Source organism: Psychrobacter sp. UBA2514, from assembly GCF_002341255.1.
GTDB classification, from domain to species: domain Bacteria; phylum Pseudomonadota; class Gammaproteobacteria; order Pseudomonadales; family Moraxellaceae; genus Psychrobacter; species Psychrobacter pacificensis.
The window spans coordinates 55,081-112,751 of the sequence record NZ_DDNS01000002.1 but is presented as its reverse complement, the minus strand read 5'-3'; the positions used below and the strand labels follow the sequence as shown (position 1 = coordinate 112,751).

Annotated in this window: 42 protein-coding genes (1 of these 42 running past the window's edge); 28 read left to right on the top strand and 14 right to left on the bottom strand. The window is 43.6% G+C overall.

Translation table 11 applies throughout. The features are described 5' to 3' along the window. The 4 genes from B3V51_RS00470 to B3V51_RS00455 form a co-directional block, all read right to left on the bottom strand. Window positions 1-2,283: the 5' portion of an esterase/lipase family protein gene (locus B3V51_RS00470; RefSeq protein ID WP_212563718.1), read on the bottom strand. Its footprint begins 189 nt before the window's first position; the window shows 2,283 of its 2,472 coding nt (coding positions 1-2,283); its start codon is at window positions 2,281-2,283; its stop codon lies beyond the left edge, outside the window. A 530-nt stretch (window positions 2,284-2,813) separates the two neighbouring features. After that, window positions 2,814-4,010 carry a tetratricopeptide repeat protein gene (locus B3V51_RS00465; protein WP_212563717.1) on the bottom strand — a complete coding sequence of 399 codons (1,197 nt, stop codon included), beginning with the start codon at window positions 4,008-4,010 and terminating at the stop codon, window positions 2,814-2,816. A 198-nt stretch (window positions 4,011-4,208) separates the two neighbouring features. Next, window positions 4,209-4,847: a 2-polyprenyl-3-methyl-6-methoxy-1,4-benzoquinone monooxygenase gene (coq7, locus tag B3V51_RS00460; RefSeq protein ID WP_197496799.1), complete on the bottom strand. Its 639-nt coding sequence runs from the start codon at window positions 4,845-4,847 to the stop codon at window positions 4,209-4,211. A 199-nt stretch (window positions 4,848-5,046) separates the two neighbouring features. Beyond that, window positions 5,047-6,378, bottom strand: a complete 1,332-nt coding sequence (locus tag B3V51_RS00455; RefSeq protein ID WP_212563716.1) for an MFS transporter — start codon at window positions 6,376-6,378, stop codon at window positions 5,047-5,049. A 452-nt stretch (window positions 6,379-6,830) separates the two neighbouring features. Between B3V51_RS00455 and B3V51_RS00450 the strand changes: the two genes are divergently transcribed. Together B3V51_RS00450 and B3V51_RS00445 are read left to right on the top strand one after the other, a co-directional pair. Beyond that, window positions 6,831-10,262 carry an autotransporter assembly complex protein TamA gene (locus B3V51_RS00450; RefSeq protein ID WP_071003494.1) on the top strand — a complete coding sequence of 1,144 codons (3,432 nt, stop codon included), beginning with the start codon at window positions 6,831-6,833 and terminating at the stop codon, window positions 10,260-10,262. Window positions 10,263-10,362: 100 nt separating this feature from the next. After that, window positions 10,363-15,357, top strand: coding sequence for a translocation/assembly module TamB domain-containing protein (locus B3V51_RS00445; RefSeq protein WP_286707767.1), 4,995 nt, complete (start codon window positions 10,363-10,365; stop codon window positions 15,355-15,357). Between the two features lie 142 nt (window positions 15,358-15,499). Here B3V51_RS00445 and hemP read toward each other — a convergent pair whose 3' ends face one another. Continuing rightward, on the bottom strand, window positions 15,500-15,658 hold the full coding sequence (gene hemP / locus B3V51_RS00440) for a hemin uptake protein HemP (RefSeq protein WP_379542873.1): 159 nt from the start codon (window positions 15,656-15,658) through the stop codon (window positions 15,500-15,502). Between the two features lie 328 nt (window positions 15,659-15,986). On the opposite strand from hemP, the gene B3V51_RS00435 reads away from it, so the two are divergent. The 19 genes from B3V51_RS00435 (at window position 15,987) to B3V51_RS00345 (ending at window position 38,722) form a co-directional block, all read left to right on the top strand. Further along, complete coding sequence (locus B3V51_RS00435) at window positions 15,987-17,099, top strand: NUDIX domain-containing protein (protein ID WP_286707766.1); 1,113 nt, start codon at window positions 15,987-15,989, stop codon at window positions 17,097-17,099. Window positions 17,100-17,532: 433 nt separating this feature from the next. After that, the gene (locus B3V51_RS00430; protein WP_212563714.1) at window positions 17,533-18,726 is read left to right on the top strand and encodes a lipocalin family protein; all 1,194 of its coding nucleotides are present in this window, start codon (window positions 17,533-17,535) and stop codon (window positions 18,724-18,726) included. A 343-nt stretch (window positions 18,727-19,069) separates the two neighbouring features. Further along, complete coding sequence (locus tag B3V51_RS00425) at window positions 19,070-20,512, top strand: glyceraldehyde-3-phosphate dehydrogenase (RefSeq protein ID WP_212563713.1); 1,443 nt, start codon at window positions 19,070-19,072, stop codon at window positions 20,510-20,512. A 288-nt stretch (window positions 20,513-20,800) separates the two neighbouring features. After that, entirely contained in the window at window positions 20,801-22,003 is a 1,203-nt protein-coding gene (gene cgtA, locus B3V51_RS00420; RefSeq protein WP_058024205.1) for an Obg family GTPase CgtA, read from the top strand. 78 nt (window positions 22,004-22,081) lie between these two features. Then, a complete protein-coding gene (proB, locus tag B3V51_RS00415) occupies window positions 22,082-23,254 on the top strand; it encodes a glutamate 5-kinase (RefSeq protein WP_058024204.1) in 1,173 nt (390 codons plus the stop codon). 129 nt (window positions 23,255-23,383) lie between these two features. Continuing rightward, a complete protein-coding gene (gene hemE / locus B3V51_RS00410) occupies window positions 23,384-24,520 on the top strand; it encodes a uroporphyrinogen decarboxylase (RefSeq protein WP_212563712.1) in 1,137 nt (378 codons plus the stop codon). A 160-nt stretch (window positions 24,521-24,680) separates the two neighbouring features. Next, on the top strand, window positions 24,681-25,748 hold the full coding sequence (argC, locus tag B3V51_RS00405; protein WP_071003502.1) for an N-acetyl-gamma-glutamyl-phosphate reductase: 1,068 nt from the start codon (window positions 24,681-24,683) through the stop codon (window positions 25,746-25,748). Between the two features lie 220 nt (window positions 25,749-25,968). Further along, entirely contained in the window at window positions 25,969-26,718 is a 750-nt protein-coding gene (locus B3V51_RS00400; RefSeq protein ID WP_284719219.1) for a hypothetical protein, read from the top strand. Between the two features lie 157 nt (window positions 26,719-26,875). Then, window positions 26,876-27,271, top strand: coding sequence for an ATP-dependent Clp protease adaptor ClpS (locus B3V51_RS00395; protein WP_083328960.1), 396 nt, complete (start codon window positions 26,876-26,878; stop codon window positions 27,269-27,271). 627 nt (window positions 27,272-27,898) lie between these two features. Continuing rightward, a complete protein-coding gene (clpA, locus tag B3V51_RS00390) occupies window positions 27,899-30,445 on the top strand; it encodes an ATP-dependent Clp protease ATP-binding subunit ClpA (RefSeq protein ID WP_212563710.1) in 2,547 nt (848 codons plus the stop codon). A gap of 167 nt (window positions 30,446-30,612) precedes the next feature. Then, window positions 30,613-31,350 carry a uracil-DNA glycosylase gene (locus tag B3V51_RS00385; RefSeq protein WP_286707765.1) on the top strand — a complete coding sequence of 246 codons (738 nt, stop codon included), beginning with the start codon at window positions 30,613-30,615 and terminating at the stop codon, window positions 31,348-31,350. Between the two features lie 9 nt (window positions 31,351-31,359). Continuing rightward, window positions 31,360-31,923, top strand: coding sequence for a tRNA adenosine(34) deaminase TadA (gene tadA / locus B3V51_RS00380; RefSeq protein ID WP_414706356.1), 564 nt, complete (start codon window positions 31,360-31,362; stop codon window positions 31,921-31,923). 187 nt (window positions 31,924-32,110) lie between these two features. Next, entirely contained in the window at window positions 32,111-32,878 is a 768-nt protein-coding gene (cmk, locus tag B3V51_RS00375; protein WP_286707764.1) for a (d)CMP kinase, read from the top strand. A 300-nt stretch (window positions 32,879-33,178) separates the two neighbouring features. Continuing rightward, window positions 33,179-34,867 carry a 30S ribosomal protein S1 gene (gene rpsA, locus B3V51_RS00370; protein ID WP_286707763.1) on the top strand — a complete coding sequence of 563 codons (1,689 nt, stop codon included), beginning with the start codon at window positions 33,179-33,181 and terminating at the stop codon, window positions 34,865-34,867. Window positions 34,868-35,175: 308 nt separating this feature from the next. Then, a complete protein-coding gene (locus B3V51_RS00365) occupies window positions 35,176-35,481 on the top strand; it encodes an integration host factor subunit beta (RefSeq protein WP_058024195.1) in 306 nt (101 codons plus the stop codon). A gap of 57 nt (window positions 35,482-35,538) precedes the next feature. Then, on the top strand, window positions 35,539-35,946 hold the full coding sequence (locus tag B3V51_RS00360) for a lipopolysaccharide assembly protein LapA domain-containing protein (protein ID WP_071003508.1): 408 nt from the start codon (window positions 35,539-35,541) through the stop codon (window positions 35,944-35,946). Window positions 35,947-36,019: 73 nt separating this feature from the next. Continuing rightward, the gene (pyrF, locus tag B3V51_RS00355) at window positions 36,020-36,718 is read left to right on the top strand and encodes an orotidine-5'-phosphate decarboxylase (protein ID WP_186474809.1); all 699 of its coding nucleotides are present in this window, start codon (window positions 36,020-36,022) and stop codon (window positions 36,716-36,718) included. A gap of 215 nt (window positions 36,719-36,933) precedes the next feature. Beyond that, complete coding sequence (locus B3V51_RS00350; RefSeq protein ID WP_286707762.1) at window positions 36,934-37,731, top strand: metallophosphoesterase; 798 nt, start codon at window positions 36,934-36,936, stop codon at window positions 37,729-37,731. 154 nt (window positions 37,732-37,885) lie between these two features. Next, window positions 37,886-38,722 carry a histidine phosphatase family protein gene (locus B3V51_RS00345; RefSeq protein ID WP_286707761.1) on the top strand — a complete coding sequence of 279 codons (837 nt, stop codon included), beginning with the start codon at window positions 37,886-37,888 and terminating at the stop codon, window positions 38,720-38,722. Between the two features lie 142 nt (window positions 38,723-38,864). Here B3V51_RS00345 and rpsT read toward each other — a convergent pair whose 3' ends face one another. Further along, window positions 38,865-39,131, bottom strand: a complete 267-nt coding sequence (gene rpsT, locus B3V51_RS00340) for a 30S ribosomal protein S20 (RefSeq protein WP_071003512.1) — start codon at window positions 39,129-39,131, stop codon at window positions 38,865-38,867. Between the two features lie 464 nt (window positions 39,132-39,595). Between rpsT and B3V51_RS00335 the strand changes: the two genes are divergently transcribed. From B3V51_RS00335 to B3V51_RS00315, 5 genes are all read left to right on the top strand, one after another. Beyond that, a complete protein-coding gene (locus B3V51_RS00335) occupies window positions 39,596-40,297 on the top strand; it encodes an NAD-dependent epimerase/dehydratase family protein (RefSeq protein ID WP_286707760.1) in 702 nt (233 codons plus the stop codon). Window positions 40,298-40,393: 96 nt separating this feature from the next. Beyond that, a complete protein-coding gene (gene rraA, locus B3V51_RS00330) occupies window positions 40,394-40,909 on the top strand; it encodes a ribonuclease E activity regulator RraA (RefSeq protein WP_286707811.1) in 516 nt (171 codons plus the stop codon). Window positions 40,910-41,115: 206 nt separating this feature from the next. Then, window positions 41,116-44,826 carry a transcription-repair coupling factor gene (mfd, locus tag B3V51_RS00325; protein ID WP_286707759.1) on the top strand — a complete coding sequence of 1,237 codons (3,711 nt, stop codon included), beginning with the start codon at window positions 41,116-41,118 and terminating at the stop codon, window positions 44,824-44,826. A 168-nt stretch (window positions 44,827-44,994) separates the two neighbouring features. Further along, on the top strand, window positions 44,995-45,426 hold the full coding sequence (locus tag B3V51_RS00320) for an HIT domain-containing protein (protein ID WP_057759208.1): 432 nt from the start codon (window positions 44,995-44,997) through the stop codon (window positions 45,424-45,426). A gap of 334 nt (window positions 45,427-45,760) precedes the next feature. Further along, window positions 45,761-47,185 (top strand): adenylate/guanylate cyclase domain-containing protein, encoded by a 1,425-nt coding sequence (locus B3V51_RS00315; RefSeq protein ID WP_286707758.1) that lies wholly within the window; start codon window positions 45,761-45,763, stop codon window positions 47,183-47,185. Window positions 47,186-47,287: 102 nt separating this feature from the next. Here the strand turns inward: B3V51_RS00315 and fdx are convergent, their stop codons facing one another. From fdx to B3V51_RS00275, 8 genes are all read right to left on the bottom strand, one after another. Beyond that, a complete protein-coding gene (fdx, locus tag B3V51_RS00310) occupies window positions 47,288-47,626 on the bottom strand; it encodes an ISC system 2Fe-2S type ferredoxin (protein ID WP_058024187.1) in 339 nt (112 codons plus the stop codon). An 86-nt stretch (window positions 47,627-47,712) separates the two neighbouring features. After that, the gene (hscA, locus tag B3V51_RS00305; RefSeq protein WP_286707757.1) at window positions 47,713-49,593 is read right to left on the bottom strand and encodes a Fe-S protein assembly chaperone HscA; all 1,881 of its coding nucleotides are present in this window, start codon (window positions 49,591-49,593) and stop codon (window positions 47,713-47,715) included. A gap of 210 nt (window positions 49,594-49,803) precedes the next feature. After that, window positions 49,804-50,373 (bottom strand): Fe-S protein assembly co-chaperone HscB, encoded by a 570-nt coding sequence (hscB, locus tag B3V51_RS00300; protein WP_286707756.1) that lies wholly within the window; start codon window positions 50,371-50,373, stop codon window positions 49,804-49,806. A gap of 138 nt (window positions 50,374-50,511) precedes the next feature. Beyond that, a complete protein-coding gene (gene iscA / locus B3V51_RS00295; protein ID WP_071003519.1) occupies window positions 50,512-50,832 on the bottom strand; it encodes an iron-sulfur cluster assembly protein IscA in 321 nt (106 codons plus the stop codon). Window positions 50,833-51,055: 223 nt separating this feature from the next. Beyond that, a complete protein-coding gene (gene iscU / locus B3V51_RS00290; protein WP_058024183.1) occupies window positions 51,056-51,466 on the bottom strand; it encodes a Fe-S cluster assembly scaffold IscU in 411 nt (136 codons plus the stop codon). Window positions 51,467-51,634: 168 nt separating this feature from the next. Further along, on the bottom strand, window positions 51,635-52,861 hold the full coding sequence (locus B3V51_RS00285; protein ID WP_212563700.1) for an IscS subfamily cysteine desulfurase: 1,227 nt from the start codon (window positions 52,859-52,861) through the stop codon (window positions 51,635-51,637). Further along, window positions 52,858-53,367, bottom strand: coding sequence for an Rrf2 family transcriptional regulator (locus B3V51_RS00280; protein ID WP_212563699.1), 510 nt, complete (start codon window positions 53,365-53,367; stop codon window positions 52,858-52,860). The genes B3V51_RS00285 and B3V51_RS00280 overlap by 4 nt, the downstream gene beginning before the upstream one ends. 469 nt (window positions 53,368-53,836) lie before the next feature. Next, window positions 53,837-54,481, bottom strand: coding sequence for a hypothetical protein (locus B3V51_RS00275; RefSeq protein WP_071003522.1), 645 nt, complete (start codon window positions 54,479-54,481; stop codon window positions 53,837-53,839). Between the two features lie 476 nt (window positions 54,482-54,957). On the opposite strand from B3V51_RS00275, the gene B3V51_RS00270 reads away from it, so the two are divergent. Both B3V51_RS00270 and B3V51_RS00265 read left to right on the top strand, forming a co-directional pair. Then, window positions 54,958-55,278, top strand: a complete 321-nt coding sequence (locus B3V51_RS00270; RefSeq protein ID WP_161808411.1) for an HU family DNA-binding protein — start codon at window positions 54,958-54,960, stop codon at window positions 55,276-55,278. 344 nt (window positions 55,279-55,622) lie between these two features. Further along, window positions 55,623-57,497 (top strand): SurA N-terminal domain-containing protein, encoded by a 1,875-nt coding sequence (locus B3V51_RS00265; protein WP_212563698.1) that lies wholly within the window; start codon window positions 55,623-55,625, stop codon window positions 57,495-57,497. The last annotated feature ends 174 nt before the right edge of the window (window positions 57,498-57,671 follow it).

The window sequence follows — 57,671 nt, the reverse complement described above, 5'->3', positions numbered from 1 at the left end:
GGCAGCGACCAGTGGCTCAGGAGGCAGCTCTGATGTGTCATCTGACACGCTGACACTTGCGCGCTCGTCTTTAGCGTCTTCTTCTAGCGCTTGCGATAAATCAATTTTGGCACCGTCAGGCTGTGCTTGAGCCAGTCCTTTGGTGATATCAGCATCATTGTTGGCAATAATTGAATGATAAGTCACACGGCTATTAATCGTCAGATCTTTGGTTAATTCGATGAAAGAAGATTTGTCACTGAGCTGACTGGCACCGTTTTGCAAATACAAAGCGCCCAACGGGTTTTGTGCCAGATCGCCTTGCGTGGCAATCGTTGCCAAGTTGTCAGTCACTGTTTTTACCAAACCGACTGGCAGATAGACAATGCGGCGCAGCGCACGAGTGAACCAGCGATCGGCATAATCTGTGCCACGAAATGGCGCAGACAAAAATACGGCAGTGTCTACTTGGGGCAATGAGTGAAGCTCAAACCGTTTTCTTAATTCCTTTTCACCAAACGATTCTTTGAGGGCGTCGCGTATTTGCCGCTTTTCACTGTTTGAGAGAATGTCTTGGTCATCCAGTCGGTCTAAGTCTTCAACCAGATTTTCATCGGATAGCATCATACGCGCGATGAGCGCGCCCATACTGTGGCTGACAATCACGCTATTTTTGCTGGCGCGATTTTGTCCCGTTGGGTCTGTTTGCTCGTAAGTTGTGTTGATTAATTGCTGAATCTGATAGCGACTTTCTAAAATAGGCAAATTGGTTGGATAAAATATTTGCCAAACCTGGTAATTGTCGCGCAGTTTGGGATCATTGAGAATATCGTTGGTGAGATTGACCCACGTGGCTGGGCTAGAGGCCAAACCATGCAGCATAATGATGACACGCTTGTCAGGGTCATAAGGTTCGAGCATAAACAGTTTGGGTAGACGAGCATCTGGCTGGCGCGTGATGAGGTTCAGATAGCCCACACTATCCAACTGGTTTTCTGCCAGCCACATTCCATAACCTGCCGAGAAATTAGCGGCTAATGGATAGTTATTGTCCAAAATATTAACAGTTTCAGTGCGATACGGGTTGTATAAGTGGATGTCGAGCTGGCGACTGCTCAGCACGTCCAGTACGCTATCACCACTTGGTTTGATCAAACCAGTCAGCAGTAGATGACCAGTAGGATAAATGCGTGAGCTTGGCTCGCTATCCTTTGTATTGTCACTTTCATTGGCGAAGCGACCCGATAGTGATGATGATAATAATTGGCGAATCGTGGTGGTATAGCGATCATCCAGTGAGGCAACTAAGCTGATACCTAAACCGGGACGTTTGCTAACAGAGTTCAGCCCAGAGAGACGTAGCTCGTAAGTAGAAACTAAGTCAGCAAGCGCAGAGTCTTGCTTATGAGCATTTTGCAAATAGTTGTTTTCATTGGGCAAATAGATGCCGAGGTCATAATCATCTACTTGTACTTTCATGACCTTGACTTGGTCGATCGCTTTACCTTTTAGCGGGGCTCGGTTGGCAATCGCTGCTTGATCGCTACTATTGCGCTTGGTAGAAGGGATGGTTAAGTATTCTACTTTTTTGCCATTCATCAATTTATCTGAGTTTTCGGTCGATCGATAAAGCTGTGTGATGACATCATTGCTGGCAGCGTTATAGATATCTTGGGTCTGAATATCGTTGTCAGTTGGGATGCGGGTTTGCGTGTGAGCACTACTATAACTTTCATCAGCACCCTCAAAATCATGAGTCAGACTGTCATAAAACAAATAGGTATAGCTATATTTAACCGCATCAAACAGTCTGTCCTGATAATTGTTTAAGCAAAGGTCGGTCTCTTCTTGCTGCGTTTTGGCATCGTCGTCGCTCAAAGGCGCATTGGCGTAGTATGGGTCAAGTGGTGGGCGGGCAAGTGCATTGCGGCAGTTTTGTGAGTCAGCAAGCTGGCGCGCTTTTGCGTAGTGCAGTTCTGCAAAAATTGCCAGTGCAGGTCGATAGTGTTTATTTAAAATACTGTCCGTGAGCTGAGTCAAGCACAAATCAAACCGCTGCATACAAGCTTGCTCATCAAGACCTGCTGATAGCAAGGCAGATGCCGTATCGCTGCTTAGTTGATTATCAGTGACGATATTACCGCGCTGTGCTGAGATGGTCTTGGCCGATGCTTGTTTTTCCACCGAGACGACACTACAGGCTGGTAACAGCATTGCCGCTGTCAATAATGCGACTGAGGCGATAGGCCGCATTTTTTTATTGGCTTGCGTTACCGTGTTTTTGCTAGGGCTAGCAGAAGTCATAAGTCAGTCCGGTAAAAAAAGTAGTTATGAGAAAATCAGCAATGGAAGTACTTTTGGTTATAGTAGAGTTTAGCGTAACTTTTGATATTAGACTATTTTATTTGAAAGGTTATAACCAAGCGCTATATATCGAATGACTTCTTCAAGTGATGGTTATAGTGAATTCAGTATAAAAATGATACAGTGGGACTGGGATAAATTTTTCGCAGCCTCTGTCTGCGTAGGCACAGCACGCAAGGAAAATTTAGACCAGTTCCACCTTGATATATAATGTATCTGTTTTATTTAGGATTGACTATATTGTTTTGAGATACACTTAAATTTTTGGTTAAAAAGGGCATTTATTTAGACAAAGAAAAAAGAGGTAAAGTAGAAAAAGATGAGGCTCTGTGCAGGCAGGTTTCTATTAGGCACAAAAAAGCCAGACACAAAAAAGCGCCTTTGCTTTATATTCATAAAAACAAAGGCGCTAGGTATTCTAAGGCTACAAAATTATTTGTTTATCTTTAGCATAGACAAACAGTGCCAATTTAGGCACCTGGTTTGACATTGATATCTGGTGCAGGGATGTCCCAAATGTAGAATTTGCCATCTTCCACCAGTTTGATTTGTTGAGGAATCACGGTGTTGTTAGGGTATTTTTCTTCAAGACGACGTAGGCGCTCTAGGGCGCTGGCACGGCGATCACTGAGTAGATCTGCCTGTGCCAAGCTTTGTTCTGCTTCGGTGTAGCCAAGAGAGACCGCTCGATCTAGATATTTTTGACCTTCTTTAAACCCACCGCCCTCTGATAGCATCATGCCATACAAAAAGTTGGCTTCACCGCTATCTGGCTGGATTTTGAGCGCACGATCAACATACTGCCCGCCGCGTACTGTATAGTCTGATCCCAAGTCCAGATTACGGCCCATACCATTGAGTTTGGCTGCGCGAATTAATACATCATAAGACGCATCTGGTGATTTGGCATAAGGCTCGATCCAATCAGCCAATACTTTGATTTTTTCGCGCGTGTAATGGCGCTGAGTGCGGTTAGGGAAGTTCGGTGGATAGTGACGAGCATTCGGTGAGACGTCTGCGATAAAATCATCAAGCAAGCTTACGTCAAGTTTATCAGTACCTAGGCCTTTTTGTTGTGGGATCAAGACGGTTTTGATAAAGCTCACATCTGAAAGCTGTACTTGTGGCGTTGGAATATTTGAGAGCTGACCACTGCGCAGATCAATACCAGTCGCAGTCATCGGGCCTGGCTTATAGATGCGAGTGGTACCGCTGATCACAGGGGCGTTAGCTGGATTCATCATTTGCGATGCTGGTGGCTGAGCGGCGCTGACAGGTACACGATTTGGTTGAGTACTGTTTGATTGCATCATCTGCGCTGCCTGTGCCGTGCTCAAAGGCGTACGGTTAGGCTGAGTGTTGCTTGACGGCATCATTGGCTGAGTATTAACTGACTGAGCGCTATTAGCAGGCTGAGCGCTATTAGCAGGCGTAGCATCTGTTATGCTTTGAGCTGTGCTGGTCGTTGCACCTGGCCTTGCTAGACGAATCACGCGTTTACTGGAATCTATAGCGCTCGGTACAGCAGGTGCTGATGTAGCAGCAGTGTCAGCTTCTGCAGCATTCACAGGCGCAGAAAGCATCATTGCACAGGCGGCCGCGAGCGCGGTCAAGGTTGCAAGCTTTGGCGACTTGGAAGACGCGCTATTAGAGAGAGTTGCTTTCATAAAAATCATTACCTTATTTAGTCGTTATTTATTTATTAATCGGTTGATAGTCAGGATATATGTTTGCTGCAAAATCGTACAAATTTTTAATACCCTAGCAAATTAAGCTTTGCGCTATCTGTGGTAGGATTGTTACTCGCTTGGGCTGAGCAAATCGAGTATTGCTCGTCATCTCAGACATCAAATTGCTATTTGCCTTTATAAATGATAAGCGGTCGCCTTCATACGGTTGGCCATCCAGCGCATTGTCTGACGTACAGGTGGTGACAACGCAGCGCCGCCACTTGCCAGTGCTAGCTCGCGATGATGTTGCTCTTCGATATCCATTTGTGCCAGTATTTCTCTTGAGCGTTGATCATGTTCGGGTAGTTGATTGATATGATCTTGCAGGTGCTCGCTAACTTGTGCTTCTGTCTCCGCGACAAACCCCAAACTAAACTCATTTGAGATGGCGCCTGCGACTGCACCTAGGCCAAAAGACATCCCATACCAAAGCGGGGTAAACACACTCGCATGGCTACCCAGCTCATTTAAGCGCGTCTCGCACCAGACCAGATGATCGACTTCTTCTTCAGCAGAGTTTTGCATGGCTTGCTTGACGCCACTATCTTTGGCAGCAAATGCTTGTCCATGGTAGAGACCTTGCGCGCACACTTCACCGGTATGGTTGATACGCATCAGCCCTGCGACATGGCGCGCCTCTGTGATAGTCAGTTCAGGAATCTCGTCACTACTCACTGGCAATGGGCGCGTACTGGGGTTTGAGTTTGGCACGACAGCTCGTAATGCTTTGTCGACCCCAAGCAATAGCTGATCGATTTTGGATAAGGGACGCAGGGCCATGGTTCACTCCTGATGGCGTTAAATTCTATCAATAAAATAAGACTAGTGACTGCTCTAGGGTAATAATCCTGTGCACAGCTCTTATGTACATTACTATAACAAACAATCCAAATTATCGGCATCAATATTATTACCTTGATAACCTATCGATTGCTATCGATTGCTATCGTTATTTGAGCTCAATATGGCTCATTTATATAACCACTTCATCATTGGTTTGGATAACCGCCTGTTTGATATGCCTATTTAGCTTAAGGTACAAGAAGATACCAAAAACAATATTGAGCACACCTGTTACCAAAAATAGCTGCGGTAGACTTAGCCCTAATGCATTTAAGATGACAATCGCAAAAATCGCTGATGTGACCATAAATATCGCATTGAATATGTTGTTGGCACCCACGATACGCGCGCGATGGCTCTTCGGCGCATAGGCCTGCATTGAGGCATATAAAGGCACAATATATAAACCGCCACTGAATCCCAATAAGAACAAATCAGCAAAAACGCGCCAGCTCCCACTGACACCGAATAAATCACTGATGCCAAGCAATGTGTCATTATTCACATTTATGTTTAGGCTTGAAAGTGAAACGTACAAATCAATAGCAAAGATACTCAATCCAGCAATACCAAAAGGCAATAGGCGCAGGCTGACTTGGTTTTTGGTCAATGATTTGCATAGGAGCGAACCTATCGATACCCCTACTGAAAATAGCGTCAATAGAAAAATCACCACCGACTCATCACCGTGCAAAATGACTTTGCTGAACTCTGGCACTTGAGTCAAAAACGTCGCCCCATAGAACCAAAACCAGCTGTTGCCAAGAATGACAAAAAACAAGAATGGCAGAGAGTAGAGATAGCGTACCGTAGACAAGCTGATGGTAACGATATTCCAGTTAATCTTAAGATCAGGCTGCATGGCTGGCATGTTAGGGATATAGCGCGCTGCCAGATAACCCAGCACAGCAACGACCAATACGGTAGCGCTAATCCAATATAAGGAGTGTGACAGCTGAGTTAAGATGCCAGCGACAATCATACCAACAAGAATGGCTAGAGAAGTGCCCATTTGAAACAGACCGTTGGCACCGACCAGCTCATCTTCTTTCATCGCCTGTGGTAGATAAGCGTACTTAATTGGGCCAAAAAAGGTCGAATGCGTGCCCATCAAAAACAACGCGACAAATAAAAGGGTGTACCATTCAAAAACAAAACCAACCGCAGCGATTGCCATGATGACCAGCTCAAGCACTTTGATAAACTGCGTGAGCTTGGATTTTTCATACTTATCAGCGATTTGTCCTGCCAATGCCGAAAACAAAAAGTAGGGCAATATGAATAACATCGCGGCCAAATTATTTAAAATACTGACTTCCACACCCAATTGACTGGCAGCGGTATAAGTCAGAACCAGTATAAGTGCTTGTTTAAAGATATTGTCATTAAACGCACCCAAAAACTGAGTGAAAAACATGGCGCTAAAACGGCGGCGCTTAAATAGCTGAAACTGATTGGACATGAATGTTCCTACAGATGAGAAGCGGCTGATAAAGTAAGAAGAGGCGCTGAACGCAGCTTATAATGCGATAGCAATTATCAATATTATCAAAAACTTATCGAAATACAGCATAGGTTTTATCAATATTAAGCCGTATAATAGCAAGGCTTAGGTAAAAATACATGAAACCTGCGCTATGATTTCATAATTAACTAAGTTATGATTTGTAAATTTTATATGGTTGCATTAAAAGGTGCGAGCGACGGTAAAGGTGAAGGCTTGCTATCAATCAAGACTGTTTGTATGGTGTCACCCATCGAGTGCTGAATAATATGCACCAGAGACTTCCATCATGACAAGCAACGTAGTAAACCATTAATTTCAGCCCACTGCTATAAGTTTATTCACCGGTCAGACTTGGCGATAATCAATCGTTAATAATAGTATGCCGCGTGAAGGGATAGGACGTAAACATGACCCAGCCGCCTTCAACTCGAGCACGCAACATATTAATGAGGCAGCGTGACAGCGTGAGTATTCAGAACGATATCAGCATCCAAAGCACTCATGTCGGTACTCCCCGTATTCATTTTAAGCGCTCAGCGCTCTGTACCGCGCTAGCTACTAGTCTAGTTAGTGTCGCACCTGCGGCATTGGCTGAGACAATCAACACAAATATCACCAATGCATCGACCAGTAATCAAGTCGCTAAGACTCAATCAGCTAACAATCAAACAGCCAATAATACATCAGGCGCACTATCAGACGATGATACCCAGCTCGATGCTGCCCTAGATGCACTACGTCTAAAAAAAGCAGTGGAGCAAGGCATTATTGATCAGTCGGTCTTGGACGACTATAGCGAACAAACACTAGGTATCAAAAAATCAGGCGCTAACTCGTCATCTTCTCAGAATGACAGTGCCCGAAATAATAATCACAATAGTGGCCTGCAAGATTCAAATCGTTTCGACGAGGATATGTACGTAGAAGGCATGCAGGCAGATCTATCTAATGATGATTTGTTGCAGCAAGCAACAGCGATACAGCAGCAAGGCTATCAGATGATGACGCCTGAGCAGATTGATCGTGAGCTGGCGGCGCTCGATTTACAAAACACCCAAGATATCGACAGCATTAACAACGACAGTGCCTTTGATGCGCCAATTGCCACATTGAACGACACAGCGCCGCCCATCGGCTTAGATGTTGACTTAGATGCGACCAACTTGCCTATGCCTAGCAATCTTGACACACTGGGTAGAAGTGAGGCCGCAGCAGAACAGGCAGCCACAGCTGAAATTATGTCACGTCCCATTAACGTGAGTGACTCTGTCAGCAGTGGCAATGTCAATGCGGCAAATGGCATTAATGATGAGATAATAGCAGGTAATAGCGATATAACTGATGGCGGTAACATGCCCTCAGATGTGATTGATCCTGAAGACTACCTACCGGATTATCAGAATGATACTCAGGCCGTCAATCAAAGCATCGAGCAAGCTGACCAGTCAAAACCACTTGCACGTAATAAAAGCAACATTGTCAAGCGTCTCTATAATCGCTTTTTCAATGGTGGTGTGATGGCGTTACCAAGTGTGGAGACCACAGTTTATATACAACAAGCTGGCGCCGAAGATACGGCAAATGGTCAACCAAAACTCATCAAAGCTGACGACGATATTCAGCCAATGAAGAATATTAAAGCGGCCCTTGATGATACGACAGTACAGTCGGTCATTGATTTTACCGCAGCGCTACCACGTTTGCGTCAAACGGCATTGGATGCTGCCAAAGCAGTGGGTTACTATGATGTGACTCTCAGCCTGCGTCAGCCTACGCGTGATACGATCAATGTGGTGATCGAAGAGCTGGGCGAGCCTGTTATTGTAGACAGCCGTATCGTTGATATCCGCGGTGAGGGCGGTGAGCAAGCAGAGTTTGTCGCGCTTGAAAAAGAATTACCGCCGCAAGAAGGGGATATTTTTAACCACCGTGTCTACAAGAGTAGTAAAGCGGCGCTTGAGTCTTTGAGTAATACCTATGGGTATTTTGATCAGTATTGGTTAAACAAATCTGTCGATATTATCTTACCAGACAACAAAGCGGACATGTCTTTGGTCTACAACACAGGCGACCGCTACGAGTTTGATGATGTTGTTTTCTTTACCTATGACAAAGAAACCAACACGCTGACACAAGACCCTGACAAACTCCCAGTAGAATTGTCGTTATTGCAGCAGTTGTATGAGTTTGCGCCGGGTGACCCATTCTATCGTCCATCAGTGACAAAGTTTAGTAATGACTTATCAGCGACTCGCTATTTCAACGCTGTCAACGTTGAATCGATATTACCGCCAGATGACCGGAGTGAGGCCAGTACATTGGCATTTGATAATGCACCTACCAATAGCAATGCTATATTGGATGAGGATGTTGATAAGGATGGCATCTCAGATATGACTGGAGATAATGCTACTCTAGCAGCATCCAATAATCGTTTGGCTAGTACAGAAGATACGGGTAGTAGTACTGGCGTAGAGCGTGAAAGTGCGCTTAGCAATGGTAGTGGCGAGACGGTCAATGAAGCTGATATTGCTGCTATCGAGTTTGAGGTTGATGAAGAAACGCTTGATAAGCTACAAGCGGTTAAGCAAAAAGCAGAGCGTCTAAGCCGCCTGCCGGATGACCGCGTGCTGGATGAAAAAGACCAAGAAGCGGATAACTTATTAGGCAAAATCAGTGACTCTATCAGTAATGTGGCCCAAAAAATATTCCCTGATGATGCAGACTTCACCGTTGATGAGGATTTCGTACCGCCAACGCTCGCAGGACGTAAAACACCGCAAGACGTTGCCACAAGCAAAAAAGTACCGTTGTATGTCTTTGTATACGCTGATAAGCCGCGTGATGCTCAGGTTGGTTTGGGTTACGGTACTGACACAGGCGTGCGAGCAACCGCCAAGATCGATTATAATTTGCTTAACCGTCAGGGCTATCAAGCAGGCGCAGAAACCGAAGTGTCCAGAATCAGCAAAAACGTCGCTGTCTATGCGAGCCGCCCTTGGAATCATCCACTCAATGATAAATTAGATGGGCGTCTTACTTATGAAGAAGAAGTCATTGACCAAGGCAAAGGTAACTTTGATTTATCTACCACCACTTTAAAAGCGGCTTTGGCACGTAATATTCGCCGTGATAGTGGTTGGAATCGTAGCTACTCTATGCGTTATCGTTTAGATGAGCTAGAGACTGGCGTTGACGGCGCTGCGCGGGATGATTTACCTATCCGCTTTACCTCGTCAAACCCCAAGCAGCAAGCATTGCTGTTTGGCTATGGCATGAATAAAACCGACACGGATAGTGCGACTAATCCAACGCGCGGTATGCGTCAGTATTATTCGATTGAAGCAGGTGCTGACAAAGCGCTGAGTGATACTGATTTGGCCATCGTGCGTGCTGGTGTTAGCGGTATTTATAGCTTTGGCGATGACAAAAAACATCAAGTGCTTGGTAGTTTGAATGGTGGTTATATTTGGGCAGATGATTTCTATGATGTGCCTTATAAATTGCGCTTTTTCGCAGGTGGCGACCAAAGCATCCGTGGCTATGACTACGAGAGCTTATCGCCACTAAACGATAAAGGCTATCTGACAGGCGGGCAAGTACTAGCGGTTGGTAGTGCAGAGTATAACTATGAGTTCAAACCGGGCTTTCGCGGTGCATTCTTTACCGATGTTGGTAATGCGTACGACAAAGACTTTGATGCTGAAACCAAAGTTGGCGTCGGCGTCGGTGTGCGCTGGGCCTCTCCTGTTGGGATGGTGCGTGTCGATGTCGCCGCAGGGGTGACAGAAGACAATATTCCTGTGCGATTACATTTCTTTATTGGCTCGCCGTTGTAAAAGCTTACTTCCTACATATGAACACAGATCGCTTGAACCGTTTTATTCATTACTTATCGTACCGATTGCTGGTCATCACTTTTTAACGTAGTTGAGTGTCATGCAGACAAAAAATACCCCGCCTAACAATGCACCAGATGAAGACCCAGCACAGCGCGATGCTCGTGCCGTTAGGCGCTGGTATCCGCTATCATTTTTACTCAAGCTGCTGGTGCTGGTCATTATCGTACTAGCGATTATGTTTGCGATATTTTTTTATGCAGCAGGTACTGATGCGGGTACTAAATTCATTTTAGAAAAAATCAGTGCTGAGACGGGTATCGGTTTCAAATATGGGCGCGGTAATTTGCGTGATGGTATTTGGGTGACAGATATCGATATTGAAGCCACTGAAGACCTTGAGGTATTAGTAGACAAAGCTTATGTCAAGATAGGCTGGCGTGCGATATTTGCAAAAGAAGTACACCTGAGTGATGCCGATATACAGACCATCGAAATTCTCAATAAGAAACCACCGACTGGCGAGCCGTTTGATTATAAGACGCTAAAGCTACCAGTCAATCTACGTTTTGATCACGCAAAAGTCAATAAAATTATTTATAAGCAAGTGACCAAAGAGCCTATTGTTATCAACAATACTACGGCTCGCGATCTGACATGGGTTGGCAGCACTGTGACGGTCGGTCGCGGCAGCTTGCAATATGCTGATATTGTAAAAGTCAGTGCCTTACAAGGTGAGGCAGATTTACAAGGCGACTACCCACTGGATCTGAGCGCGATTGTAGAGGTGAGTGCACTTGAAAAAGCTTATATCGATCCATTGAATATCACGGCAACTGGTACGCTAAAACGTACGGTTGGGCAGGTGCGTAGCCGCTATAACGACAGCGACGTTAGCGGCGATTTTGTGGTTCAAGGCCTAGATGCAGGCGCACCGTTTCAGGCAAAACTGAAGTGGGATGATATTTTAGTCCCTTATGCAGATGACCAAAATATTCATCTAAAAAGTGGTATGGCGACTGCATCAGGGGTTATCTCTGAGATACAACTGCGCATCAACACAGAATTGACTGCCAAAGACATTCCATCCGGTCATTATCAAGGGCGCGGCGTCATTGCAGGCAGTCAATTGCGTATTGACCGCTTAGAAGCCGACGTTCCCTCTGGACGTTTGCTGCTTCAGGGCATCTTAGGCTGGAAAGAGAGCTTTAATGCGACAGTGCGTGCGGCTGGTAGTAACTTTGACATTCGACGTGCGATTCCTGATGAGTATGCTGATTTTAAAGCGTATGCTCCGCAAACGCTCAATGGTAGATTATCGTTACGCTATCAGCAGCAAAACAGTACAGGTAATACAGAGATTGATGTAGACCTACGTCAGCGTGACGGCGAATATGTCAACGCCAACCTAGTGCGCGGCAAGACGTCTGCTAAATCTCAACAGACAGCGCCTTGGTATATTGATGCAAGATGGCAAAACTTGACCCGCCGTGATGTGCCTAATATTGGTAACATCAATAGCCCGCGTGGTCAGGCCGATGTGATCGTCCGTGGCTCCAATGTCTCAGTAGATGCCAATGCAGTGATCAATGAGCTCAATGCGGCGCCCAAAGGCAACTATGATGTGCGCTTGCGTAAAGCAGGTGACGTCATTGATATCAACCGCCTCAATTATGATGGCATCGTAGGCGACCTATCAGGAACTGGGCAGATTCGGCTAGCAAATAAAAACCGCCCACTGACATGGCAGATTGATGCAGCGACCAAAGGTTTATTGCCTAAAGAGTACCGTAGTGACTTACCACTTGAGCGCCTGACGGGCCGCCTAAGTGCTCGTGGTCGCCTGTTAAATATCACCAAAAACGGCGTTAGCGGTCAACGTCACATCATCACGGTTAATAGTACAGACCTGCAAGCACAACTGGATGCCACGCAAAACGGTCGCGCAATCGGTATAACAGGTAGCGGTGATGCCAGTGTCGATATCGTGGGTGGTGAGTTGTCCGTATTTGATGCACGTTTTGATGGTCAGATCGATACAGCGGATGTACCAAAAGGTCGTCTATCAATCGACGCAGCGGGTACGCCAAAATTAATTAGTATCCGTAAATTGAATTATGATGGCGAAGCTGGTGCGGTGAATGCCAAAGGTGTCATTGACTTGCGTCGTAATATTGGCTGGACGGTCGATGGACGTTTCGATCAGTTTAATTTAGGGTATTTTTTGCCAAATAATTCAGCAATCATCACAGGTGATCTAAAAACCAGTGGCGAGTGGCAGGCTGCGCCTAAAAACAGCCCAAATACCGCAGGTAAATTACAGCGTTTTGCTGTGAATTTCGATGGGGTTTTGGATGCCGAGCAGTTACCAGCAGGTAAGCTGAATATTAACGCGAGCGGCGATAGTCAGCTGATCCGTATCAACCGTCTGCGGCATGTGGGCGCGGCAGGTAGTATTGATGCCAAAGGAGAGGTTGATGTGCGTCAAGGCATTGCATGGGACATTAGTGCCGTGATGGATCGCTTCAATATCGGATATTTCTTAAAGGATACACCAAGCCTTATCACGGGTAACATCGATACAGATGGACGTTGGGGCGATACGCAGCAAACAATCAATATCAGACAAGTCAATCTGAGCGGTATGCTGAAAGGCCAGCCACTTAGTGCTAAAGGCAGCTTGGCTGCAAAACTGCGCTTGCCAAAAGACTTAGCCAGCTATTTCAAACGTCTACAAACACAAGATGCCCAAGCACAGTATAAGCAAGTGAATGCATTGATCGATAGTTTAAACGCTGACAACTTGATACTACGCTGGGGTGACAACTATGTCACTGCTAATGGCAATGCCAAACAGCTACAGACCAAAATCAATATCATAAGCCTAGATCAACTGTCAGATAAGCTTGCTGGTAAAGTCACTGGTGGAGCGACTTTGTCTCAACCAGTAGGTCAGGCACTACCGACGATCTATATCGACTTGGTGGGTGAGCGAATTGCACTACCGGGCTTTATTTTGCGTCAAGGTCGTATACGTGGCAAGCTGGTTAATCTAGCCAATAGTCCAAGCCAGCTTATCGTCAGCGCTGAAGGTCTGGATGCTGCGGGACAAAGCTTCGATAGTGTAAAAGCCTCCTTTAATGGGACTGAGCAATCTCATATCGTTGATCTAAATGTAGCCAATCAGCAGCTTGATGTTGGCGCTAGGCTTAAAGGTGGGTTTGATCGCGACAAGCTTCGTTGGTCAGGAGTCATCGGTAAAGGCCGCGTTAAATCCAGATACGCTACCTTAAATCAATTACAGCCAGCACAGCTGATTGTGAATTTGCCCAATAATCAACAGGGCAATAATACAGATCTCAAAGTACAGTTGGCTGCACATTGTTGGCAAGCCACGGACCAAACGGGCAAGCTATGCTTACGCAAGAACTTAGTGGCTTCTCCAGCCAGTGGTGAAGTCGATGTGGCATTGCAGAATTTAGATACGTCATTATTTTCAGTATTTTTACCAAAGGATATTGATTGGCACGGCAAGATTAATGGTAAAGCCATTGTCGGTTGGCAACGTGGTCGTCCGCCAACTATTAACACGACACTATATTCAGACAATGGCAAAATTGGCTTGATTCAAGACGGGGATAGCACGCCTGTGACACTGCCTTATAAGCGTGTTTCACTAATCGCCTTGTCGGTGCCAGAAGGTATCAAGCTGCGTACCGACATCAATACGGGTCGCGGTGCTCGCGGTTATGCTGAAGTCGTTGTTGATCCTTACAAAACACCGAAACCCATCTCTGGTGCACTCGTGTTAAATGAGCTTGATTTGGCGATATTTAAGCCTTTCTTCCCAGGTATGAGAGTACTAAAAGGCAACGTTACAATGGCAGGAGGACTGGGCGGTACGCTAGATAAGCCGCAGTTCTATGGTGATGTGAAACTCTCTGATGGCCGTATCGCTATGCTGGATTTGCCAGTGAATCTGACCAATGTCAACACACAGGCCAAAATTCGCGGTACGCAGGCGACCATTGATGGTACGTTCAAAAGCGGTACAGGAACAGGCACACTGACCGGCACGGTCAATTGGCAGCAAAAGCTACAAGCCAAATTGAGTATTGTTGGTGAAGGGCTCGTGATTACGCAGCCGCCACTACTCGTGGCTGAGATCAATCCTGATATTGACATTATTGTACGTCCAGGCGATCGCTATGTGGATATTAAAGGCGCTATCAGCGTGCTAACCGCTACCATTCGTCCACCAGAAGCCAGCGAAGATATTGTGACTCAATCTGAAGATGTGGTTGTGTTGGATCGGCGTTTGATTGGTAACATCGATGAGGTATTGGCAATATCAAAACCTTGGTCTATCAATGCTGATATTGGCGTTGATTTGGGTGATGACATCAATTTCCGTGGTTTTGGTGCTGTTATTCCATTGGCTGGTGCGATTAACATCAACCAAAATGGCACGGGTATCATGCGTGCCAAAGGCGTTGTTCAAGTATCACGTCGTACCAATATCAATGCTTTTGGTCAAAGCCTAGAGCTAAATTATGGTCAAGTACGCTTTAATGGCGATGTCATGAAGCCCAACTTGAGTATTGAAGCGGCAAAAACCATTGATGGTAAAACAGTGGGTCTGCGTGTGAAAGGTACGACTGAAAGTCCAAATATCATCGTCTTTAATAATGCAGGATTGACCCAGCAGCAAGCGATGAATGCGCTGGTGACAGGGCGAATCGATAACAAGAGCGCCACTCAAATCAGTGAGCAAGGGTTCAAATCACAAGTGACCAATAACCTAGCCGCTGCTGGACTGAGCTTTGGTCTGAGTGGTACGCGCAGTCTGACCAATCAAATCGGACAGGCCTTTGGTTTACAGAGTTTGACCGTTGATGCATCGGGTAGCAGCGAAGATACCAATGTCAATGTCACCGGTTACGTGACCCCTGACTTGTATATCCGCTACGGCGTGGGTGTCTTTAATGCTCAAAATAGCTTATCTGTTCGCTATCAATTGACTCGTCGTATTTACGTAGAAGCCAGCTCGGCTGCTGAAAATGCGGTAGACGTGGTCTATAGTTGGCAATTCTAACGCTCTTACTTGACCGAGTGGGTATCTGATTAGCTTTATGGATTGTATGCATTGAGACGGATTCTTATAATTATTGCTTTACAAAAAAAACGCCTCGTAATGAAGGCGTTTTTTTTGTAAAAAATGTAGTCTACTCATACAGTTATTTGGTCAGAATCAACCGATTGTTGCGAGTGAGGCGTAAGCGATACTCTTCGCCTTGATGCTCGATACGTACTTCTTTGGTCAGGGCAAATAGATGCTGCGACTGTAGCGTTGGCAGACGGTTTTCACGGCAGTTTAGATAACGAGAGATAACCATACTCATGGTAAATTCCTTTTGATAAGAAGTGGCTTAATAAATTAGCTATGTTCTAATGAACCTTAACGATAATCATTATCATTTAGATTGAATGAATTTGCAAGGTAATTGATAAAATAAAATGCAGTTATTGTGTAAATTTATCTAAGGCTACTGTCACAAAGTGAGAATAGGGGGCTTTCTCCTTGTAGAAACACAGAATTTATAAGATGTATAAAAACGATAGGGACCATAAAGACAGTCGCCACGTTGTTATAGCTGCCAAGTTATATACGCAGAATCAGGCGATTAAAAAGTCATAATGAAGAGAGAAGTGAAAGGTAGAGTTATGCCAAATGAGATGAGTGGCCAATCAAAAACGAAAAACATCACCCCCGTCAATGTTGCAGTTGCCGTTATTTATTATAAAACCAAGTATTTGCTTGGGTTCCGAGATGCAGCTCAGCATCAAGGCAATCGCTATGAATTTGTAGGCGGCAAAATAGAGGCTGATGAGTCAGCAGAGCAGGCATTGATTCGGGAGGTTGCTGAAGAAACAGGGATCGATATTCATCAAAATATGATGGTGAAGCTTGGGCGTTTGCATCACGACTATGGTGACAAGCAGGTGAGCTTGCAGGTTTATCAGGTTGAACTGACCGCACAGCAGTATGAACAGCACAAGCATTGTGAGTATGGATTAGAAGGCCAAGCAATGACGTGGGTTGAAAAATCTAAGCTACTAGCAGGAGAGTATCATCTGCCCGCTGCCAATAAAACTATTTTGGAGTGGCTAAAGCTTCCTACAAAAATAGCGATTACGTATCCACTTGCGCATTTTTCTGCCCAGCCAAATTCAGCAGCAGCATGGGTGCACTATCATCGAGAACAGTTGGCAACAGAGTCTTGGGTTTATATCCGACTAAAAGCATCTGAGTTAGAATATATTGCCCAGCAGCTAATGGATGTGCGTCCAGATATTCTAGCGATTTTGCCGTACGACAACGACTGTCAGCGCTCCAAGACGACAAGTACCGATGCAATGGTAGAGGCAAAAACGACTGGTTCGATTGTCGCTAGACACCTGACGCATTCGGTATTAATGGCATGGTTCAATGGTACTCAAGATATTACAGAGTCTGAGCAATTGGCCCACATCTCGAGTGAGCATCCACTAATAGTCAGCTGTCATGATATTGCCAGCATTCGTGCCGCTAATAAACTTGCGAGTATGCGCATACAGCAGCAGTTGTCGCCAGTGATTGGCGCTTTTTTGTCTCCTGTACTTACAACTCAGACGCATCCTGAGACGGTGCCACTTGGCTGGGAGGCGTGGTCGGCTTTGGCACAGTTAGCTGACATGCCAGTCATTGGTCTGGGAGGTTTGGCTCCTAGTATGATAGATCAAGCATTGGCGCACGGCGGTGTCAGTGTCGCAGGCATTCGTCAGTTCCACGAATGAAAAACTAGAAAATGAGTGCTCATTAAGCAGCAATATCATTCACTTGACTATGTTTGCTTATTAAGATAGGTAAGTATAAATAACTGATTTTTAAGTTATTTATCCAGTCAGTAACTATGTGATTATGATGTGTGTGTACTAACGCATAAACCCATCGTTATTTACAAACCGTTGCGTTTCCCTACATTGCACTACTGTTTTAATAGTCCAGCTGCCCTTAATATATATTCCATATCTACAACGCATTGATTCTGGTTTTTATCAGTAAACTAAATATTAACGCATCTATCAAAACTTATAATAAAAAAGAGCGTTTGTAGCAGTAGAGTTTGGGTCGATAATTAATTCTGAAACTCAGGCTCATTATAAAATCAATTCGGATAAATGATGCAGATAAGGTATTTTAACAGTCACTATTAATAACGGTATCCCTATGAAAACCAATAAGTTACCTGATTCAGCATGGACTGACTCACAGGCAGCTGGTTCTCAATCTCAGCAGACTATACAGTCAAACAGCTATAACAATGGTCGTCATGCGCAACAAACAATAAATGCCAGTAATGATGCAAACTATAGCCATAAAAAACTGAGCAATGAAAACCTGAACGGCGAATATTCGCACCATCTGGCAGACGACATGTCTTCACAAGACAGCTATTTTGGATACAAAAGCGCCGACAAAAGCCTTACTAAGGTCAAAGAGTCCGCTATGAGTAACAGTAAAAACAGTCAACATCTGAAAAATAATGATAAAGAACAATTCAACATTGCTAATGGATACAAGCGATCAGCAACGTTGAATAAAGACGAGCCGCTAATCTCTGAGCTTGTAGATGACCAAGCAAGTAATTTGCAAGACAGCACCAAGCAAATCCTTGATACTTCATCAACCACTATCAACTCGTCATACAAAGACATACCGGAGCGTATATTTATGAATGGACTTATCAAGCATACAGGCATTGCGTTAGCGATCATCATACCGCTAGCGGCATTTTCAGCCTATGCTGCAACGCCGCCCATTAATATGGCTACTACCAGTAATATGCAAGATAATGTGATGAGCGAGAAGATTACGACCGATATGCTATCAGTTAAGCCAAACGATATTATCTATAAGCCTGCAAGCACACCAACGACAGTGGATAGTGTCGATCTCAATGAATACGCTGGGACATGGTATGAGATTGGACGTCTACCGATGTATTTCCAGCGTAAATGTGCAGGCGATGTCACGGCAAACTATACGCAAAAGACCGATGGGTCAGGCATGGTCGTCACTAACAAATGCGTGAGCGAGGATGGTTTAGGTATTACGGCAGAAGGTTTGGCTAAGCCAGTCGATGAAAGTGGTAGCAAACTAAAAGTGACGTTTTTACCGAATTGGATTCGCTGGATCCCAGTCGGTCGTGCTGATTATTGGGTACTAGCACGTGATGCAGATTATAAAACTGCGCTAGTAGGGACACCTAATAAAAAATACTTATGGCTTCTAGCACGGTCGCCGAATATCAGTCAGGAAACGTATACTAAATATCGTCAGGTTGCTCAGCAGCAAGGATATGATTTGAAAGAGTTTACATTGACGTCGCAGAGCAATCAAACAGTGAATCTAGCACCATAATAGATATAATGAAAATTATTGCTTCAATTAATTAAGCGCTATGGCAATTATCATGTAAACGACGTCCTAATAAGGCAGCATATATGGCTGCCTTTATTTTTATACTTGTTTATATATGAGTTTGTATATAACGACAAAACCTATTATGCACACTAGCTAATCGGTTATTACTGGCAAAATGAGGCATTTTAGGCTAAAATCTAGGCGATTTGAATACTCTGACGTCAAGAACTGATATTGATAGTGGTTGATTATCCTATTACAGTCACCACCTAGAGCATACACGACCTATCTTATTTATATCTCTTCATATTTTATCGATCATACATTACTGACCATAAGGATGTTTCTCGTGAGCAACGCTGATACCTTACGCCAATTACATCAAGACCACTTAAAAAACTACAACAATCAAGAGCAACAAGCCATTGAGCTTATGGGGCTATTGAGCAAGCTCTATAATGAGCAAGACGTACAAGTGACTTTGTTTGGCGAAACGCTAGACGCTACTTCAGTTGGTCAAATACTTGGACTACATCAAAAAGCAGCATTGCGCGACAACGATGCCAACGCTATCGATATCGCTGATACTCTAGCGATGGTAAAAGTTATCTCAGAAAACACTGATATCCAAGCTACTCGTATTGATGTTGGTCAATTGATTGCTAATGATACCGATGTACAAGCCGCTCTACAGTCTATCAACAACGCTGGTGCCGTGAATGGCGCAACAGACGTCGTACTATATGGCTTTGGTCGTATCGGTCGTATCTTGACCCGTCTGTTATTGTCACAAGCGTCAAGCGCAAAAGGTTTGCAGCTAAAGGCAATCGTCGTACGTCCAGCCGCTGCTGGTGACTTGGCTAAGCGTATCTCATTGCTTGAGCGCGACTCAATTCATGGTAGATTCTTAGGTGGCATCAGTATCGATGAAGACAATAACGGCATGATCGTTAATGGTCGTTTCGTACAAGTCATCTATGCCAAAGACCCAAGCGAAATCGATTATACTGCTTATGGTATTAACAATGCGCTAGTTATCGATAACACCGGTATTTGGAAAGACGAAGCGGGCCTTGGTAAGCACCTACAGTCTACTGGCGTGAAAAAAGTACTCCTAACAGCACCTGCTGGTGGCGATATCAAAAACGTCGTTTATGGTGTGAATAACGACACCGTTGGTGATGACACAATCGTGAGTGCTGCGAGCTGTACGACCAATGCGATTACACCGACGTTAAATGTACTAAACGATGAGTACGGTATCGTAAATGGTCATGTAGAGACTATTCACTCATTTACCAATGATCAGAACTTGGTTGATAACTATCACAAAGCAGACCGTCGTGGTCGTAGTGCGGTGATGAACATGGTTATCACCAGTACTGGTGCTGCAAAAGCAGTGGGCAAAGCATTACCAGAATTGAACGGTAAGCTGACGGGTAATGCTATCCGTGTACCGACACCAAATGTCAGCCTAGCAATCTTGAACTTGAATCTAAAGACCGCACCAGCAAGCGCTGATGCGTTGAATGAGTTCTTGCGTAAGATTGCTAACAGCAGCACGTGGCAGTCGCAAATTGCTTATACCGATTCTACAGAAGCCGTATCTACTGACTTTGTTGGTACGACCCATGTTGGTATCGTTGATGCCCAAGCGACTATTTTGACTGACAACCAAGCTATTGTTTATGTTTGGTATGATAATGAAGTCGGTTATAGTACTCAGGTATTGCGTTTGGCGACGCAGATGGCAGGAATCAGCTACGCTCAGATTCCAGCATAGATTACTAAATACAGTAGCGCAATAACGTTATACTAAGCCTCTCAAAGCATGGTCACTTTAAAGATTATGCTGCAATAGACTCTACTTTGCATAGCTTGGTATCACTTTAACTGTCATACTTAAACACCCGATAGTCCGATTGATTATCGGGTGTTATTGTCATAATGGGCATGACGTAACATAGCTTCTATAGATTGCTCATTTTGTCAGAACGATATAGCAAAACCTCAAAATACAACCGCTGGTTGTCACCAGTCATAGACTGGATTGTGAATTAAGGAACGTAAGATGCGATTTATTGATGAAGCCGTCGTAACGGTAAAAGCAGGTGACGGTGGTAACGGAATCGCCAGTTTTCGCCGAGAAAAATATGTCCCACGTGGTGGACCGGATGGTGGCGATGGTGGCAAGGGCGGAGATATTTATGTCATTGCAGAGGACAACACCAACACTCTAGTTGACTATCGCTATACGCGTCGTCATGATGCCATGCGCGCTGAAAACGGTCATAGCAGAAACTGCTCAGGCAAAGGATCAGATGATTTGTATTTACCAGTACCAGTTGGTACAACGGTCGTGGATACCGAAACTGATGAAGTACTCGGTGATTTGATTGAAATTGGCCAGACGCTATTGGTCGCTAAAGGTGGTGACGGTGGTCTGGGTAATACCCATTTCAAAAGCTCAACCAACCAAGCACCGCGTAAAGCCACGTCTGGTTTTGAGGGTGAGTTAAAAGTTCTTAAGTTTGAGCTAAAAGTTGTGGCTGATGTTGGCTTGATTGGTTTGCCTAACGCGGGTAAGTCGACCTTTATCCGTCAAGTCTCTGCTGCTAGACCAAAAGTGGCTGATTATCCGTTTACCACGCTAGTACCAAACTTGGGTGTGGTCGATATTGGTCGTCATCGTTCGTTCGTGATGGCAGATATCCCTGGTCTTATTGAAGGCGCATCAGAAGGCGCAGGACTTGGTATTCGCTTCTTAAAACATGTTGCGCGTACGCGTCGTCTGTTACACTTAGTCGATGTCAAGCCTGTTGATGGTAGCGACCCGGTCGAGAACGCCCGCGTTATCCTAAATGAGCTTGAGCGTTTTTCACCTGAATTGGCCAACTTACCACAAATTTTGGTATTGAACAAAATCGATCAGGTCAATGATGAAGACTTGAACGCGCTTTGTACACATATCGTGGCAGAGCTTGGTTGGACAGGTATGGTTTTCCGTACAGCAACCCTGACTGGTGAAGGTGTTGATGCAGTAAAATATCATTTAATGAATGATATTGAACTTGAGCGCGAGCGTGAAATAGAAGATCCTATATTCGCTGAAGCACAAAAAGAACGTTTTGAGCGTTTAGAAGCCGAAGTGCGTCTAAACACTGAAGCACAGCGTGAAGCATATCGTGCAGCTCGTAAAGCCGCGCGTGAAGGCTTAGATTTGTCCGATTTGGATGACGACGACGATGGTGTTGAGGTAATGTACGTTCCTTAAGCTAGTATGCTTAAGCGGTTATACTTGAATTGTGAATTTAATCCCTACAATCAATTGATATGAAAAAAAGGAGTTTATATGGCAGATGACATAGCAAACACGACCGAAGAAGCAAGATTTGTTAAACAATCTCGCAACTTTGATATTCAGCGCGTTATTGTCAAGATTGGCTCATCATTATTGACAAATAATGGTCGAGGGTTGGATCGTACTGCCATATATGAGTGGGCAAAGCAGATTGCTAAGCTGCACAAAAAAGGTGTTGAAGTGCTGCTGGTATCGTCAGGTGCCGTTGCTGAAGGTGTGGTACGTATGGACCTTGAGGAACGCCCTAAAAAACTGGCAGCATTACAAGCCTGCGCTTCTATTGGCCAAATGGGACTGATTGAAACATGGTGGTCAGCACTTATTCAGCATGGAATTCAAAGCTCACAGCTCTTATTGACTCATGATGACTTGTCCAATCGTAGCCGTTATCTCAATACCACAGGCGCGCTCACGCAACTATTAGAATGGCGTGTGCTACCGGTCATTAACGAAAATGATACCATTACCATTGATGAGATTAAATTTGGCGATAATGACACGTTGGGTGCGATGGCAGCCGCGATGGTTAATGCAGATTTGTACATCATCTTAACCGATCAAGAAGGCGTGTTCACTGATAACCCACGTGACAATCCTGATGCCAAGATGATTCGTCAAGAACGTGCCATGGCCGATTATTTATTTGATATTGCAGGTGACGGTGGTAAGCTTGGACGCGGTGGTATGTTAACCAAAATTCGTGCTGGTCGTCTTGCAGCAATGGGTGGTTGTCCAACCGTTATTGTGAGCGGTGCTATCGATGATGTGATCACTCGTGTTGTCTCAGGTGAGGCAGTCGGTACATTATTGACCACCAACGAAGAAGATAAAATCATCGCTCGGAAACAATGGCTTGCCGCGCATTTGCGTATGTCAGGTAGCTTGGTCGTTGATGCAGGTGCCGCAAAAGCATTGACTGAGCATAACAGAAGCTTACTGCCAGTAGGCGTTGTAGAAGTTCGTGGCGGCTTTGATGAAGGTGATGTGGTAGAAATTGTTCATCAAGACACTGGCGAGCGTATAGCCGTTGGGCAAGTAAACTTCTCATCGCATGAGGCGCACCGTGTTGCCCGTGAGCGTACAGAGAAGTTTGACAAAATCTTTGGTAGTAACGAAGACCGTGTGGTGATGGTGCATCGTGACAATCTTGCGATAACTGTATAACGTATTCATGATATAGCACGGCTGTTTTTTATAGCTTATAAATATTTATTGTTATTTTATTCAACCTATTTTATCCAGCACAGTATCTATTTATAAATATGGATACTATGTTGTTTTGGAGATTTGTACATGAGTGCTTCAGACAAGAGTGACTCGATTCAGCAGCAATTTGCACCACTAAAAAATGACAGGCTGCTACGTGCATTACGCTTTGAGCCCATCGATACCACGCCAGTTTGGATGATGCGCCAAGCTGGTCGTTACTTACCAGAGTACAAAGCCACTCGTGCTGAAGCCGGCGACTTTATGAGCCTGTGCAAAGATACAGATCGTGCTACTGAAGTGACGCTCCAACCGTTACGTCGTTATGACTTAGATGCCGCGATCTTATTTAGTGACATCTTGACCATTCCTGATGCCATGGGATTGGGTTTGTATTTTGAGACTGGCGAAGGTCCTAAGTTTAAGCATCCAATTCGCAAGCAGGCTGATCTTGATAGATTGCCAGTACTTGAGCCTAATGATTCTCTTGACTATGTAATGCGCGCCGTGACCAGCATTCGCAAAGCGCTAAATGGTCAAGTGCCTTTATTTGGGTTTTCTGGTAGTCCATGGACGCTTGCGACGTATATGATAGAAGGTGGTAGTTCAAAGGATTATCGTTATACCAAAGGCTTTTTGTATAGCGATCCTGATTTTTTACATCAGCTATTAGATAAGCTTGCGACTTCGGTCATTGACTATCTCGATGCACAAATTGTGGCCGGAGCTCAGATCGTACAAATATTTGACAGTTGGGGCGGGGCGCTTGGTCATCGTCAATTTATCGAGTTTTCGCACAATTACAACAAGCGTATCGTGGCTGAACTAAAGCAACGCCATCCACAAGTACCAGTGGTATTATTTACCAAAGGTGGCGGATTATGGCTTGATATTCAGGCTGATAGCGAAGCTGACGCTTTAGGTTTAGATTGGACGATGCCGCTTGACCGCGCGCGTCAAGTACTGACTGAGAGTCAGCGCGAGTTAACCAAAAAGCATAAGAAGCTACAAAGCAGCAAAGCCATTCAAGGCAATTTAGATCCGGCAACGTTATACGGATCACCCGCCACTATCCGCTCTGAAGTGAGTGCGATGCTTGATCGCGCCTATGCTAATGGCGAAAAAACTGGCTACATTGCAAACTTAGGTCATGGTATTACCCAGTGGGTGAATCCTGACAATGCCAAAGTCTTTGTTGATGCGGTACATGACTACAAGATCTAAAAGCCACGGTATTTAAAGCTATGCTATGGTATTCAAAGCCATAATATTCAGAGACGGTAGGATTGACAGACTGGTTTTATGTCTATATGGCTTTGTAAGCTAGATAAAAATATAGAATTTATTAGATATAATGAGTGCTTACTAAGAATAAGGATAATTTATGATTTCAGCAGCGATTGTCGGTGGTACAGGTTACACAGGTATTGAGCTTATTCGCTTACTATCTGCTCACCCTGAAGTGTCTATTGATTTGCTAACCTCGCGTAGCGAAGCTGGCACTCGCGCTGATGAAATCTTCCCAAGCTTACGCGGTATCTCAGATATTGTTTTCAGTGACTTAGGTGACAATACGCTTGGGGCATTGCAAAAATGTGATGTTGTATTTTTTGCGACGCCGCATGGTGTTGCGATGAAGCAAGCAGAAGCGCTGACCCAAGCTGGCGTAAAAGTCATCGATTTGGCAGCTGATTTTCGCCTGCAATCATTGACGGAGTTTGAGCACTGGTACAAACAATCTCATGCTTGCCCTGAGCTGTTGAAGACAGCAGTTTACGGGTTGCCTGAAATCAATCGTGATAAGCTTGCCAGCGCTTTATTAGTTGGCAACCCTGGCTGCTATCCGACTACTGCGATTTTGGGTTTAAAACCTGTTATCGAAGCACAAAATGAGCAAGCAGAAAGACTAGTCGAGTCTCGCATTGTCATCGATGCCAAATCTGGTGTATCAGGTGCTGGTCGTCAAGCGTCACTGGCACTTAATTATGCGGAAACAACGGATAATTTTAAAGCTTATAGCGTTGAAGGTCATCGCCACTTGCCGGAGATTGAGCAGGGTGTGGCGCAGTTACTAGACAGTCAGTTTACACATCGCATTCGCTTTTTACCGCACTTAGTGCCTATGATACGCGGTATGCTGAGCTCAATTCATATGGAGCTGACCGATGCAGGTGCGGCTATCGATTGGCAGCAAGTGTTTGAGGACAGCTATGCATCAGAAGGTTTTGTTGATGTCATGCCAAAAGGTGTTTATCCAGACACGCGCAGTGTGCGTGCTAGTAATCGTCTACGTATCGCAGTACATCAAGACAACGAGCGTGCTGAGCTGACGGTCATTGTGGTGCAAGACAATTTGGTAAAAGGTGCCGCAGGGCAAGCTGTCCAGAATATGAATGTGATGTTCGGCTTTGATGAGTCGATGGGACTCAATTTTGCACCTATCGTACCTTAATGCTGGCTTTTTTGTCGCTAAGTCATTCATATTTATGGTACTAGGTATTGATTATAAATTCCGCTATAATAACTTGCCTTTACTCTTAAGAGATACCATCTAAATGCGTGTTAAACTTGAACGACGCTTTTTTTTAAAGTCATCACGTCTATCGTGTCAAGATTCTGTTCTATATGGCTTGGCGTGCAAAACGCATTCCGATAAAAATAGTAATGGCTTTATGAGTGATATCGGTAGCACTCAACGAGGCGCGTCTACATTAGTATTGGCTTTATTTGTAGTAGTGATATTAGTGACTGCCGTGGCTGGATTGCTATTCGGACATAAGCTGGGCTATCAGCGTGGTTTTCATTCGATGGAAACGCAAGCTCAGCAAGCGATTATCGATGGTAAAGAAGCGACAAAAGCGCTAGAAGATTTGCGTCTTAGTAATAAAATCGCGACCAATCAAGCCGCGACAGCCAAGCAAGAGCTGGCCATAAGTCTCGCAAATCTAAAAGAGCTGCGTGAAAATCAACAAGCTCTGACGGTAGAAAACAGGCAGGTCTCACAGCTTAATGAGATATATGCTGATGTGATTGCTGAGAAAGGTGGCATGCCGCTACAAATATTGGGCGCTAAGATTGAACCGCTGCCCGAAAATGCTTTTGAGTATGGTTTTGATATTGGTATGCTCAGTAGCGACGGTCAAGCCAAACGACTCCAGCCAACCTTGACGTTACTCAATAATGATGACCTTGTAGAAGTTCCCTTAGATCCTGCAAGCTATGCGATCGAAGGTATTGTTCGTATACGCGGTCGTTTTATAATGCCCTCAGGTTTTAAACCTTTACAAGCAAAACTAAGCTTGCAAGCAGGTGGCCAAACAGTAGAGCAATTGTACGATTGGAAGCTCGGTGATAAGGTTGATAACATGCTACCATCACTTTTAGACTTGCCAGAAGTTGATGAAAGCCCGATTGTTCCCTAGATACAAGTCTTAATAAATACCAAACAGCGATGATATAGTTGAAAACAAAGCACCATGTCTATATATAGTCATAGTGCTTGATATTTCATCGCCTGCCTAGCTAATCTCTCTTATTCCAAACTTACCTTATAATTATACTTTGATTATGATGAAAAAAATGATATTACAAGCTACGCCAACGGTTGCTGATTGGCATTTTCCAAATATGCCTGCTCATCGCGCACAGGACGGTGATACAGAAGGTGAAACGTCACCGCAAGCAGATGTGCTGGTTGCTGAGCCAGAAATTGCTAAACCGCCTATGTATGCGGTGGTTATGTATAATGACAATTACACGCCAATGGAGTTTGTCGTCTATATTTTGCAGTCAGAGTTCCGCCATAGTATGGACTCTGCGGTCGAAATTATGCTAACGATTCACAATAGTAGCAAAGGTATTGCTGGTATTTATCCCAAAGACATCGCTGAGACCAAGGCCAAAAAAGTAAATAGTTTGGCACATCGTGAGGGCTATCCACTATTAACCCAAATTGAGCCACATCAAGGCGAGTAAAAGGATAGCAAGACACTATATCTTATTCTCACATCAGCTCTCATTGCCATACCTAATCGTTTTTTGTTCTCATCCAGTTGTTATAGCAGCTCACTCTCAAAGTGAGCTAAGCCATCTATTTTTACAGCCTCGCTTTAGATACCCGTATTTGATTAAGCATGTCAGTGATTATATCGCTCTTATAGTCTTGATTTTATTGTAATATATCCTTATATACTAACTAGGCTTCTCAATAATTTTTATAACCTTTCGATCACTCGTTATTAATATCCTCGTTCATCTACTTATTTTTTATCCACATTAGCTCTTTAAGCTTCTCGTCGCTCTCACATTCTTCGTTATGTACTCGTAGTATGCTTTGATACACTTTAGTCTGCGTTAATAGATTGACTCTGTCGAAGTATCGTGTTGATATAAAGAAAAGCGACTATGAATTATCACAATCACTGCTAACTGATAGATAGATTACAGCATTCGTCACACAGTCTATGGTCCAAATGATATATCCATGATTTTTTAATTATACGAATCTTACTCTTGAACAATCGATCTATCGCCCTGATTTACTTACTAACTCATTCATAAAACTATCAATTATAAAGATAGATATAACCGTAGGAAGTTGTTATGTTAAGTCGTCATCTTGAAGTTTCTCTACGTTTAGCAATGACGCTTGCGCGCCAAAAATCGCATGAGTATCTTACTGTTGAACATTTATTATTGGCGCTATTAGAAAATACTCACGCTGCCAATACCCTAACTGCCTGTAATGCCAATATATCGGCACTGCGTACTGAGCTTGAAGCTTATATCAATAAGCACACGCCAACTGTTGATGCAGATACAGATCAGTCACCGCAGCCAACGCAAAGCTTTGATCGTATTTTGCAACGCGCTATTTTTCATGTGCAGTCTATAGGCGGTGGTCGATTGGTAGAAGGCTCTGATATTTTGGTTTCTATGTTCTCAGAGCATGATACTTATGCCGTTTATCTGCTCAAAAAACAAGGTATTAGCCGTCTTGAGCTGACCCAATATTTATCACATGGTCAAGACAAAGAAGAGCCATCTGAGCAACGTGCTTCTATGACTGGTGAGCGCCGCAGTGCGTCTGAAAAAACCAGCAAAGATCCACTGGTTGAGTTTGCAACCAATTTAAATCAGCGTGCTGCTGAAGGCGAAACAGACCCACTCATTGGCCGCGCTTCTGAAATTGAACGTGCCGCTCAAGTTTTATGTCGCCGCCGCAAAAATAATCCATTATTGGTCGGTGAACCAGGCGTTGGTAAAACCTCTATCGCCGAAGGTTTGGCGTGGTTGATTATCAATGATAAGGCACCCAAGCCACTTAATGGTTGCGTGATTTATAGCCTTGATATCGGCTCGCTTATTGCTGGGACGAAATATCGTGGTGATTTTGAAAAGCGTATGAAATCGCTTCTTGATGCGCTGAAGAAAAAGCCCAATGCTATTTTATTTATTGATGAGATTCATATGATCATTGGTGCAGGCTCGTCAATGAGCAGCAATATGGACGTATCTAACCTTATCAAACCTGCCTTGGCTAATGGTGAGCTGCGCTGCATTGGTTCAACGACCTTTACTGAGTACCGTCAAGTGTTTGAAAAAGACCATGCACTATCACGTCGCTTCCAAAAAATCGATGTGAAAGAACCAAGTGTAGATGATGCCGTCGATATCTTGCGTGGCCTCAAGCCTCGCTACGAAGAGTTTCATAATGTGGAATACACGGATGAGGCATTAGTGACTGCTGTACAGTTATCAGCCAAGCACATTCATGAGCGTTTTTTACCCGATAAAGCCATTGATGTGATCGATGAGGCAGGTGCGTACAAACGTCTGGGTGTGGTACCTGATGTAGAGGATATTGAAGCTGAAGAGAGCTTTATTGCAGATTTAGAGCAAGACTTTGATGTACAGATTGATGCTGATGTCGAAGGTATCGATAGCGATGCAGACAGTGATAATGAGATGCAAGACGAAGCAGAGACGGCAAAGGCAAACGACCGTGCTCAGTCTGCCGATGGCCTAAAATCTGCTAAAGCGCAAAAGCCACCGATGAAAATCGATGTCGCTGATATCGAAGCCATTATCGCTAAACTGGCACGCATTCCGCCCAAGTCGGTATCGAGTGATGACAAGAGCATTCTTGAGCACTTGGATCGTGATCTTAAGCACTTAGTGTTTGGTCAAGATGAAGCGATTACCACGCTTGCTGATGCAATTAAGCTGTCTCGTGCAGGACTAAAAGCACCAGATAAACCGATTGGCTCGTTTATGTTTGCAGGGCCGACAGGGGTGGGTAAAACGGAGGTCTCTCGTCAGCTGGCCAATCTGTTGGGTGTAGAGCTGGTACGCTTTGATATGTCAGAGTACATGGAAGCGCATACGGCATCACGTCTGATCGGTGCGCCTCCAGGCTACGTTGGTTACGATCAAGGTGGATTGTTGACTGAAAAGATCAATCAACATCCGCATTGCGTACTGCTACTTGATGAGATTGAAAAAGCGCATCCTGATGTCTTCAACTTGCTATTGCAGGTGATGGATCATGGTACATTGACTGATAACAATGGCCGTGTTGCTATCTTTAAGCAAGTCATCATTATTATGACAACCAACGTTGGTGCTGATAGTATCAGTCGCTCTTCTATGGGCTTTACTCAGCAAGATCATAGCCGCGACAACACTGAGGCGCTCAAGCGCGTCTTTACGCCAGAGTTCCGAAATCGTCTAGACGCGATTATTCAGTTCAATCCACTAGATACTTCAGTGGTTGTGTCAGTTGTTGACAAGTTCTTGGTTGAGCTACAAGTACAGCTTGATGATAAGCAAGTCACATTAGAGATTGATGATGATGTGCGTGATTATCTGGCTGATAAAGGATACGATCGCCTTATGGGTGCACGTCCAATGCAGCGCCTGATTCAGGACGAGATCAAAAAGCCACTGGCAAATATGATTTTATTCGGTGACTTGGTGAATGGCGGCGTCGTTCATTTGACTTTAGCCCCTAAAGCCGACAATACGCAAGACGATGATACAGTGAAGTTAGATAAATCTTCGCAAAAAGGTTCACCGGATAGTCGGATTGTTTTGACTGTGGTCGAGACTCATGAGCCACGTTCAGACTCTGAGTCAGTGGCTAGCTAAAACATTTAGTTTGAATATAAGAGTAACGGCTATCGTAACATTACGGTAGCCGTTTTTTTGTTGCTATAATTCATCAACAAAGCTCATACGGTTTTTTGTTACTATTAGTCTTTAAAATAAGCCAATCACTAAGCATTCATTTCATAATAAATATAAAAGGATATACCATGGAGCTGTTTGACGAGCAGACAACCAAAACACCAGAGCAAAAACAAGCCATTTTAGACAATGTCCGTCTGCCAGAGGACTGGAAGGCGGCATTAGCAGATGAGTTAACATCCGAAAATATGGACAACCTGCGTGCATTTTTAAAAGAAGCCTATCAGTCAGGGGATAGCATTTATCCGCCCGCGCCGTTGATGTTTAATGCGCTTAATCTCACGCCTTTATCGCAAGTTAAAGTGGTGATTTTAGGTCAGGACCCTTATCATGGGCCAGGGCAGGCCATGGGATTGTCATTCTCTGTTCCTAAAGCGATTCCTAAGCCGCCATCATTAAACAACTTGCTTAAGGAGATGGCAGATGATATCGGTATCGCACCCTCAAAACATGGTGACCTAACTTACTGGGCGCAGCAAGGTGTTTTGCTACTAAACAGCTCACTAACTGTGCGAGAAGGCGAGCCAAACAGTCATCAAAATAAAGGCTGGGAGCAGTTTACCGATGCAGTCATTGACGCGGTCAACGAGCAGACAGAACATACCGTATTTATTTTGTGGGGCAGTAAAGCACAAAAGAAAGGTAAGTATATCGATACCGACAAACATCTTATTTTAACGGCAGTGCATCCTTCGCCGCTAGCTGCCAACCGCGGTGGATTTTTTGGGACAAAGCCATTTTCTAAAACCAATGATTATCTGATGCAGTATGGCCGAACGCCCATTGACTGGCAGCTACCGCAATAAATGCTAAATATGATGAAGACAACTTTAGCGCCTTATTTTTCAGCGGCGAGCGACTCAGCAAGTATACCTTTTGCTCAGCTTATGTTTTGGTCGCTATCAGATGTTCAATGGATGCAAAAGGCTCTTAGACTAGCGAGCCAAGGCGCTGATGTCGGTGAGGTGCCAGTAGGCGCTATATTGGTACACGATCAGCAGATTATCGGGCAAGGTTTCAATCAACCGATTGGCGGTCATGATGCGACGGCACATGCTGAGATAGTCGCATTAAGAGAGGCGTGTCAGCGTCTACAGAATTATCGACTGCCACTACAGACAACTTTGTACGTAACACTAGAGCCTTGTACGATGTGTATTGGTGCGCTTATTCATGCACGTGTTGATAGGCTAGTATATGCGGCGAGTGAGCCACGTGCTGGCATGGTAGGCAGCCAGATGGACTTATCAATGCAGCCTTTTTATAATCATAATATCCAAGTTCATAGAGGATTGTGCAGTGAGCATAGTAGTCAATTGCTAAAGACGTTTTTTCGTGAGCGTAGGCGATTAGCGAAACAGAATAAAAACAGCGTTTAATCCAAAATGATTAATAAATAAGATATCAGTTTGGGCGCTAGTGGTAGCGATGATTTTTTGCTATAATATCGCCCTATTTGGTAGCGAATTTTTTAGCTTGCTATCAAGCATTTGATATACCAGTAAATATTGCTTCATTGCTACTGCATGACAGCTATAGGGTAACAACTATTATTGAGTAAGTATTATGACCGTCTCCGTATCTGATAACGATCTACTCAATAAAAACGATAGTGTAAACCATTCAGCACGCTATCCGGTTATCTGTATCGATGGGCCTAGTGGCGCTGGTAAAGGTACGGTCACATGGCGTTTAGCTCAAGTGTTGGGCTATCAGCTATTAGACTCTGGGGCGCTGTATAGAATCGTAGGACTTAAAGCATTTGAGGCGGGATTGATCACAGCAGATGCCAGCCATCCAATCGATGAGTCGGCAGTGCTAGCGCTCACGAAAAGTTTGGAGATAGCGTTTTTACCAAATAATGATTCTGGACGTGTAGACATCATTGTGAATGGACAAGCGGTAGGTGATCAGGTACGTAACGAGACCGTAGGCGGCTATGCTTCACAAATCGCGGTGTTTCCAACAGTCCGTCAAGCGCTGCTTACGTTGCAACAAGATATGGCGACACGCTCAGGGCTTGTCGCTGATGGTCGTGACATGGGAACCGTTGTATTCCCAGATGCCGATGTGAAAGTATATTTGACGGCGAGCGCGGAAGCGCGTGCTGAGCGCCGCGTGACCCAGCTAGTTAATGCTGGGCAAGCAGCAGATTTTGACTCGATTTTGGCGACGATTAAAGAACGTGATGATCGTGATGAGAACCGTAGCACCGCACCATCGAAACCTGCAGCAGATGCTTTGTTACTTGATAGCTCAATGCTCGATGCTGATGCGGTTTACGAGCAAGTAAAAAGACATTGTCAAGATAAAGGGCTGTTTTTTAATAGTTAATAAAAACAACATATTAAGTACTAAAAAATTTCCTATAGTCCCTGTTTTTAATGTAGAATTGTACAGTTGGAAGTTAGTGTTTTTTAACGATTAATTATTTATTAGGCTAGGTTGATAAAATTTTGTTTGATAGAATAAAGTAAGACAGTTGTTGTTAGTAAGTTTAAATATGCGCTTATTAACAACAAACGTTTTTATATATGATTGCATAAGATATAAAACCAGTATTCTCGTTTTACGCAATCATAAATTTGATCCGTACTGTGCTGGACAGGATACGGCTATACAAAGGTAGACATAATGGAATCATTTGCTGAACTATTTGAAGCGAGCATCGAAGAAACTGGCCTAGACATCGAGCGTGGCTCGGTGATTAACGGTACTGTTGTGGCCATCGATAGCGATTGGATCACAGTAGATACTGGTCTAAAATCTGAAGGTATCGTCGCTCGTGAAGAGTTTTTAAGCGAAGAAGGCGAACTTGAAGTTGAAGTTGGCGATAGTGTTGATGTCGTAGTTGAAGCGGTTGATAACGGTATGGGTCAAACCTTGCTGTCACGTGAAAAAGCTAAGCGTGTTGAAACTTGGAACTTCCTTGAAAAAATCGCTGACAATGATGAGATCGTAAAAGGTATCATCTCAAGCAAAGTTAAAGGCGGTTTCACTGTAGATATCGGTTCAGTACGCGCGTTCTTACCAGGTTCATTGGTAGATGTACGTCCTATCCGTGATACAACGCATCTTGAAGGCAAAGAGCTAGAATTCAAAGTCATCAAACTTGATCAAAAGCGTAATAACGTTGTTGTTAGTCGCCGTGCAGTTATGGAAGCTGAAAACTCAGCTGAGCGCGAAGAGCTATTGAACAAACTTGAAGAAGGCATTGAGATCGAAGGTATCGTTAAGAACCTTACTGATTACGGCGCGTTCGTTGATCTAGGTGGTATCGATGGTCTATTGCACATCACTGACATGGCATGGCGCCGTATCAAGCATCCATCTGAAGTTGTTGAAGTTGGTCAAGACCTAAAAGTTAAAGTATTGAAGTTTGACCGTGAACGCAATCGCGTAAGCCTAGGTCTAAAACAACTTGGTACTGATCCTTGGGACAACGTTGGCGGTACTTACCCAGTGGGTAGTGTTGTTAAAGCTCGCGTAACCAACTTGACTGATTACGGTTGTTTCGCTGAGATTTCTGAAGGTATCGAAGGTCTAGTACACGTATCAGAAATGGATCACACCAACAAAAACATCCACCCATCTAAAGTAGTTCAAGTGGGCGATGAAGTTGAAGTAATGATCCTTGATATCGATGAAGAACGTCGTCGTATTAGCCTAGGTATCAAACAGACTCTAGCTAACCCATGGGATGAGTTTGATAAGAAACATGAGCGCGGTGATAAAATCACTGGTACGATCAAATCAATCACTGATTTTGGTATCTTTATTGGTCTAGACGGTGGTATCGATGGTCTGGTTCATTTATCTGATATCTCTTGGAACGAAACTGGCGAAGATGCTATCCGTAATTACAACAAAGGCGACACCGTTGAAGCAATGGTATTGTCTGTAGATGCAGAAGCTAACCGTATCAGCCTAGGCATTAAGCAGTTGAGCTCTGATCCATTTAACGAATACCTAGTCGCTAATGACCGCGGTGCTATCGTTAATGGTAAAGTGAAAGAAGTAGACGCTAAAGGCGCTACTATTGAGCTTGCTGACGAAGTTGAAGCTTATCTACGCGCTTCTGAAATTCAACGTGACCGCGTTGAAGATGCAACTAAGCATCTTTCTGTCGGTGATGACGTTGAAGCAAAAATCATCAGTGTTGATCGTAAAACACGCAACATCAACTTGTCTATCAAAGCGAAAGACGAAGCTGAAGAGCGTCAAGCGATTAAAGATCTTGGTAGCACGAACACAACTGCCGCTGCAGGGTCTGATGCACAGCCAAAAACGATTGGTGATTTGATCAAAGAGCAAATGCAGTAAGTTGTAAGTTATTGATATAAAAGTAATATAAAAAAAGCGACTTCGGTCGCTTTTTTTATGGTTAAGTTTTGATATTTGTATTAATAGGTAAGGTTTTTGGCTAAATAAGGAAACTCTTATTCCTATTTTCCTCAATATCCGCTATCATTTGCAACATTGAGTAACGAGATGTGAGCGACAGTGTATTTAGAGTTGCGATATGACTCGTGCAAATAGACTATTCTGATATGAGCTATTAGTGTTTCTGTTGATAATACTGTTTTGTCTTATTATCAGTTTATCCATCAATCAACAAGGCAAGCGTAATAATGCAGCAAGCGATTAACAAATCCGAATTTATCAGTAATTTGAGTGCGAATTGTGACAACATGGCAGATACCATCGTTGATGATGCCGTTCGCGAAATATTAAATTTGATGACCCATACTTTAGCCAATGATGGCCGAGTCGAGGTTCGTGGGTTTGGCAGTTTTTGTCTACATCATCGCCGCGCTCGTGTCGGACGCAATCCTAAAACGGGGGAGAGCGTACCAGTTCCTGCTAAAGCGATTCCACACTTTAAGCCAGGTAAAGCATTACGTGAAGCAGTCAATGATAAAGTAGCACACAGCTAATATTCATTAATGATTGACTGACCAAAAACTATCATTCCAACCTGAGGTAACTGTCTCATGCGCTTTTTATTATTCGTATTGCTGTTTTTGAGCTTTGCTTACTCGCTTGGTCTGGTATTGGCAAATAATACCGAGGTCGGGGTCAATTTACTGTTTTCGCAAGCGCCTACAATGAATTTGGGACTACTGCTCATTCTATGTTTAATACTCGGCATCATTATTGGTATTCTATTATCATTGCTTATATTCCGCGTACTACAGAATAAGTGGGAAATCTCACGTTTACAAAAGGCAAATGCAAATCTACAAGAGCAATTGAATCAAGCCAATGTGGTGATTGACCGTCAGGCCAATGCGCCAACCGTAGATGAGGCTGTCTATGGTGCCAGATCGATTGATATGCAAGACAATACAGACACACATCTAAATGAAGGTGGTACGTTGTCTAAGCGCAAGCGAGATTAAATTGCTCGGCCATAGAAATGGTTGTTGATTTTGAAAATACAGTGCTCTAATAATTCTGATATGCGGCAAAACCATGAATAATATGATTAACTCTCCCGTCATTGTTGCTTTAGACAATATGACTCTGCAAGCATCGTTGGCATTAGCTGATCAATTGGATCCAGCGTTATGCCGGCTCAAAGTAGGTAAAGAGCTATTTACACGCTGTGGTCCCGATATTATAAAGGCACTGCATCAGCGTAACTTTGAGGTATTCTTAGACCTGAAGTTTCACGATATTCCTAACACTACTGCTCAAGCGGTACTAGCTGCTGCCGAGCTTGGTGTATGGATGGTCAATGTTCATGCTAGTGCAGGTCTAGAGGCTATGTCTTTGGCAAAACAGCGTTTAATAGATAATAACCTTGATACATTACTCATCGCGGTGACTGTATTGACCTCTATGGACAGTGACGCATTGATGCAAACGGGTATCACTGATAGCTTAGACGTACAGGTGAGCCGATTGGCACAATTGACCAAGCAAGCTGGGTTAGATGGGGTAGTATGCTCTGCTCAAGAAGCGAAAACGCTTAAAGCGTTATGCGGTCAAGATTTTAAATTAGTCACACCAGGTATTCGACTAGCAGACGACAATGCTGATGATCAAAAGCGTATCTGTACGCCAAGTCAAGCATTGTTAGATGGTTCTGATTATTTGGTGATTGGACGCTCAATCACTCAAGCCAAAAACCCTGCCGAGAAGCTAAATAGAATATTACAAAGCATTTAAGTTTTAATAGCAATACAATAAAAAAGACAGCCTAAATCGCTGTCTTTTTTTTACTTTTTTCAGACAGAAAAAAGCTGTTACACTACCTGAGAGGTTTTATAAGTAGGCTGATCTGCAACCAATTATGCAGTCTATTAAAAGGAGTGCTGGCCTATTAAAATACGCTAACGTTACCGATTGGCTGATAATGATACTATTGGACGATATTGAATTATATGAAATTACAAATACTAAGTGACTTACATATTGATAGTTATGCACGCCAGTCACGCCCTATTGGGCATATTCCTAAAACTGACGCAGATATCGTGTTAGTAGCGGGAGACACCGCCAACAGCGATAGAGGGATGCCATGGTTACAAGAGCAGGCAGCACGCTTACAAGTTCCTCTGATCACGATCTCAGGTAATCACGAATATTTTGACGAAGATGTGCTAAGTTTTGACCAAAAGTTGGCGACTTGGGACAATTATGATGCTGCCTCTAACAAAGGGGTTTGTGTCTTACAGTGCCAGCATATTGATATTGGTGATATACGAATCTTAGGTTGCACACTGTGGACGGATTATCAGTATCATGCCAATGAAGATACTATGGCTGCTGCTAGGCATTTTATGCGTGATTATAAGCAGATATATGCAGGTAAAGAGATGTTCTCACCTGAAGTTTCCATGCAAATTCACTCAGAGCATCGTCAGTGGTTGCAGCAAGCACTAATCACTGCCAAAGCACTGGGCAAAAAAACGGTCGTCATGAGTCATCATAGTGTCAGTGCATTATCGGTGTCTGAAAAATATGCTAATTTACCAAGCAATGCTGCCTTTGTTAGTGATTTGTCTGGGTGGATGCATGAGGACTGGGCACCGTCTTTGTGGGTGCATGGTCATACCCATGAAGCATTCGATTATCGAATAGGTAATACGCGAGTGATTGTCAATCCTAGGGCTTATCCTAATGAGATTAGCAGTACGGCGTTGGCATTTGCGTGGGATAAAGTTATTGATATCGGTTAGTTGAGGATCTATGTAGATAAGCCATGTTAATTATCTTCGCTTAGTTCTCTTAAAAACAAGCTCACTCCTTGTATGACAAGATATTTACAAGATATAGTGCAACTAGACTTGTCAGTTGTTCATTCCTATCAAAAAATCTGCTACGCTTGCTACTATGAGTAAATATCTTAATAGCACCTTATCAAAAGTCTCTGCTGACAAGCTTGCGAGTCACACACCAAGTGCGCCTGCGCCTTCACATCTGCCAGATAGTATGATTTCTTCGGTCAGACTATTACCTGAAAATGAGCGGCTGATTTTATTTACCAGACACTCTTTGCGTGAGCGTTCTGACGGCAATGGTTTTGCCAGCTATCAGTTGCCGCTGACGCCTAAAGGCCGCGTACTAGCTAAGTCTTGGGGTCGTTGGTTAGCAGGTCACCTCCCATACTCACTCGATGTTGATAGCATCTCAAGCCCCATTAAACGCTGTATTGATACGGCGCAGCTCATGCAGGAAGGAGCAGGTCTAAAGCGTGATATTACGCATCAGTCACTGCTGGTTGAGCCTGGTAGCCTCGTTACTGAACCTGAAATAGCGAACCCAATATTTAAAGAGATTGGTGTACTCAATTTTATCAATCGCTTTTTGCAAGGCAATCTTGAAGGCACCAAAAATGCTTATCAAGGTGGCCTAGATCTCTTATCCCTTTTTTATCAAAACCAGCCGCAGCATGGGCATCTAATGCTGGCTGTCAGTCATGATACTTTGTTGTCTGCATTCTTAGCCGTGATGTTCGATGTGGAAGAGATCGATTGGAATGATTGGCCAAAAATGATGGAAGGGGTGTTTTTGTGGTTTGATGATAAACCTTTTGATCAGGCAAATGCGCATTTTATCTGGCGTGGTCAAGTATATACACGTCCGATTAGTTCATTGTTGAATGGGTATCGTGCAGCAGGGTATCACCCAAGTAAACTGCTATTACCACCAGGGGTGCAATGGACATAAGATTTCATCAAAAAATGGTAATGACGATCCACTAGATATATATCGAGTAGGCATAAAAAAACCTTGCCCCAGTATGAGAACCAGTGGCAAGGTTTTAGTCATTATGCTATAGAAGCATAATGCGGTCTAGACAATACAAATCTTAAGCTTGTAGGCCTTTGATTGTTTTGTTTAGGCGGCTCTTACGACGAGCAGCTTTATTCTTATGAATAATACCTTTGTCAGCCATACGATCAATAACTGGTACCGCTCTGTTGTAAGCTTCGGTAGCCGCGTCATAATCTTTAGCTTCGATAGCCGCATCAACACGTTTTAAGTAAGTACGAACCATAGAGCGTTGTGACGCAGAGTTCTGACGACGTTTGGTGTTTTGACGGGCGCGTTTACGAGCTTGTGCAGTATTAGCCACGCGTATCTCCTTGATAAAGACAGATAAAAATATGAATGTTGATTGCAATAATGGGTTTAACAATCATCGGTGACGAGCAGCCGTCTCGTCAAACATGATGTCGATGTCTAATATTAAAGTATCTAATATTAATGGATCATCGCAAGCGCCAGAACTGTTTGGAATAATTAAACAGCGTTGACGTGTAAAGCCGGTTATCTTAGCAAATTATTGCGCTAAGGACAATATATTTGATGATTAATGCGTAAAGAAGTACTGTAAACTCATGAATTTTGGTTTATTAAGGTATCTAAATCAATAGCAGACATCAATAGGCGCAACTGATTGATAAAATCTCTTACAATATATCATACATAATAGCGTCAGTTATTCATGAACTTAGGTATGATATCCTAATGGTAGGCTTTGATATAGGTTACTTTTCATCAATATAGAACCTCTAACGTTATATAAGTGGATAGGGTATGCAGCGAAAAGCAATTGTGATTGGCGCAACAGGATTGGTAGGGCAGCATTTGGTAAAACAGCTGAGTGAGCTCTATGATACATTGATTGTGATCGCTCGGCGCCCGCCACGCTATATTAATGCCAGCATGCGTTTTTATCAGGTTAATGACTTTGATAATCTCTCTGAAGTGTTTGCGAACGTTGGTGCGGATCGAACGACAGATGCCTTTAGTTGTCTTGGCACCACCAAAAAACAAGCGGGCAGTGATGAGGCTTTTCGAAAGATAGACCATGATTACAATGTTAACTTTGCTAAGCTATGTCATGATAGAGGGGTAGAAAACTTTTTTCTACTTTCATCCATGAATGCCGATATTGACAGCCGCTTTTTGTACAATCGAGTCAAGGCAGAGACGGAGCAATCTATTACGGCACTAGGCTTTGGTCAACTGGTGATATTTCGACCGTCGTTATTACTAGGCAAGCATAAAGGGCGTCCAATCGAGAGCATTGGTCAAAAAGCTTTTAAGCTTATCTCGCCTTTAGTCTCAGAGTCACTCTCATTACATCCTATCTCGGCTAAGCGCGTCGCTAGTGCAATGGCGATGAGTGCTCATGACATTTATCATCGTCGTAAATACCGTACAGAACCCCAGATTGAACATACAGAGATCATTGAAAATAAGAAGATGCTTGCAATGACTCGTGTGAAAAAATAAAGTATTATTTTTGAGTCAAGACTACAGCCAAGTATGACCATGTATTACAAAATCAAGCAGCTTAATCACTCATAATAAGGAGTAAAAACGATGGAGATGAATAAAGAGAACTTTGTCACATGTGATTTACTGGACGCCAATCCTGAGTCGCAAGTATGTCTACCAAATATTGAAGGTAAGGCATTTCGTCGTTTTGGTGCAAAAGATAAATTCTGCGGTGAAATCGTGACGGTGAAGTGCTTTGAAGACAATAGCCGCGTCAAATCACTATTGAATAGTGATGGCAAAGACAAAGCTGGCGATGGTAAGGTGTTGGTCGTCGATGGTGGCGGCTCTATGCGCTGTGCCTTGCTCGGCGATATGATTGCACAGTCGGCCATCGACAATGGCTGGGCGGGTGTTATCGTATATGGCTGTGTCCGAGATGTTGATGACCTGGCAGGGATGGATCTTGGTGTGATGGCACTTGGTTGCATCCCGCGCAAATCAACTCGCCGTGATGAAGGTCAAACGGATATCGAAATCCGCTTTGGTGATTTGGCATTGAACTCGGGAATGTTTGTTTATGCTGACAACAATGGCATTATCGCTAGTGATAAACCGTTAATTTGAACTTGGTTTAACCAGTGTGAATGAGAACATCAGCTTATCAGTTGGGGTTTTTTATGTAATGATAGTTAAAGCTTAATAATCGTTATCAATCCTCGATCATGAATGAGTGAGCTTTTACGTGACAAACCGTTACGGCATAAGTTTTGGTAATTGCTCAAATATTCGTATAATAGCTTTCTGACTCCTTAACTGTGATCCTATTCTTTATGCCTATCACTGCTTTGACTGACGCGTTTGATCCCATTAACCAGCAGTTGTTCCCTATACAAAATGCCGAGCGGCGTTGGCTAGCGCCTGTCCACGGTGCGGTCAGTAGCTTATGGCTGGCAAGCTTGGTTCAAACGCCTCACTGGAATGTTGCCGAGCGATTGAAGGTGGTGGTTGCCCGTGACCAAAATCAGCTCAATCAGATAGAAACTGAGCTGGCATTTTGCGGCGTCGATGCTTACGTATTCCCTGACTGGGAGACACTGACATATGATGAGCTGTCTCCGCACCAAGACATCGTTAGTGAACGCATCAACCTATTGACGGATATGCCGAGATCAGGCGTGCTACTCATCTCAATACAGACATTGATGCAACGCGTCGCACCGCCCAGTTGGTTGATCGGACAGCATTTTGATTTGAGCGTTGGTGATCGATTCGATATCAATACGCAACGTGGGCTTTTGGCAAAGGCGGGTTATAGAGCGGTTGATAATGTCTTTGAGCCCGGTGAGTTCGCTGTACGTGGCAGCATTATCGATATCTTTGCTATGGGTCAGCCTTTTCCGCTGCGTTTAGACTTATTTGACGATGAAATTGAGACAATTCGTTTTTTTCATCCGCAAACCCAGCGCACGTTGACCGCTGATGACCTCAAAGCGATGTTAACAGGCAATGATACCAGCATGGGCAAAGAGTCACTGTCGCTGCTGCACAAGTTGCCAGATATCTCTAAACCTATCGAACAGTTCCAAATATTACCAGCAAAGGAGTTTCCGCTGGATGAAGGGCGAGAGACATTTCGCACGAATTTTGCGGCGATGTTCCCTAATGCCAGTAGCCGCAAGTCTGAGTTGCATAAAGATGTAATGGCAGGTATCGCGAGTAGCGGACTGGAGTATTATCAGCCACTATTTTTTGACTTAAAAGATTGGCAAGAAGAAAGTACATTGTTTTCTTATTTGCCAAGCGATGCGTTGTTTATCACGGATGAGCTGATCCACGAAAAGCAGGCGGACTATTGGTCACAAATTCAGCGCCGCTATGAAGAACGTCGCCATGATATTGACAAGCCTATCGTCGAACCTGCGCTCTTATACTTATTATCCAACGCACTTAACGAGCAGCTCAATCAATATCCACGAGTGATATTAAGTGCTCGTGATGAGTTGGCTACGACGAATGACGTTGTAGCGCCAGAAGGTAACGACCCATCTCAGCCGCAACTGCCATTAACGCCTACTAAGCAGCAAGGCTTGGTGACATTAAGCGCCGAAGAACCGCCAGAGCTGGCAGTCAATCATCAGAAATCTGAGCCATTAACGGCATTGCTCGATTTTTTACACGTTCAACAACAAACAGCAACGCCAGTATTAGTTGTGGCAGAGACTGCTGGTCGCCGTGAAATTCTCATTGAGCTGTTTAAGGGTAAGATTGATATCAAAGCATATGATAGCTTTGAAGCATTTTTAGCAGCAGATAAGACGAGCGCTATGAATAATACTCGACTACCACATGTCGGTCTGACTGTGGCACCGATTGAGCGCGGCGTATATGTGCCTGAACGTTTGGTGTTGATTAGTGAAACGCAGCTGTTTGGTCGTCAAGTCTTACAGACGCGTCGTCGTCGCCAAAGCGGTGTATCAGAGGAGTTCTTGGTTAAGAGCGTCACTGAGATAACAGATGGCAGCCCAGTCGTTCATATCGAGCATGGTATTGGTCGTTATAACGGCCTAATCACGCTAGATGTGGGCGATGGTGAGCAAGAGTTCATTCATTTAAAATATGACGATGATGCCAGTATCTATGTACCAGTCGCCAATCTACAAATGATCAGTCGCTATAGTGGCGGCGATCCAGCGTTAGCGCCATTACATAAGATCGGCAGTGGCAAATGGGATAGAGCCAAGCAAAAGGCCTTGGAGCAAATTCACGATGTTGCCGCAGAGCTGCTCAATATGCAAGCGCGTCGTGAGGCCAAAGTTGGTATTCATTTTAAAATAGATCCGTCGCAATACGAGCTGTTTGCCAGTCAGTTTGCGTTTGAAGAGACCGCTGACCAAGCCAATGCCATTCATGCGGTTATGGAAGACATGAGACAAAACCAGCCAATGGATCGCCTCATCTGCGGTGATGTTGGCTTTGGTAAAACAGAAGTAGCGATGCGAGCGGCCTTTATTGCCGTCAGTGCTGGCTATCAAGTGGCTGTATTAGTGCCCACCACATTGCTCGCAGGACAGCACGAAGACAATTTCCGCGATCGATTTGCTGATTGGCCAGTGCGTATTGAGAGCCTGTCTCGCTTTGGTGGTAAAAAGCATCAAGACATGGTCTTGACGGACTTGGCTGATGGCAAAGTCGATATTGTGATCGGTACTCATAAACTATTGCAGCCTGACGTGAAGTTTGCCAATCTTGGGCTAATGATTGTCGATGAGGAGCACCGCTTTGGAGTACGTCATAAAGAGCGTATCAAGGCGATTCAGACAGATGTAGACAGTATGTCTATGACCGCGACGCCCATCCCTAGAACGCTTAATATGGCGCTCTCAGGCATGCGTGATATGTCAATCATTGCCACACCGCCTGCACGCCGGTTGGCTATTAAAACCTTTGTCATGCAAAAGACAGATGCCTTGATGAAAGAAGCTATCTTGCGCGAGCTGTTACGTGGTGGGCAGGTTTATCTGCTCCACAATGATGTGGCTAGTATTGAGCGTATGGCAGAGACTATTCGTGATCTGGTACCAGAAGCGCGAGTAGGGGTCGCCCATGGACAAATGCAAGAGCGTCAGCTTGAGCAAATCATGCAGCAGTTTTATCATAAAAAATTCAACGTGCTGGTGTGCTCTACTATTATTGAGACAGGTATCGATGTGCCAAATGCCAATACCATTATCATTGAGCGTGCGGATAAGTTTGGTCTGGCGCAACTGCATCAGCTACGAGGCCGGGTAGGTCGCAGTCACCATCAGGCTTATTGTTACCTATTGGTGCCTTCTCTCAAAGGTCTCAAAGGCGATGCCAAGCGTCGTCTACATGCAATTGAACGCGCCAATACATTGGGCGCAGGTTTTATGCTGGCGAGTGAAGATCTAGAGATTCGCGGGGCAGGTGAGATACTAGGCAAGCAGCAAAGCGGTAATATGCAGGCGATTGGCTTTAGCTTATACATGGATATGCTGGAGCGTGCGACTAAGGCAATCAAAGCAGGTAAAGAGCCTGATCTAAACACACCGCTATCGCTGACCAGTGATATTAACTTGCATAGCTCTGCTCTTATTCCAGAAGACTATCTACATGACGTACATCAGCGCCTATTGTTTTACAAACGTATAAGCAATACAGATGATAAAGAAGCGTTGACGGATATTCGTACCGAAATGATTGATCGCTTTGGCGCGCTACCTGACCAAACCAAGCAGCTATTTGCCATTCATGGACTACGCTTGCAAGCAGAACCATTGAAGATTAACAAAATTGATGCCAATAGTAATAGTATGACGTTGGAGTTTGCACCAGATACCCCTGTTGATGCTTTGGCTATTATCAAACTGATCCAGTCAGATGGACAGCACTACCGCATGAATGGGGCATCTGGTATTCGTTATCAACATAGCGAGAAGCTGGCAACGCCTCAACAGCGAGTCTCTGTTATCCAAGATCTTCTACGCTATTTTAGTGAGCATATGGTGATAGAAGCGGCCTAGAGTTGATCAGTGAGAGCCATCATCGGGGTTGCTAAGACAATCCACACAAACGCAATAGTGTATGGCGCTATTTTATCGCAAGGATAACTGATAAAATAACCGGATTGCTTTTTCTTCTATACTTTGTACCTACTTTTATTTGCATTAAACAACAAGAGAACCGTCATTATGTTCCAACTTCATCATAAACTTGCTGCTGATAGTTTCTTAGTGGGTGATTTTCCATTATCTACTTGTCGTTTGATCAATGACTGTCAATTCCCTTGGCTGATATTAGTACCGCGTGTATCGGGTATCAAAGAGCTTTACGAGTTGTCTGAGGCAGACCAAACGCAGTTCTTGCGTGAGTCAAGCTGGTTATCGAGTCAGCTAGCCAAAACCTTTCAAGCAGATAAAATGAATGTGGCCGCGCTTGGTAATCAAGTCCCGCAGCTTCATTTTCATCATATTGTTCGTTATCAAAATGATATGCAATGGCCAAATCCAGTATGGGGAGTTCCTGCGGTTCCTTATACCAAAGAAGTCTTGGCACAAATGCAGCAGACGTTAATGATGGCGCTACGTGGTCATCATCAAATGCCTTTTGATTGGCAGATGTAATCCGTTTTTAACTTTGGATTGCTTTACCTCATCTATAAAGCATTATTTATGAAGCATCTTTCATAAACCATTAAGACAGAAAAAAGCCAGATACTCGTCATATCTGGCTTTTTTCTGTAACAATCAAACATTGTCAGTTGTTTATCTAGAAGATTTGTCATCTTGATAAATGATAGATGGTATTTTTTTAGCTACCACTGACCTAGGTTTCATTTAATTTAGAAAGTATAATGTATTTTTCTAGTTATTTATCATTAAGATAGGTGATTTGCGTTTGTTGTTCTTGTATATCTTTATCTCTCTGATAGCTTATCTCATTTAAGTGAAATTCAATATGCCTTTTATAAAGATGTTGAAGCCAAAACTATTGTCAAAAGGTAGTGAAATCCGTCAATTCGACTATCCAGAAGTTTTTGTTTTAATTCTTACTGTCATATTACTCGCCCCGCATTACAATTTTCGTCCTACCTCAATGGCATTATTGGTTGTCGTTCTACTACCTAGCCTGATGATTCTGATTTATAACTATCGACGCCAAACCAGTCTTTGGACGTCTAATATGGTCGTTATTTTATTTGCGGTCGTTATTGGGTCAATACAGTTTTGTACGGTGATATCGCTCAGTTTGGTAGCCTTAATCGGCGTACGTATGATCGTCAGTGGTGTCGATAACGGTCTAAGATTATTTACTGTAGCATTGGTGACATCTATTGTCTTTTATTATGTCAGTACAATACTAGACAACGAAGGATTGAACTGTAATGAAGGTTGGGTGCCTCCCACCGTATTGCTAGCAAGCATAATGGTTATTTTGTATCAGTTTCGCAGTACGTATCAAGAGTATATTGGTTATAAAGAAAGTGCCGCTAAAGCCGGAGGACGTTTGAGTACCATGGTGTCGGTCATCAATAAGTTGACTCGCTTTGTACCGCCGCAAATTTGGGAGCCAATTGTTAGATCTGATAGCCCTGTTAGTGTGTCGAATAAACGTGCCAAGCTGACTATTATGTTTTCAGATATTGTGGGCTTTACCGATCTGTCTGATAGTCTGAGTGCTGACAACGTGGCTGATATTTTGAACACTTATATGCATTGCATGACGTTAATTGCTGACAGACATGGTGCCGTACTTGATAAATTTATTGGTGATGGCATGGTGTGCTTTTTCGGTGAGCCTAATAGCCGTGGCTCACGTCAAGATGCTCTGGATTGCGTGGCAATGGCGATAGATATGCGCCGCGAGATGCGTACATTGCGTCAAAAATGGCGGCTGATGGGGTTTGAGGGGTTATATATACGTATTGGTATCACAACTGGTTATTGCCACGTGGGCAATTTTGGTAGCAACAATCGTCTTAGTTACACACTGATTGGTAAAGAGGCTAATCTGGCGTCAAGACTCGAATCGAATGCTGGCAAAGATGAGATATTGGTCAGTGAAAGCACTTATGATTATGTTTGCCATAACTATGAGTGTCAACATGTTGGAGCGCTTCAGCTAAAAGGCTTTGATGACAAGGTAAATGCATGGCAAGTACTTGACCCTGATGCTAATAAAGGTCATTTGTCTAAATGGGTAGATCACACCTTGCCAGGGTTTAACTTGCATCTAAATTTTAAAGACATGAAAGACAATGACTATCAAGATATCAGGAGTCGTCTAAACTTTGCGCTTGAGCGTATCGAACAAGAAGAAGAAAAATTGGCACAGAGCATCGCTGAAGAGAGCAAACGTCATAGTGGTAACAAAAAGTCATGATTTGGGAAGTCATATCGTGAAATATTGAGTATAAAAAAAGCCAGCTATTATATTTTAATAGCTGGCTTTTTTGTAACTTATAAGTAGTTTGTACTGATCATATTAATGATTTTCTTTTGCATGATTCAATGTGTATTTTGGAACCTCGATGGTTAAATCTTCATCATCAAGCATGACCTGACAAGACAGACGTGAGTCAGGCTCTAAGCCCCAAGCACGATCAAGTAGATCAGCTTCTACATCATCCATCTCATCTAGACTATTGAACCCTTTGCGTACGACAACGTGACAAGTAGTGCAAGCTTTTGACATCTCACAGGCATGCTCGATTTTGATGCCTTTTTCTAATAACGCTTTGCACAAATTCTGACCAGCTTGTAGCTCAACTTCTGCGCCCTCTGGGCAGATTTCGTGATGGGGTAGTACGGTAACTTTTGGCATAAATTATTTGTCCAATGCTAATCAATCTAAAAAATAAGATAAAGTAGCTTAGTATCATAACTAAGCTATCATTTTGAGTATGGATTTTACCAATCTTGTGCGCTGGTACCTGCCATGCTGGTTTTAACGCTTTGATTCATAATGCGAGCAGCAAAGGCATCACTATGCGGCTTAAGCTGTGCTTGCTGTGCTTCGATAAGTGCCAAGTCATTAGTGCTAAGAGCAGAACGCAGGGCTTGTATATGCTCCGCTAAAGTGTGCTGCTCATCAGAAGAAAGCAGTGCTGCAAACTCATTGAGTGCAGATTCTAGAGCCAACACTTCACGCTCGGCTTCTACTTTTGTTTCGATTAAAGAGCGTGCGTTTTTATCTTCCTCTGCATGTTTAAATCCGGCAACAAGCAACTGCTCTTTTTGCTCATCAGACAAACCATAAGAAGGCACGATCTCGATCTTGCTTTCTGTTTTGGTCGTGGTTTCTTGTGCACTAACAGTCAGCTGACCATTGGCATCGATGCTAAAGGTGACCTCGATACGAGCAAACCCAGCTTTCATTGGCGGAATACCGTACAGCTCAAAGCGGCCAAGCGAGCGACAGTTTTCTACTGTTTCGCGCTCACCTTGCACGACGTGTATCACCATGCCTGTTTGACCATCTTGATAGGTGGTAAACACTTGACGTTTTTTGACAGGGATAGGCGTGTTGCGTGGGATGAGTACTTCAACCAAACCACCCATGGTCTCAAGACCTAATGATAATGGCGTTACGTCCAATAACAACAAATTGTTGTTACTATCACCATTCACCAGTTGGTGAGCAGTTTGAGCAGCGCCTAAGGCAACAACCTCATCTGGATTCAGACGGCAAAGAGGCTGCTTGGCAAAAAATTCAGTCACGACTTGTTGTATGGCAGGCATACGCGTTGAGCCGCCTACTAAGATCACTTCGTCTAAATCTGTGGCAGTCAGCTTGGCATCACGCAGGACTTGTTCACATACGCTTAACGTGCGACGACTAACAGGCTCTACGATAGTAAGGATGTCTTCACGGCGCAATACACCTTGATAGGTTTGTCCGTTGACAGTGACATTGATATCCACTTGCTCAGCATCAGTCAACGCTTGCTTGTAAGCTTTAGCTTCTTGTGCGAGTACTGATTTGTCATGTAGGCTTACGTTTTTTGGATCTATATTTAACTGTTTAATGATCCAGTTGGTAATCAGACGATCAATGTCATCGCCGCCCAGTGCGCTATTACCGCCAGTTGCCAATACTTCAAAGACACCATCATTCAACTTCAGAATAGATACATCAAAAGTACCGCCGCCCAAATCATAAATAAGATAGTAGCTTTCTTTATCATTGTCTTCTGATGATTGGTCAAGACCATAAGCGACCGCCGCCGCCGTTGGTTCATTCAATAGACGAAGTACGTTGATACCAGCCGCTTGCGCAGCATCTTTAGTGGCTTGGCGCTGTGCCTCATCAAAATAAGCTGGCACAGTAATGACGGCACCCTCAATGCTGTCTGCAGGCAGTGCGCTCGCTGCACGTTGCTCAAGCGCGGCTAATATACGCGCTGATACTTCGACAGGTGACACTTCACCTTGAGCCGTGACAAATGCTGGCATATCATCTGTACTACCAGACAACTCATAGGGATGCGAGAATTTAATATCCGCTTGGCTACGACCCATAAAACGCTTAGCCGAGACGATCGTATTTTTGGGATCGTCTGCTAAATGCGCTAGGGCATCATAGCCGACCGATGGATTACCTGTCGCTGGATAATAAACCACAGAAGGCAGCAAGGTATCTGATGCTGCGCCTGCTTCTAAGACTTGCGCCTTGCCTGAACGTACTACAGCGACCAGTGAGCGTGTCGTACCAAGGTCAATACCTAGGCCAAAACGATGTTGATGAGGTTGAGCGCTTTGATTGGGTTCGGCAATTTGCATTAAAGACATAAGAATAACTCAGAGATAAAATGAATAAGTGTAATGAGGCAAATATGGCATGTTTAGTATGACTGCTTAACCGCTATCTCTTTATTCTCAAAATAGAGGGATTTGGCAGTTAAGCATGCTCAAAATCAGAGATTATACGGTATAGTTGATACTAATTTAACCAAATATTTAGAATCTAGCTTTCAAGTAAGATACATCATGCACAGCTATCTAGACGTATAGGTCATCGTCATCTGAATGTGCAGCAGTGGCGACGTCATCAAGCCCCGTTGTAACATCAGCATTCAATTTGACCAAAAACTTCAATTTCTGTGTCGCATCAATCGCCGTTGGCCAATCTTGCTCTTGGTAAGCAGTCTCAAAACGCTGAGACTGGTTTGCCAAGCGCGATGTAATCTGAGGATGTAGCTGCTGCAGGGCTAAAAGGTCTTTGCCTACAATAGCGTCATCTAAATCCATACGCATTTCCATCGCATCTTCTAAAAAATCCAAGTCTGCGATGGAGTGTTCTAGATTTTGCGCTTGATCAGCCATACCTAGTAGGTAACCAGCACGGCTATCAGGTGCACTCAATGTTTGGTAGGCTTGATTGATGACGGCAGAATACTGCTCTGCTTGCTTGGTATCTGCTAGATTCTTTGCAACATTATCAGGATGATAGCGTTTTTGTAGCAGACGTAGATGCTGATCGAGACTGTCTTGATTGACTTCAAATTGTACAGGTTGCTCAAATAGGGCAAAGAAGTTATCAAATTGTGTTTCTGGAATCGTATCTGTCATATCTTACGCCTTGCTTTTTTATTTGTTTTTAAAGTCTTAATCTGGTTTTTCTACCAAATATATTAGTGCATTTATATCTTTTGTATTGATTCATCACAACGGGTGCATCAATCACTGAATAATCAGTTGATTGAACCATTAAACAGTAAAAGACTCACCGCAGCCACATTCACCTTTTTGGTTAGGGTTAGTGAACTTGAAACCTTCGTTTAGACCTTCTTTTTCATAATCCATCAACAGGCCATCTAAATAGACCAAGCTTTTAGGATCAATAAAAATGCTAACGCCGCGGCTTTCATAGCGCGTGTCATTTTCATCAGGTATATCTACAAACTCTAAAACATAAGCAAGGCCTGAGCAACCCGCTGTACGGATACCAACTCGAATACCTTCACCTTTGCCGCGATTGTCCAAAAAGTCTTGAACATGCTGAGCGGCGCGTTCTGTCATTTCAATCATGCCAACTCCCATTGACTATTAATCGTAAATATCAATAAATAAACTATGTAAACTGGCAAGCGAAGTTACGAGTTTGCCAAAATAATATGCTAATAGTTTTTAGAAAATAAAAGGTGACAATTACATAAGTGTCATTGTCACCTTTTTAGCGTTAGTAACCATCTGATGTATTACTACTTTAGCATTGCTAACAAAACACAGCGCAGACGCTAGCAGGTTTGGCTTAGATAGTGGCTTCTTCTGCCGCTGCTGCTACGCCATGCTTACCTTTATAGTCGCTAATAGCGGCTTTAATGGCATCTTCTGCAAGTACAGAGCAATGCACTTTTACTGGTGGTAACGCTAGTTCTTTAGCGATATCGTTATTTTTGATTTCGCCAGCTTGATCCAAGCTTTTGCCTTTTAGCCACTCAGTAACGAGCGAGCTTGAGGCAATTGCTGAACCGCAGCCATAAGTTTTAAAGCGTGCATCTTCGATAATACCGTTATCATCGACTTGGATTTGTAGACGCATTACATCGCCACAGGCTGGGGCACCGACCATACCGGTACCAACGTTTTTGGCGTTTTTGTCAAGATTACCAACGTTGCGTGGGTTTTCGTAATGATCAATAACTTGGTCACTATAGGCCATGGGGTTTTCTCCTAGTTAGATGATGAGTAGTCGTGTATTAACTTTAAATATCTAACTACTCATCGATAATTGGGGTCAAACATTTAGTTAATAAAAACTGGATTTTTAATTGTCTGATCAATCGTTTAATAAATATATTTGAAGCTGTATTACTGTCTGTGCTTGATTTTAGTGCTCAGCCCATTCGACTGAATTCAAATCAACACCTTCTTGGTACATATCCCAAAGTGGCGATAGGGCACGTAGTTTATCAACAGCTTCATGCAGTTGCTTGATAACAGTGTCGATGTCTTCTTCAGTCGTATAACGACCAAAGCTGAAGCGGATTGAGCTATGCGCCAATTCGTCTGGGCGACCGATAGCACGTAGTACATATGATGGCTCAAGCGTCGCTGATGTACAGGCTGACCCTGATGATACCGCTAAGTCTTTTAGCGACATCATCAATGACTCGCCTTCAACAAAGTTAAAGCTGATGTTCACAATGTTTGGTACGCTGTTCTCAAGATCGCCGTTCAGATAGATCTCTTCGATATCTTGTAGACCATCCCAGAGTTTTTGACGCAATTTTGCAACATGGGCATGATCTGTTTCAAAGCTCTCATTGGCTAGAGCAAATGCTGCGCCAAGACCAACGATTTGATGCGTAGGTAATGTACCTGAACGCATACCGCGCTCATGACCACCGCCGTGTTGCTCAGCTTTTAGGCGAATACGTGGCTTACGGCGAACAAACAATGCGCCGATACCTTTAGGACCGTACACTTTATGACCTGAGAAACTCATCAAATCAATCTTCATCTCTTCAAGATTGATTTTTACTTTACCAACAGACTGTGCGCCATCAACATGGAAAACCACACCGGCTTCACGAGTGATTTCACCAATGGCCGCCACATCTGTGATCGTACCAAGCTCATTGTTTACCATCATGAGCGATACCAAAATTGTATCCTCACGTAGGGCTGCTTTTACCTGCTCTGGCAAGATAAGACCTGTGCTTGGTTGCGGCTCGAGATACGTAATTTCAAAACCTTCTTGCTCAAGCTTACGGCACGTATCTAGCACGGCTTTGTGTTCAATTTTGCTGGTGATGATGTGTTTACCACGAGACTGATAAAAGTGAGCTGCGCCTTTAATGGCTAGGTTGTCAGATTCAGTTGCACCAGAAGTAAAGACGATTTCGCGTGGATCAGCGTTGATGACTTCAGCCACTTGTCCGCGAGCAGTTTCTACGGCTTCTTCTGCTTGCCAGCCATAGCCGTGAGAGCGCGAGGCTGGATTACCAAAGATGCCATCTACTGTCAGATATTCGCTCATCTTAGCCGCTACTGATTTTGCAACTGGTGTGGTGGCGGCATAATCTAAGTATATAAGGTTGTTATGTTGGCTCATGCTGGGTTTGCCTCGCTGTTCGATAGGGTAATAGTATTGATGTCTTTTATGGAAATATCTTTTGTAGAGGTGTGCTGACGTTCTGATACTGACTGCACATTTTCCATATCTAATAATTGCGCTAATGTTATATTTTTCAAGTACTGTTCAATATGATTTGATAGTGCACACCACAGGTCATGGGTCAGGCACATTGTACCACCTTGACAGTCGCCGCGTCCTTCACACTGCATCGCATTAACGGATTCATCGACAGCAGATATGATGCTCATCACATCTATCTCGTTCAATGGCTTGGCTAGGTTATAACCACCAGCTGCACCGCGAATACTGGTCACAAGGCCACGTTTGCGTAGCTTGGAGAATAACTGTTCAAGGTAGGAGATAGAAATTGACTGCCGTTTAGCGATATCAGATAGAGATACTGCGCTCTCTTGTTGATTGGTCTGTAATGCCAAGTCTAGTAAAGCAGTAACGGCATATCTGCCTCGAGTAGTTAAACGCATGTGTTATCTCCAAACTTTTAGGTCATTTTTATTTAATAACGATCTTGGAAAGGGATAGATACAGTCAATAATAGATCAATATAAAAGCTGTCAATCATATCCGTTCAAGTTGTGTCTTATCGTTATTAAACAACAGATGGTTAACCCGATGTGTGCAACGATTAAGTCAATTATACTTAATCCTGAGTAATTTGGTCAAGATTAAAGTGTGATTAAATGGTTAATCGAGCTTATCGCTATGATTGATAAAAACAATGGTGGTTAAGAAGGGGGGATAAATGGGAAAACAGGTGGGATGTGATATATAAACGACAGATGTAGGGGCGCTGAATACAAATTATAGTTATATGGTGTGACTCATATACTGTGATCCATATGAATAGTCACTAAGCGTGCAACACCTATGGTAAATGTCACACACTTATCTATGACTGGTAGCACCGTTAAATAAAACCAAATCTAGCACCAATTAATTCATTAAGAGGGCTATGATCGAGACTACCGCGACGACCAATGCCACTACGGTCACAATCATAAAGGTCTTTTGCTTACTCTGTAGCTCTTTAACTGTGGTTTCAAGTTCGCGGTTCTTGATGGTTAATGTGTTGATTTGGGCCTGCTGTTCTTTGATACGCTCTTTATAATGGTCTTTCTTTTCCGCCATTTCAGCATCAGATGGCTTGGTTTTACCTTTACCACCTTTGATTTTTCTGATCAGACCCTGAATCAGGCTACCAAGACCAAGCTGCATGATAAATTGTTTGACCAGCTGTACTTGAACAGATTCACCGCGCATCTGTAATTTTTCGGTCGTCTCTCTATCGTGAGTGGTGATGGCATTAATCACTTGAATGCTATAAGCATTGATAACGACATCAGGTTCGCTACGACCAACAGGCAACTCGGCATCCAAGAGTACACCTTTGGTACTAAAGGTGGCAAAAACCTCAACATGAGGCAAATATAAGCGCAACGCTACGACCGTACCTTGCTTGGCAAGTGGATAAGCGGCTTTACGTAGTTCAGGATCCAAACGTAACAATAGTGTCAGCGCCGACTCGATGAACACCAGAATAATATTAAGAAGAGAGTGAGACAACGTAGAACGCTTCATGTAAATAATCCATTTTTTTTATTTAGCAAATCAAAGTTATGTAATAAACTTAAGTTTATTTTTACCCGAAATTTGCAGTGGTATTTTGCTTATAGTAACGCCTTTATAATAAAAAGTAACGCTAGTTTCTGTCAGTGGTAAAATTATTACAGTACAATCTAGCAGTTGATAAAGACATTAAAATTTATGACTGGTAATGCACAGACACCAACTGACAACTGTTTTAAAGAGTAAACAAATAAGCTGATTCATTGTTTGAATGAGGACAGTTTATCTGTATATAGGTTGCAGATGTTTTGCGTAACATTGGGTGTCAAATAAAACATTGGGTGTCAAATAAGTAGTTGATGGCACAAAAAGATGTAAAATCGCTTGCACTCCTTATGCTGCCTTGATATAAAGACGATAACAAAGCGAAACCTGTTAATACGCCAGTCAGGTAGTTTTTATTGCGTAAGTACCACGAGAGCGTTACAATGCTTGGCGTGAGCGTTTATTACCCCCTTAAACTTGAAGGAAATTTTATGAATAAGTCAGAATTAATTGATAGCATCGCAGACAAAAGTGGTCTAAATAAGACTCAAGCTGGTGATGCTTTGAATGCTGTTATGGAAAGTGTTGGCGAAGCTTTAGAAGCTGGCGATAGCATCTCTTTGGTTGGTTTCGGTACTTTTAGCGTAAAAGACCGCAAAGCACGTACTGGCCGTAACCCTAAGACTGGTGAAGAGCTAAGCATCCCTGCAAGCAAAGTACCAAGCTTCAAAGCTGGTAAAAACCTAAAAGAGCGTTTGAACTAAGCCGCTCTATGGTAGATGGTCGCTTTGGCTAATGTCATAAGCTAAGCACTGAAAAAGCACCTAAATATTAGGTGCTTTTTTTGTCGCTATAGTTTATCTCATACAACGTGAATATTTTGAGTATATACGAAAAATCACGTATCATAGGGCGCGCGATACGCGATAGATGCGTTGTTTAAATAAGGTATTGTCACTGAACCTTGTTTTCCCTAATAAAATGTACACGTTCTTCCTCTTACCATTGCCGGCTTAAATAGCATTGATATTAGCAGGTCGCACTCGACAGCTCCTAACAGTATTACAATGGTTTTTCATCAATATAGGTTAATAAAGCAGAGATAACTATGGATAAATTGCGCGATTTCTTAAAAAGCTGGCCAGGTCGCATTTTATTGATTTTATGCCTATCGCCACTGGCTCTATTGGGTGTCGAAAGCTATTTTGGCGGCGGGGTTGATCCCAACCAAATCGCTCAGGTGGGTGAGGCAAGCGTAGGGTTGTCCGAGTATCAGACTGCCGTCAATAACCGTCGTAGCGAAATACTAGAGCAAGTTGATGATGCCAGTTTATTGAATGAAGATGTACTGCACGAGCAGGTACTAAAAGGTCTGATTGATCGTACATTACTAGAGCAGCAAGCAGGTAAGCTTGGTATGACAGTCTCTGATGACACGATCAATCGTTTGCTGCGTGAAGAAGAAATATTCAAAGATGCTGATGGAAACTTTTCTAACGATCAGTTTGCAAACTTTTTGCGTCAGCGTGGCATGACCAAAAATCAGCTGTTTGCAGAGTTTCGCAATCAGTTAAGCTTGGATCAGTTGAATGCGAGCATCGTTGGTACAGCCATCTATCCAATGCAGGCAGTTAGCCAATTGATCGACTTGCAACTAGAATCACGCAACGTCTGGGTACATCGTTTTGATTGGCAGGACTATGCTGATCAGGTCAAACTGAGCAAAAATGATATTCAAGCATATTATGATGCCAATAAAGACACCCTAAAAAGCGCGGCAATGGTCAACTTGGCTTATATTCAGCTTAGCCCGCAGACCATCAAAGTCGATGATGTGACAACAGAAGAGTTGCAGCAGCAGTACGAAGCGTATAAGCAAAGTCTGGCTGCTGATGATGAGCGTAGAGTGAGTCAAATACTGTTAACAGGTGATGATGCTAAGGCAAGAGCAGATAAAGTTAAAGCTCGCTTGGCTAAAGGCGAGTCTTTTGCTGCTGTGGCCAAAGCAGAATCGGATGATCCTTCAGGAGAAACGGGTGGTGACATTGGTCGCTTTAATCCGTCAGTATTTGGTGGTGACGCCGATGCTGTTGAAAAAGCACTAGAAGGCTTGAGCGTTGGAGATGTGACAGCCCCTATCAAGACCAGCTTTGGCTATCAGATATTCACAGTCACCGAAGATAATGGCAAAAAGATTCCAAGTCTCGATAGTATGCGTGCTGAGCTGACGGCTAAGGCAAAAGAGTACAAGCGTCAAGAAATCTACGCGGATAAAGTAACCTCGATTAATGATTTGGCAGCAGATGGCTTTAGTATCGAAGATATTGCGCAACAAGAGAATGTCACGCTAAAACGTATCAAAGATTATCGTAAAGAAAATAACAAATCAGTATTATCGCAACCAGCAGTGATCAAACAGGCCTTTGACGAATTTACGATTCAAGATCAGGCCGTGACGGCAGGTATAGAAGTTGGTAACGGTACGGTATGGGTACAACCAAGCAACTATCGTCCTACGACCACACTGAGCTTATCTAGTGCAACGCCAAGAATCACTCAGATATTGCGTCAGCAAAAAGCCACAGCCTTGGCGCTAAAAGAAGCGAAATCTGTCGCTGCTGGTATCAAAACGCCAGCTGATATTGCTAAGCAGTCAGTAAGTTTGCAATCTTTGGGTGAGATCAATCGTCAGACGACGTTACTCACGGATAAAGAGCGTGGATTGGCCTTTAGCAAGCAAGCTGCCAATGATGGCGTAGTCGCGCTCGCTAGTGAGACTGAAGCAGGTGCAACGCTATTGGTTGGTGATCGCATCAAGACTGAGCAGCAGTCACCACTATCTGATATGCAAAGAGCGCAAACGGCCAGCATCATTCGTGACAATTTAGGTCAAGATCAGCTGCAAGACTACTTAGATTATCTACGTATGGTCTATCAAGTTGAGATTAACGAAGCTAACATGGCAAATGCACAAGGGCGCTAAGCGTTCGCTGTATGGTTACTCTTAATTATTAAACGCAAAAAAGCCACTGTGGCGATACAGTGGCTTTTTTTATTGGGTAATACTTTAACTGTAGTGACCACGAATACGATAGAAGCTGAAAATTAGTTGCAGTAACAAATACAATTGCTGCGACTAGGGCGTGTTGAACATTCG

Coding starts and splice junctions, on each gene's coding strand:
- tadA (WP_414706356.1), top strand. CDS start 31,360: ATGATGAAGACAACTTTAGCGCCTTATTTTTCAGCGGCGAGCGACTCA.
- B3V51_RS00320 (WP_057759208.1), top strand. CDS start 44,995: ATGTTCCAACTTCATCATAAACTTGCTGCTGATAGTTTCTTAGTGGGT.
- B3V51_RS00270 (WP_161808411.1), top strand. CDS start 54,958: ATGCTTGGCGTGAGCGTTTATTACCCCCTTAAACTTGAAGGAAATTTT.
- hemP (WP_379542873.1), bottom strand. CDS start 15,658: ATGGTTATCTCTCGTTATCTAAACTGCCGTGAAAACCGTCTGCCAACG.
- B3V51_RS00335 (WP_286707760.1), top strand. CDS start 39,596: ATGCAGCGAAAAGCAATTGTGATTGGCGCAACAGGATTGGTAGGGCAG.
- rraA (WP_286707811.1), top strand. CDS start 40,394: ATGAATAAAGAGAACTTTGTCACATGTGATTTACTGGACGCCAATCCT.
- iscU (WP_058024183.1), bottom strand. CDS start 51,466: ATGGCCTATAGTGACCAAGTTATTGATCATTACGAAAACCCACGCAAC.
- rpsA (WP_286707763.1), top strand. CDS start 33,179: ATGGAATCATTTGCTGAACTATTTGAAGCGAGCATCGAAGAAACTGGC.
- fdx (WP_058024187.1), bottom strand. CDS start 47,626: ATGCCAAAAGTTACCGTACTACCCCATCACGAAATCTGCCCAGAGGGC.
- B3V51_RS00345 (WP_286707761.1), top strand. CDS start 37,886: ATGAGTAAATATCTTAATAGCACCTTATCAAAAGTCTCTGCTGACAAG.
- B3V51_RS00385 (WP_286707765.1), top strand. CDS start 30,613: ATGGAGCTGTTTGACGAGCAGACAACCAAAACACCAGAGCAAAAACAA.
- cmk (WP_286707764.1), top strand. CDS start 32,111: ATGACCGTCTCCGTATCTGATAACGATCTACTCAATAAAAACGATAGT.
- B3V51_RS00400 (WP_284719219.1), top strand. CDS start 25,969: ATGAGTGATATCGGTAGCACTCAACGAGGCGCGTCTACATTAGTATTG.
- B3V51_RS00445 (WP_286707767.1), top strand. CDS start 10,363: ATGCAGACAAAAAATACCCCGCCTAACAATGCACCAGATGAAGACCCA.
- B3V51_RS00465 (WP_212563717.1), bottom strand. CDS start 4,010: ATGAAAGCAACTCTCTCTAATAGCGCGTCTTCCAAGTCGCCAAAGCTT.
- B3V51_RS00450 (WP_071003494.1), top strand. CDS start 6,831: ATGACCCAGCCGCCTTCAACTCGAGCACGCAACATATTAATGAGGCAG.
- B3V51_RS00455 (WP_212563716.1), bottom strand. CDS start 6,378: ATGTCCAATCAGTTTCAGCTATTTAAGCGCCGCCGTTTTAGCGCCATG.
- clpA (WP_212563710.1), top strand. CDS start 27,899: ATGTTAAGTCGTCATCTTGAAGTTTCTCTACGTTTAGCAATGACGCTT.
- iscA (WP_071003519.1), bottom strand. CDS start 50,832: ATGATTGAAATGACAGAACGCGCCGCTCAGCATGTTCAAGACTTTTTG.
- argC (WP_071003502.1), top strand. CDS start 24,681: ATGATTTCAGCAGCGATTGTCGGTGGTACAGGTTACACAGGTATTGAG.
- pyrF (WP_186474809.1), top strand. CDS start 36,020: ATGAATAATATGATTAACTCTCCCGTCATTGTTGCTTTAGACAATATG.
- B3V51_RS00315 (WP_286707758.1), top strand. CDS start 45,761: ATGCCTTTTATAAAGATGTTGAAGCCAAAACTATTGTCAAAAGGTAGT.
- B3V51_RS00360 (WP_071003508.1), top strand. CDS start 35,539: ATGCGCTTTTTATTATTCGTATTGCTGTTTTTGAGCTTTGCTTACTCG.
- B3V51_RS00285 (WP_212563700.1), bottom strand. CDS start 52,861: ATGAGCCAACATAACAACCTTATATACTTAGATTATGCCGCCACCACA.
- mfd (WP_286707759.1), top strand. CDS start 41,116: ATGCCTATCACTGCTTTGACTGACGCGTTTGATCCCATTAACCAGCAG.
- hscA (WP_286707757.1), bottom strand. CDS start 49,593: ATGTCTTTAATGCAAATTGCCGAACCCAATCAAAGCGCTCAACCTCAT.
- B3V51_RS00350 (WP_286707762.1), top strand. CDS start 36,934: ATGAAATTACAAATACTAAGTGACTTACATATTGATAGTTATGCACGC.
- B3V51_RS00280 (WP_212563699.1), bottom strand. CDS start 53,367: ATGCGTTTAACTACTCGAGGCAGATATGCCGTTACTGCTTTACTAGAC.
- B3V51_RS00395 (WP_083328960.1), top strand. CDS start 26,876: ATGATATTACAAGCTACGCCAACGGTTGCTGATTGGCATTTTCCAAAT.
- B3V51_RS00275 (WP_071003522.1), bottom strand. CDS start 54,481: ATGAAGCGTTCTACGTTGTCTCACTCTCTTCTTAATATTATTCTGGTG.
- B3V51_RS00435 (WP_286707766.1), top strand. CDS start 15,987: ATGCCAAATGAGATGAGTGGCCAATCAAAAACGAAAAACATCACCCCC.
- hemE (WP_212563712.1), top strand. CDS start 23,384: ATGAGTGCTTCAGACAAGAGTGACTCGATTCAGCAGCAATTTGCACCA.
- B3V51_RS00365 (WP_058024195.1), top strand. CDS start 35,176: ATGCAGCAAGCGATTAACAAATCCGAATTTATCAGTAATTTGAGTGCG.
- B3V51_RS00430 (WP_212563714.1), top strand. CDS start 17,533: ATGAAAACCAATAAGTTACCTGATTCAGCATGGACTGACTCACAGGCA.
- proB (WP_058024204.1), top strand. CDS start 22,082: ATGGCAGATGACATAGCAAACACGACCGAAGAAGCAAGATTTGTTAAA.
- B3V51_RS00265 (WP_212563698.1), top strand. CDS start 55,623: ATGGATAAATTGCGCGATTTCTTAAAAAGCTGGCCAGGTCGCATTTTA.
- cgtA (WP_058024205.1), top strand. CDS start 20,801: ATGCGATTTATTGATGAAGCCGTCGTAACGGTAAAAGCAGGTGACGGT.
- B3V51_RS00425 (WP_212563713.1), top strand. CDS start 19,070: ATGTTTCTCGTGAGCAACGCTGATACCTTACGCCAATTACATCAAGAC.
- hscB (WP_286707756.1), bottom strand. CDS start 50,373: ATGACAGATACGATTCCAGAAACACAATTTGATAACTTCTTTGCCCTA.